A 57671-nucleotide genomic window follows, 5' to 3' on the forward strand; every position below is an offset into this window, starting at 1 on the left:
GCCAGACAAATTGTGGGCGGCAGACCACCACCATCATATAGCCTCCCCATAATATAAGGCCCCATCACCCGTCCGGCTGCACCAATACCCCCTACTAACCCAATGTAAAAGGGTGCCCCCCGACCTCCGTGATCCGACAAAAATGCCGGAACCGCAGGTGCGATCAGCATTTCTCCCAGGGTTGCCAAAACCATGGCGAATATCATCCCCGTATAGTTCTGTGTGCCTAGCATGACGATGTAGGCTGCCAAATAAAATCCCCCGGCCCACGTCATTTGAGCCGAAGCGTGCCTTGCGTAGAGACGCTTTAGCCAGAAAATAATCGGCTGTGCAGCAAAAATTAGCACACCGTTCAGTGTCCATAGTAGCCCGTACATCGTTTTAGGCAAGCCCTGCTCAATAATATATGGAGATACGCCCGTATTCCAGATCGAATTACCGAACCATAAAAAGAGCGAGCCCAACCCGACGAAGAGATACAGCCTAGTATCACGGAAGAGCAGCCGCGCTGGTATTTCCTCTGTTCTTTTCTTCACGGACTTGCTGAGATGAACTTCCCCCTCTTCCCGATCGACCCTGCTCAGATAGGACCAGAAAAACCCGGCAAATACCGCAGAGGTAATCCCGTTCATGACAAAGCTGAGCTGATAGGAGAGATCGGCCAGAACGCCGCTCAGTCCCGTACCCAACGCCACCCCTATATTATTGGCAACATAGATAATGTTGAATAGCTCTCCACGACGGTCAGCAAAGCGAAAACCTACAAATGCCTGAATCGCGGGCACAGATACGACATTAAAAAAGCCGATAAAGCCCATCATAATAACAAACGCAATCCAGTGACCGCTGGTAAACGGAAGCGTGAGAAGTCCCAGTGCGTTCATTGCCAGCGAGCCGACAATCAGTTTTTTGGCCCCAATGCGGTGATAAAGGGCTCCTCCTAACACCTGACCAAAAATCCCGCCCAGGGACTGCACCAAAATCGCAATCCCCGCATCTCCCATGCTGCGGTGCAGCTCGTCAAACACATACATGCTAACCAACGGCCACATAAGAGAGCTCCCGGCGGAATTAATGAGACTGGCGACAAGAAACACTTTTACTTCCTTCGGATAAGAATCCAACCATTTCATATATTTTGTTTCTCCTTTAGCATCTGACACCATAACAAGACATTATCTCATTGACGCTTCACATTCACCACCGTTGAAAAGAAAGTAGCCCCCCGCCCCATATCCGACAGTCGGTCAGAGGTTAATACATTGGCACGCTGTCTGCGTCCTTTACCTTCCCACCATAACCCTTGGCTAATCACCGTACCAGGCAGCATCAGATCCGTGACTTTGGCTTTCAGTTCATACGTTCCCCGGTCGTTCCATACCGTAACCGGATCACCGTCCGCGATGTCTCTTGCCTGAGCATCCTCCGGATGAATTTGCAGCAAAGGCTCTCGTTCCAGCCGCTGATGCTTGGGTAAGTTTGCGAACGTGGAATTCAGAAAATTATGATTCGGTGGCGAAATAAACATCAGCGGGAACCGCTCGTCCGCTTGCGGCCGATGCTCTCCGTCGTATCCTTCGATCAGCGGCACATACGAAGGCATCGCGGGCAGACCCGCTTGCTTCATCTTTTCCGAATACAGCTCAATCTTGCCCGAAGGCGTAGTCAGACGATCCAGATAGGTAGCCTTCGGCGTCATGTCCAGTTTGACAAAAGGTGACTTTTTTAAGGCTTCCAAAGTCACACCGTTGAGATAAGGATTCGTCGGGTTATCAAGTGCACCCGCGATCATGTCCTCTTCACTTTCCGTGAAAGCAGCCTCATCAAAGCCCATGGCTCGTCCGAGCAGGCTAAACAGCTCATAGTTGCTTTTGCTTTCTCCGAGCGGAGCAATGACTGGCTTCTGCATCTGGACATAGTGATGCCAATAGGATTTGTACAGGTCTGTACCTTCAAAAGAAGACGCAGCAGGCAGGACAATATCCGCATAGCGGGCCGTATCGGTGAGGAACAGGTCGTGAACGACCGTGAACAAATCCTCCCGTTCAAACCCCTGCGTCACCCGATCAGCATCGGGTGCTACGACAACCGGATTGCTGCAATACACGAACAGCGCCTTGATCGGCACGTCCTTCTGCAGCAGCGCTTCGCCGATTTGGTTCATGTTGATCACCCGGGCATCCGGGTTTTTACGCAAATCAGGACGGGCCAGATTGGCGCCGTTGAATTTGCCGTAAGCGCCGTTGGAGCGTGATGCTCCCCCGCCGTGCTTTAGCCATTGCCCGGTGAGCGCGGGCAAGCATGTAACCGCGCGTACATTCATGCCGCCATTATCATGATGCTGAAGCCCGTTGCCAATGTTGATATACGCCGCTCGCGCCTGTCCGTACATCTCCGCGAGACGGATAATATCTGCCTCCGGCACACCTGTAATACGTGAGACGCGCTGCGGGGTATATGCCCTCACATGCTCGCGCAGTTCCTCATGACCGACCGTATAGCGGCGCAAAAATTCATCGTCCGTCAGCCCTTGCTCGAACAGTACATGCATAACACCCAGCGCAAGCGCGGTATCCGTTCCCGGGTAGAGCGGAATGAACCAATCCGCCCATTGCGCTGTCCGGTTGCGGTGGACATCAATGACGATCACCTTGGCACCTTTTTTGCGTGCCTTCTCGGCCAACACCACCTGATGCATATTGGTGCTGATGACATTTCCACCCCATACAATAATGAGGTCAGCATCCTCTGTATCCTCTGGACTGGTGCCGCCCTTAAAACCCATGACGGATGCCCAGCCTTCATTCCCGGCCACACTGCAAATCGTCTGGTCCAGTTGGCTTGAACCCAGCGCATTGAAAAAACGGCGATCCATCCCGTCCACACTCAACACGCCCATATTGCCGTAAAAGCTGTAGGGGAGAATAGATTCCGGGCCATCCGTGCAAATCAGTTCCTTGAAGCGGCCAGTAATGGTATCGACTGCCTCCTCCCAGCTAATTCGTTCGAACTCCCCTTTCCCCTTGGGGCCTACACGCTTCAACGGATAGAGCAGCCGCTCGGGGTCATACACCCGCTCCGTCATATTGCGAACTTTGTTGCAAATAGCCCCTTTTGTAATGGGATGATCCGGGTTACCAGTCACCTTGACGATCTTTCCATCTTCCTTGTGAAGCAGGAGCCCGCACGTATCCGGGCAATCCAGCGGACATACAGCCGGGAAAATACCGTCCGTACGCTCCGTCATTCGCTGTCCCCTTTGTAAGTCTTGCTGAAGCACGTCCTCAGGAGGCGCGCTGTTGCTATGATCCATGGTGTTGATGCTCCTTTCCGTTACCGTTTCCAAAAATTACACTGTTCTTATCATATATACAGCTATGTCCTATGGCAAGAGAAGGATTTTGCCAACCCAAATCCGTCCAAAAGATTAAAAAATCCGCTTGCTGCTCACAGCAAAACGGATTTCAAATATTCTATATTATTTTTTGATCATACCTGTTTCAATATTGAATACCAAGGGTAAAAGAGATCAAGGCATTATGGACGAGAGCACACTCATCCTCCATGCCAAATCTTGAACCACTCCCAAAAGAATCCGCCATGACAGGTTTCGTTCCCCCGGACCTGCCATGGCGGATTTGCTTTGTTCTCATTTTTCTAAGCCCTGCCTAATCAGGCATGGTCACTCAACGGAGTTGTTGCAGTAGACGAGGGGGCCTGAGGTGATTCATTCACAGGATGCACAGCGGAATGAGGCTTTTTCAAATATGCCAACCAGTAAGCTCCAGCTACGAACATGCTTCCTCCCACCAAATTCCCCAGCCAAACCGGAATGAAGTTCATGACATAATCTGCCCATGAAAAATGACCTGCAAAAATAGCCGCCGGAATTAGAAACATATTGGCTACAACGTGCTGAAATCCGATAGCTACAAAGGCCATCGTCGGGAACCAGATCCCCATAATTTTGCCGCCGATCGAATCCGTGCTATACGCCAACCAGACAGCCAGCGCTACCAGCCAGTTACATCCAATACCGGATATAAACGATTGCAAAAAGCTTTCATGCAGCTTGTGTCCCGCCATATCCACCACTTTGTCCAAATAAGGTCCTGTCTCGGTTAAACCCAGCACATGACCAAAGAAAAAGGCAACAAACAACGCACCCGCAAAATTACTAAGCGTAATAATTGCTAAATTACGGAACATCGCCCCGGTCTTGATCCGTCCTGCCCATCTCGCTAAAGGGACTGCCATCATATTACCGGTCAGCAATTCTCCGCCTCCGATCAATACCAATACCAGACCTACAGGGAACACGGCTGCTCCAATAAAAGTAGCAATACTCCCCCATTCTTTGGGCGCGCTTGCGATAACTCGTATATCTAGCAAAAAACCAAGCGCAATAAATGCACCTGCTAAAAATCCCAATACCACTGCCACAGTCCATGGATTGTTCGCTTTGGCCACTCCTGTTTCCACCGTCTTTTCAGCAATCTGCCCCGGCTTATAACTTGCCATATATTCCGCTCCTTTAACATCTTTTTACTACAACATTCTCTCACATATTTTATTTAAAATCAGTGGTTTTGTTTGTGAAAAAAATCACTTTAATGAATATTAAAAAACAGCCCTTGGATAAAGGACTGTTTTTCATGTATTATTACGTCTACTGCGCTACTATGCGCTTTACATTTAGTTGTATTCTTCCTTTTCAACTGCTCTTAAGAACCAAATAACTCCACCTAGGCCTCCCAGCGCCACGGCTACAAGAAAAAGGATATAAAACAAATCCATAAGCTACTTACCCCCTAATCCTTATGCTACTTTATATTGTACTATAAGGATTCGTCCATACGTCTCAGATTGTTGACAAACTTATGAACAATGTCACAGACAAAATGAATTATACGGTAACTGGCTTCCGTTCAGATATCGGCGGCAATGCTTGTAAACCCGCTGCATTTAGGAAATTCCAAGGCTTGTTATAATGCGGCTGGAAGAAGAAATCCACAAAGGCCAGTTGGTCAATGGTCATATGATTTTGGATCGCCACCGACAGGGTATTAATCGATTGGGTCAAATCTACCTTCGACATAATTTGTGCTCCGACAATTCTCCGTGTCTCCTGCTCATATACAACCTTCAGCAGCACCTTTTCCGACGTTGGCATAAATTCAGGGCGGTAGCTGTCCTCAATGGTTACAGCCTCTACGGCCATACCTTCGTCCGCTGCTGCCGCTTCCGTCAAACCTGTTCCTGCAATATTATCTTCATAAATTTTAATACCCGAAGTTCCCTGTGTTCCCATATAGGCAATGGTCGGTTGAACCAAATTGCGTGCCACCAGCGTGCCCATACGAACAGCGTTGGTTGCCAACGGAATATACGCTGTTTGGCCTGTCGGGTTATAGCGGATTGCACAGCTATCGCCTGCAGCAAATACGTCCGGGCAGCTGCTTTGCATAAAATTGTCCACAATGATCGCGCCGTTAGGCAGCATGTCCACCTGACCTTTAAGCAGATCCGTTTGAGGACGGAAGCCGATGCAGAGAATAACAAGCTCTGTTTCATATTCTCCTTGGGATGTCACCACTTTATTCACCTTACCGTTATTTCCTTCAAAACGGCTCACGGTTTCTCCCAGCACCAGCTTGATGCCATGTTTCTTCAAGGAATCTTCAATTCGGTCTGTATATTCCGGATCCAAATATTTATTCAAAATACGATCAGCGCTATCAATCAGCGTTACGTTCTTACCATTCATTTGAAAAGCTTCCACCAGCTCAACACCGATATATCCGGCTCCAACAACTGTAATATTCTGTACATGCTTGGCTTTCTCAATGATGTCATTGGAATGATTATAGTTTTTGCAGAGCAGAATATGATCAAGCTCAATACCTTCCAGCTTCGGAATAATAGGCCACGAGCCCGTAGTTACAATCAATTTATCAAAGGTGTCCGTAAATTCTTCTCCTGTTTGGAGATTGCGTGCTTGCAGCGTTTTGCCTGCTGTATCGACATTCGTTACCTCATGAAGCATCTTGGTCACGACACCCAGCTCAGCCAGTTCATTCGGGGAAGAATAAAACAATCCTTGCGGATCTTTGACGACACCACCTACGTACAGTGCAATACCACAGGATAAAAACGAAATATTGTCATTACGCTCGTAAACGGTAATTTCTGCATCTGGATAACATTTGGCTGTGTTGACGATGGCTGCCGTACCTGCGTGTGTACATCCGATAACTGCTACTTTCATGTTGAATTCCTCCTTGGTGTGTGGGCATAAAATATATGATATTTGTGAATAGTTTCACGTAACCGCGTTGTTGATTGTGATTTATTTCACTTCATGCGCTTATTATAGTGTGATATTTTTCACATTACAATAGCTTTTTATGATATTCACACTTTGTCCACATTTTCAAAGTCAGGAAGATACAACGTCAACCGTTTGCTGCAACGCCACTTTGCTTCATTTAGTTTTTCCCGCATGGGGCTTGACTATGCCTTTTTATCAGGCTTCCAAATGCTACTGCAACGAACAATACCACATATAAAATACAGAAAGCACAAAAGGCCGAATCTCGAGAAACAACAGAGATTCGACCTTATATAAACGCATATTTCTAACTAAGTGGAAGCTATTATAGAAGTTCCTCGATGGCCGCTTTCATCGCCTCTGGTGATTCCTTGGGTTCAAAACGACTCACCGGCACACCTTCACGATTCACAATGAATTTCGTAAAATTCCATTGAATCGTACCATCTTCCTGCTCTCCAGGCTGCTGCTTTTTCAAATATTCAAACAGAGATGCCGTATCCGGGCCGTTAACGTCCACTTTAGCGAATACCGGGAAATTAACCCCGTAATTCAGTTGGCAAAATTCAGCCGCTTCCTCGCTGCTGCCCGGCTCCTGACCGCCAAATTGGTTGCAAGGAAAGCCTAATACAACCAGTCCCCGATCCTTATATTCATCATATAGCTTTTGCAAATCCCCATATTGCGGGGTGAGTCCGCATTTGCTTGCGGTGTTCGCGATCACCAGCACCTTACCGGTGTAGGTATCCAGAGGAACCTCCTGATTCGCTGGTGTTACAGCTTGATGTGAATAGACGGACATATAGCATCCTCCTTTGTTTCGCTTGGTTTAAGTTTCATCACCTATTTTACCCAAAACGAGACGGACATGCCAATATCCCTCGATACTAGCGAGACGCCACCACTTCGAGTCTGCGTTCTTCACGTTCTGAGGCGGACATCCTTGGACACGCAAAACAATACCGCTGGCCTCCGCCTGTTTTGTAATATTGGCAGCAGGACGGTTTCATATATGCCTTCTCACCGGGACGGTAAGGGTTATCCAGCTCAACGAGACGGACCGTAAACGGGTTTTTTTTCCGCCCGAACACCTCTCCCTCCAGCTCCCGCGTCACATAATAATAATCTTGTTCCAAACGCTCCACATCCTGTGGATCGGTTAGCGATGGCTGTACCCTGTCCTTAAAATACAGCAAAGTCAGCGGGAACTGTCCCCACATCTGTCCAACAGATGCACCTCCTGCCGAAGCCATCGCCTCCAGTATCGGTCTGATCTGCAAGCTGTAAAAGTCGCGCAGCACCTGCTGCGCTTGCCCGGATGAATGATGCTCGTCTTGCCTGTTGCTGTCCAGCTCTGTTTGGTCGATGACCTGAAAGCTGATGGCGGGATATTTCCCTTGATAACAAATATGAAATCTGAGATTGGAAACCGACAGATCGAGACGACGTTCACACAAAGACACCATAAAATGCTGGGCAAATACAAGACCACGCAACTGGTTCACAAAATAAACAGCTGTGGTCAAGCTGTCTTCCGCAGACAGCAACTCACCATAATACTCCAGCACAGTGCGAAGCTTATCCGGTTCAAGCCATCCAGCCACGGGCCCGGAGTATACTGCATCTTCTGGTGTGTCTGTCACTATTCGCGCCAATTGCTCAAGCTGTTCATAATCCAATGGTTTCATTACGTCTCCTTTATCCTCTTGCCGCTACCTGTGGTCTGGCTTCACGCCGCTCGGAAACGGAGCCAGCTACATGATTCTCCTCCAGCTTCAATCCCTTTACGGCCTGGCTTACCGCTGGTTGTCCGGCCAAAGCATATGGAAGACACAGCGGTACACCTGTACGAGGATCTGTTACGATATCTGCTTCAATACCGAACACCTCACGCAGCACGTCAGGGGACATGACCTCGGTCGGCGTTCCTACAGCCTCGGCCTTCCCTTTTTTGATCGCAATCATATGCTGGGCGTACCGGGCAGCATGGTTCAAATCATGCACGACCATGACAATGGTACGTTCGGCCGAAGTGTTCAAATATTCTAGCAAATGCAACACTTCCAATTGATGCGCCATATCCAAAAAGGTAGTCGGTTCATCCAGAAACAAAATATCCGTATCCTGCGCAAGCGCCATGGCAATCCATGCACGCTGACGCTGCCCGCCAGAAAGCTGGTCGATCGGGCGATCGTGGAATTCGCTCATACCTGTCACCTGAATGGCCCACTCTACCATTTTACGATCATCTGCTTTCATGGAGCCAAAGCCTTTTTGATAGGGAAAACGTCCGTAAGATACCAGTTCCGTCACGGTCAACCCTTCTGGTGCAGTCGGATTTTGAGGCAAAATAGCCAACTGCTTCGCTACCTCCCGGGTAGATTGCTTATGAATGGATTTACCGTCGAGCAGAACGCTGCCGCCTTTAGGATTCATGATGCGAGCCATCGTCTTCAGAATGGTGGACTTGCCAGAGCCATTTGCGCCCACCAATGCTGTGATTTTCCCTTGCGGTATTTCAACGTTCAGATCCTCCACAATCAACCGATCTTCATAAGCAATATCCAGATTAGCCGTTTTCAGACGAAACATTCGGAATCATTCCTTTCCCTTATCTAATATATAGTTACGGGCTTAACGCACGTGATTCATCAAAACTTCATGCTATCTTTATATAATAAAGATATTGATAATCATTATCAAGTATTGATTGGCATATTCCCTTAGCATAGGAATCATTTCACGGAAAATGACCCCGAAAATTCACAAAAAAAGACCACAGCTCCTCAAAGCTGTGATCTTCCAATATCCGGCAGACAACATCAAGACTGTACAGAACGCAGCCCAAATGCTTCAGCCATGAGACGTATGGATTTCAACTTGGCGTCAAAGTCATGAATAATACTGGCGACCATGATTTCCTGTGTATGATAAGCCTCACTCAATTGCTCAATTTGGTGCTTCACTTGCTCAGGTGAGCCAACTACCATGCGCTTGCGATTTTCACGGATGCGCATCCGGTCATATGGCGTATAAGGATAGGCCAATGCCTTTTCTACGGAAGGTGTGCCAGCGGAACGCATTCCCTGCTCCAGCAACACCAGGGACAGATCCATACTGGAAGCCAATCGATTGGCTTCCTCTTCGGTATCCGCACAGATAGCAAATACAGCGACAAGTGAACGCGGCTGATCACTGTGCTGCGAAGGCTTGAAATGCTCCTGATACTCTTTCATCGCTCCTGTGCCGCCTTCGCCGTTGATGAACTGCGCAAATGCAAAGCCCACGCCACGTTCGGCTGCAAGCCCTGCACTGTCGCCGCTGGAGCCGAGCAGCCACATTTCTGGCACGGTTTCTACGAGCGGCATCGCCTGTAATGAGCCGAAGCGATGATCACTGCCCGTACTGTCATACAAATAGGCTAGCAGGTCATCCAACTGCTCGGGGTACAGATCGACACCACCTCGCATTTTACCCTCCTGCAAGGCTCTGGTAGCGATTGGCATTCCTCCCGGCGCTCGTCCCAGACCCAAATCCATGCGCCCCGGGTACAAGCCCTCCAATACACGGAAGTTTTCCGCTACTTTATAAGCGCTGTAATGCGGCAGCATCACACCGCCTGATCCCACTCGAATGGTTGAGGTACGAGCGGCCAGATGCGAAATCAATACCTCCGGGCTGGAACCAGCAAGATTAGAGGCAGCATGATGCTCTGATACCCAAAAGCGATGATACCCCAAGCGCTCCGCCTCTATAGCAAGCTCAGCGGTCTTTTGTAATGCTTGCGCATGCGTCATGCCTTCCGATACCGGAGATTGGTCAAGAATGCTGAGTTTTATCATATAAAGTCTGACCTTTCTGTTTGGGAATAAGAATAGGCATTAATTATAGCACGCGAAGCCACAGTTACCCAAGAGGGGTCAATTGGATTTATACTGGAAAATTGATTTTACACCGGAATTGGAAATGTTTATTTTTCGTTGAGGCTCGCCTTCACTTTATCCGCTTCATAAAGATGTGAACGCTTTTTAAAGAAACTAAACAGATGTGTGACGATAACCTTCAATACTGCATAGCCCGGAACCGCCAGTATAATCCCTACCACTCCAAACAGATTGCCCGCCGTCAGAATGACAAAGATAATGGTGATCGGATGCACCCGGAGAGACTTGCCCATAATTTGCGGAGAAATAAATTTACCCTCAATGAGCTGTACGACTGTCCATACAATGACCATTTTGAGCAGCATAACCGGAGATGTTACCAAAGCTACAATTAATGCAGGCGTAATGGCAATCACAGGTCCCAAATAAGGAACAACGCTCGTAAAGGACGCAATGACGGCAAGCGTCAGAGAATAGTCCAGTCCGATGATCAAGTAGCCGATATACAACAGCACCCCGATACAGAAGCTGACAATAATCTGCCCCCGTATATATGAGCTGACCTGATGATTCATTTCGGTCATAATGCGATCAGTCTCTTTACGCAGCATAGGCGGGAACATTTTCAGAATCGTCTGTGGCAGCTTATGTCCATCTTTCAGCAAGTAAAACAAAATAAATGGAACCGTAGCGATCGCAAGCACCGTTTCTGTGACTACACCCAAAAAGCTTCCCAAACTTGCCCAGGCATTATTAATGAAGGCAGATAACTTTTCAGAAGCCTTGGAGGCCAGCTCCGACGGATTGATTTGAATTGTGTTCTGGAACTGGTTAACAAAGTCACTGCCAATTAATTTCTCAAACTGTTGTTGTACTTGCTCGCTATATGCAGGCACATTTTGAATCAATCCCTGAATCTGATCGCGTATCACAGGCACTACCGATGTAATCACGACGGTAATAATCCCTATGATAAGCAAATAAAGCACAATAATGGAGTAAATCCGTTTGACCTTGTTGCGCTCCAGCACATCAACCAGCGGATTGAACAGATAGTACAAAACACCGGACAAAATGACAGGAAGAATGATCGTTTTGAGCAGCACAATAACGGGGGTAAATATGTACGAAATTTTGGTAAGCACCAATACATTTAAGCCGATCAGCAGCAGTACCAGCAGGAATAACACAAACTTGTTGTTCAGAAAAAACTTTTTGAATCGGTCTTTCCATGCTGGAGTTGTTTCCACATGACATTCCCCTTCTCTTTAAGCAAATGAGTGTAAAGATCCTACATATTGTTAGGATATATTTTTAGATTAATATATACAAGGTTATACCCATATAACACAAAAGCAAACAAAGTTGTACGACAGCATACAGACTTTGCTTGCTTTGGAATGTTATGGAGTATCGTTTGTCTTGGTTGCAGCAGAATCCGTCGTTGTGGTCACAGGTTTGTTTTCTTGCTCAAACATATTTTGTACAAAGCTCTTAAGCTTTCTCTGGTCCACACCCAATACCTGTGCCCCCTTAACCGTTGTCTCTCGCACCAGCTCATTCGGTGGAATTTGCTGTTTCGCGATGGTTTTGGCGTCGATATTAAAGCCTAATGAAGCCAGTTGCAGCATTTCCGTTGTGCTCAGATTCGTTTCAATATATGGAGAGATGCTGTTTAAAATACTTGGCAGCTTAATCAGAGACGAGGTCGACTGGATTTTGCCACCCAGCTCGGTAATAAATTTGCGTTGCCGCTCCGTACGCGTAAAATCGGAAGTGGCATCATGACGAAAACGTACATATTGCAAGGCCGTTTTGCCGTCCATGTGCTGCATTCCCTTTTTCAGATCAATATCAAACTGGTGCTTGTCTGCTTTGGAAGTGTAGTACATATCCTTTTCGACATCCAGATCAATACCGCCCACAGAATCCACCAGCGCAATAAAGCCGTTAAAATCCGTGTATACATAGTATTGGATCGGTATGCCGAGCAGGTCGCTCACCGTTTGTCTGGTCAGGTCAGGCCCGCCGTAAGAAAATGCGGCATTCAATCGACCTTGCCCATGGCCCGGAATATCAACGAACGTATCACGCAGGATCGACATAAGCGTAGCCTTCTTCGTGACCGGATCAACAGAAGCAACCATAACAGAGTCAGAGCGTCCTGAATCCTCCCCGCGTGAATCGCCGCCCAGCAGCAAAATATTCACTCTCTCTTTCCCATCCCACTCCGGGGGAAGAGACACTTCTACGGGCTGTACATTTGTTGGGGACTGGCTTTGTGCTTGCGGCTTAAATTTCGAATCCTGACCAGTAGCGACCGAAATTTGATTTGTAAAATGATATATAGAGTAAGCATAATATCCGCCCACCAAAAGAACTGCCGCAGTCACAGAAATACCCAGCCATTTTAATATTTTTCGCATATTTTCGGGTAACCTCGCTTTTATTCAACATCTTTCAGCTTATAAAAGCATACCCTCCCTGCAAGTTATCTGTCAATTCGGGTCGTCTGTTCAGCATAGCACGATTGACCTGCGGCTAATGATTGTTTTCCTTGTCTGTCACGCTGTTATTCTTATGTTCTTGCGGCGCCAGGTTAGCATTGTCAGGGGTGTCCGCGTACCATGGATTAAGATGCACAAGCACCTCGTAAACCCTCGGCTCCTGCTTCATCACAGCCCCTTTGATCAGCCGGATAATATCATGTCCCTGCTGAATCGTCAGGGAAGCATCCACAGAAGCGCGGATGTCCACAATAATGTAATGACCGTGCTCACGGGCACGAATGCGGTCAATTCGCTGAACGTCGTCTACACTTAGGGCTGCTTTCGCATAGCTTTCGATTTCCTCGGTTGCAATCGCCTTTTCCATCAGTACATCTATGGATTCACGGCCCATTTCCCACGCCAGCCTCAGAACCAGCAATGCGACCACAAACCCTGCAATCGGGTCACCGTAGGATAAAATAGGAATGCTCCAATGCTCCCCGATCAGACCTAAACCAATACCTAGTACAGCAGCAGCGGAGGCGTACACATCCGCCAAATGATCCTTGGCCGTAGCTATAAGCCCCTGGCTGTTGGCTGCCCTTCCGATACGGATGGTATATATATACAGCCATTGCTTCCAGAGCAGGGAGATGATTGCCGCCACCAGTGCCAGTATATGTTCCTTCGGCATAGGCTCAAACAGCGCCATAATGGAATGATAGCCAATAAATATGCCGGCTGCGAATAAAATGACCGCCACCACGCTGGCCCCAATGACCTCTGCCTTGCCGTGACCATAAGGATGATCCTCATCCGGCGGAAGACTCGATATACGCATCGCTCCCAGTGCCGTTGCCGAGGCGATTACGTCCCCGGCGTTATGCACACCATCAGCAACCAGCACCTTGCTGTTGAACATGACGCCTGTAATGATTTTAATGCCGGTTAATAGGATGTTGCTGATCAGGCTGATCCACGCTGACAGCATAGCACGTTTGCCCATATCCTGTTCCTGCATGATGTATAACCTCCGTATCTATCTTAAAAACAACTGTTATCGCCAAGTTAATCAGTTGTTTTTAAGGCAGCTATGCTGCTGGTTTTTCTTCAGTTGCTCAAGGCAGCTATGCCGCTGGTTTACTTTGTTAGCTCAGCGCAGTAATGCTGCTTGTGTCATCATATGATGCTGCCGCATCAGCGGCATGGGTGGAGATTACAATAGCCCCGGAAGATGAGCCTCTCCGGGGCTATTATCATAACCATAGTTGAGCGTTCTATGAGAACGCTCTTGCTTTATCTGGACCGTCCGCGACGGCCCCCCTGTCCTTGAGCCCCGCGCGGGCCGCCTTTGGCCTGTCCACCGCGACCACCTTGGCCTGCGCGGGCGGAACCGCCGCTGCTGCGGTCATACCCGCCGCGTTCGCTGCTTTGCCCTGCGGAGCGACCTTGGCCTGCGCGAGCAGAACCGCCGCTGCTACGGTCATACCCGCCGCGTTCGCTGCTTTGCCCTGCGGAGCGACCTTGGCCTGCGCGGGCGGAACCGCCACTGCTGCGGTCATACCCGCCGCGTTCGCTGCTGCGGCTGGAGCGACGCTCGTCGCCTGCGGAGGCTGAGCGCCCTTCGCGCGGCTGTTCCCGCTCGGTGCGGCCACGGCCTGCCTGTTCACGGCCGCTGCCCCGGCGTCCGCCGCCGGAACCGTTGCCGCCAAAGGAACGGCGGTCGTTTCTGCCTGAGCGGCGTTCTCCATCCTGCCGCTCAGATGTACCGGCAGCAGGTCTACGCTGCCCACCGCCCTCGCTGCTGGTGAATGTGACACCAGCAACCTTCTGGATGTTCCGAAGCTCAGGAACATCCCGTGGCGTGGCGAGCGTTACCGCCACACCTTTGCCTCCGGCGCGGCCAGTACGCCCGATGCGGTGGATGTAGCTTTCGGCATCCTGCGGCATGTCATAGTTGAAGACATGCGTTACGCCTTCCACATCCAGGCCGCGTGCGGCTACATCGGTCGCTACAAGCAATTGAAGCTTCGCTTCACGGAACGCCTTCATCACTTGCTCACGCTTGTTCTGGGACAAATCCCCGTGAAGCTCGCCGCTCTCGAAGCCCATTTCTTGCAACTGCTCATTTAACGCAGCAGCACGGCGCTTCGTACGGCAGAAAATAACAGCCAAATACGGACGATCCGCATTCAGCATATCCACTAATGCTTGCTGCTTGCCCCGATCCGTCGTCTGTACAACGACCTGACGGATTTGGGTCACCGGAACGGAAGAAGCAGACTTCACTTTTACATCCACGGGTTCGTTCATATATACACGAGCCAGTTTGCGGATCCCTGCTGGCATTGTAGCCGAGAACAGCATCGTCTGTCTCCGGTACGGAACTTCCTGAAGAATCGTCTCTACATCGTTCAGAAAGCCCATGTGCAGCATTTGGTCCGCTTCATCCAGCACCAGCATTTTAACACCGCTCAGATCCAGCGTGCCGCGTCTCAGGTGATCCAGCAGTCGTCCGGGTGTACCGATAATCAACTGTGCGCCGCCCTTCAGCTTGCGAAGCTGACGCTCTACATCCTGGCCTCCATAAACAGCCAGCAACGACAAGCTTGGCTCCGTTGCAGCCAACACGTTCGCTTCCTGTGTAATCTGGAGCGCCAGCTCACGCGTTGGGGCAATCACGAGCGCCTGCGGATGGCGCTTGTCCAAATTCATTTTTTGCAAAATCGGCAGTAAAAACGCAAGCGTTTTACCTGTTCCCGTATGCGCCTCGGCAATAACGTCCTGGCCTTCCATCAACAGCGGAATGGATTCCCGTTGCACAGGTGTTGGTACTGTAATTCCCTGCTCTTTCAAGGCGTCTACCCAATGCTGCTCTACGCCTAATGCTGCAAAATTCTTCAAGTGGTATTCACTTCCCTTATCTGTATTCAATATGTGTCACGTAAAATAGGTTCATGTGCCATATGACATCCATCGTTCCATAGTTCAGAATTCCCATTTTTGTATCGGTTCTCATTCAACCCTTTTCAGGAAGGGAGCTTATCCGTTATCGTTGATTCTGTTCATGTAACCCAAACATACGGCCGCAATGCGGCTCAGGCCGTTCCATATATGACTTTCCTAGTATACGCGAAGTTGAACGGGTTTCCAAACCATTTTAATGAACGGATGCAAAAGGTGAATTTAGTTGCCATGTCAGATATTATGAAATAGGAAATGCTCGAACAGAATACCCAGACATAAATTATGTTTTCCAGTCATGGACTTGTTTTTCTTTACCACAACCTTGAAAAATCCATTATACTAAACATCAGGAGGTTGAAACTTATGCATATTCAGGTTCAAAACGTTGAAAAAATAGAAAACGATTATCTCATTCATTACAAAGCAGGGGGCGCACTGCCGTTCGTTCCGCATGATATTGTTCTGATTCATGGCAAGCAATATTTTATCGGCACGATTGTGGAGGTAGGGGCGGAACAGGCTCTTGTACGGATCAATCCGCAATATGAGAGCCAGTTGGCAGGCTCCATCGGGCTTGAACTGGCTTTCTCACCGACCGTCTCCATTCAAGGAGCAGATAAAATCGTGGAAAAGCTCGGATATTTCCCTCCCTTTCATTATGACCACATTACAGCAGCCGATATCACAAAGGACCAGATAACATTGACGATTGAACTATCACCACCTACCGTACTGATACCCAAATCACCCGATCTGACGCCTTCCGCTGAACAGCCTTCACTTTATATGTCTTCAACGGAAAATGTACCCCGTTATGCGGTGACCTTTACTTTTTTAGAGACAAAGGAACATGAGTTGACCGCTATGGAAACGGAAAATATCATTTTACAGCTTGATTTCCGTTATGAAGAAGCGGACATGGTCATTGATATTGATGCAATAACCGGTCTGTCAGGCAGCTTCCTGTGCAGAGGCATCCGTACGGAGATTGCAGAGTTGAATGAATACACTGGAGGCTCGGTAGCTGATCCACAGTGATGCATACATATAAGTCAAGGAAGCTGCCTTTGCGCTGCTATGCTCACATAAGCACCTGCCCTACGCACAACATGCCCTGAAGCAATTGCTGCAACATGAGGAATTCGGCGTGTCTGCCCAGCGGGAACTGTCAAGATAATCGACATCCAAAGGAGAATCAACCTACTCATGCGAGTCAAAATATTTATATTCATACTTATTATCGGGGTAATATGTGTTCCCGCCTATTTCATCATGAGCAGCTTCGGGTTATTCCAAAATGAAAAGGTACTTGTACAGTACAAGGTTGCCGTGGACTTGGAGGGTGAAAAGTATGATGCCTGGCCAGTCATCAGCAGCTTTACCGCTATAGACAAAAAAGGCGACGACCGTCAGCTCTACTACCAGGCGGAAGGCGCCGGCTTGGAATACTTGTTTCAGTTAGCCTATGGACAATATGAACTCAAGCCCTCCAAAGAAAATCCTTTTATGGACGGAAGAATTCACTACACCATGGATCATCCCGATTACGTCCGGCAAGAGAAGAAATATAAGAACGCCAACGATTATAGTCAGTTGCAGCATTATTATAACCAGCAGGAACAGGTCATCTATACTTATAACCCCGAAGGCAGGCTTGACAAGACATATGTTCGCTCCATTATCACTACAGGTATGACTCGCAGCTCTGGTGGATCAAGCAGTCTTGTGAAAGATAACTACATCAATATCAGTAAACTGTTCAAGGACAAGCTGGGAATTACCGTAAAAGTAGACGTGGACAAGGACAATAAAATCGTTACTCTATTCATGATATGAAAAATAACCGTGAGAAAGGAAGGGGATACTTATGACAGAACGTTTGGGACCTGCTTATTTGGAGGGATGGGCTGTACTTGGGATGATGAATTTTCAGACGATGTGAATGAGGATGGTCAGCTTGAGCTGATCAACGGCAAGCTATGCGATTTTGAAGAGGTCAAGCGAAATGACTTTGTTTCGATTAGTATTACAATGACAAGCGCCAAAGGTCTGAAAACAGAAATCATTCAGGAAGAGCTGGCCTGACGAGGATGCGAAGAAGCGCCAGGCCATTTAAAAATATTACAAAATCTACTGCATAAGCAGGCATCGGAAGGAGGAATCTCTGAGCGTGAGCATACAAGCCTTTGATAGTCTCGAAGCGTTAGTTCAAGCGGTTAGCCACATGGATATGAATGAATGGGTATTCACCAATCTGGAACGTTTTCAGAGCAATCCTGTCAATACCACCTATTATATCATCCCGGAGGCAGAACTATGGGAGCTGGAGGATGCAGGTCTCACCGTCACCAATCACCGCGACGAAAGGATTCCCGCTTCCCTTCCCGATCACCACGCACAGACATGGCTGGAGATAGCGAACGTGCAGGATGTCATCGAAGTGCTACGCCGCAGCGGCAACGAGCCGGACATCCACCGCATCGCACAGGGACTTCAGTATTACCATGAATACGATGCTTTTATGGAATAAGAGATTCCAGCAGTGCTTTTACCTCAGGATCAGCCTGTTTCAGACTGCTTTTCAGCTTTTTCTCGCCGCCCCAAATTCGGTAAACGAGCAGCTCTTTGTCGTACTCCTCCAGCTTTTCAAGTTCCTCTACCAGCACCTGGGCCTGCTCTACGCTTTCGATTCCAGACGACTTCAACGGTTTGGCACTTTGGTTGCCTGCCAGAAGAATCGTCGTCCAAACTGGAATAGTGTCTGGCGTCAGTCCATGCGCTTCAGTAAAAACAGCCGCGTAGCCGTCCTGTACCGACTGATGCTCCGTGTCCACCAGCTTCATATAGCGAATTACCCACGGAAAATAGTCTGTTCCTTTCAGGCCCAGTCCCATCACCGTATAGGTGCCTGGCATCGCCGATTTTTCTCCCGGCTCCACATCGTTGTACCACTTGAACTCTTCCATCACGATATCTGCATATTCAGCCAATAGCGGGTAAAGTGCGGGATATTCCAGTGCATTGGCAAAAAAACGATGCAACGCGGATTTAGCCAGCTTGGGCACAGGCAGTATATTTTTCACCTTGCTCTTGAGCTTCATACGATATTCCTTGGTAAAGCCCTTCTGTAAAATATCGCATACATATACGAGCGCTTCCCTGTAGCTCTCTTCTTCCTCTGAACGAATGTGAACCTCCAGCGTTTGCAAAATATCATTCGCTTTACAGGTGACACGCTCGCTAGTATATAGCGCTGGAATGCTACCTGATCCGCTCTTGAGCCACTGGGCGGCCTGCTCCGAGCCTAGCTGTGAAGCGATCTCCAAATATTTCTGCCGTGCATCGGCATCGGTCGAACCCACTCGCATGGCGGTGAGCAGGAACATCTCCATGGCTGGTGCAGGAATATCTGAAGGACGAATATCAGGCTTCACCGTATAATCCAACCCGTAGCTTTTTTCACGATCCGCATACCTCGCCAAAAATTCATCTTCGGCCCAACGCTTCAAGTCACCGTTAAGCTGATGTCTCCATGCTTCCTCACGATTTCGGCTCACCTTCACTTTTGCATCCATTCGATCCAGAAGGTCACCTACCCGTTCGGCATCTATAGGGTACAAATGAGGATCGAGCAAGTGCCTCACAAAGAAAAAATCATCCTTTTCCTTCGGCACAGCTTTATTGGCGGGGTTCAGCTTCTGTTCCACAAACTGTTGGATAGAGGCTAATAAATGCTGTCGTTTATCTTCGTTTAGAAGTGAAAATGTAAAATGGCTGGATTTCTTCTCCAAGACCACTTCCAGATGAAATTCCAGCCGATAACGAAAGAACATGGAACTAAATTTTTCAGACTTAAACAGCGTCTCTATCCGTTCCCTGATCACAGGCATCCATTCGTCCTGCACCTGCTGGAGCGTTACACCCTCCGTAAAATCAGGGATCTTCGTATCCGGTTTACGACTGTCCCAATCAAATAGCTCATAGATATCTACCCGTAGTCCGTTCTTGTTACACATGACGTTCAAGTATTCATGAATTCCTTCGTGAAGGACACTTTTGGTCTGGAATTCGGCGATTCGTTTTTGCTCAGAAGCGTATACCTTATCAATTGCCTCGAAAATCAGATTTATGTGTGCTTGTACTCCTGATGCCATTATGATGTGTTCCTCCTCCATGCCTTCACAAATTGTAGTTCCTACGTAATTAAGATAGACTAATCTATAACTATTTTATTTCCTGATTATAGCATATCTCTCATTTACTTTTGGACTCCATGAACAGAAAGCAACGGAGCTTCGTGATGAGATTCTATCATTGTTGCAGAAGCAGCATTGTCTGATTTTAAAGTAAAAGGAGTACGAATGAAATGACGGATCATTTTGGGCAAATCCTTGATAGGCTGGGAGATATCGCAGAACGTCTGAGACAAAGCGGAATGCCTGACGTGGAATACAAGTCGACGGAGGGCATCTCCACAGTGGAGATAACTGCTCTGGAGGAACGGCTACAGATGACTTTGCCTGCCTCCCTGTCTGAACTGATCCAACGGTGCGGCAGCTTATATCTGTTATGGTCGCTTCCTCAACATTGCATTGTAGCTGATGTATCGAAACGTACAGGTGAATATAGCTTCACCTCTGATCACGGACTGAACATACTCGAAGATATCACGGGAGAGTTCGGCTGGAATCATGAGTATATTAGCTATTTCACATCCTATGGGGAAAATGCAGACTCACCAGCGACGACGGACGAACATCGGTATCTGATTTTCAACTACAACGGTGCTGGCGATCCAGTGTTACTCGATTTGGCTACATCCACTACCGAGCCTGCGGTGTTCTGCTATGATCACGAGCAGGATCGGTTGACCTTGCTTGCGGACAATCTGCCCGCCTATATAGACACCATCCTCACGTTGCACGGCCTATGGGTATGGGATTGGACGACAGTGATTGACGAGCATGGCATTCAGCTCACAAGTCACCCACTACAAATGTGGGTACGCTGGCTGGATGTGTTCTGCAATGTGAAGCTGGAGGATGCCCATTCACTTGAAGCTTTGATTAATTACACTACGATGCATGGCGTAGACAATCCCGCCATTTTGCAGACCTTTCAAGCATATGATCCGAAGGATATTTTCCTTGCCTGGGAGCAGCGCCTTCAGCATAGTCCTGTGAATTTCGCTATCTGGGGTGTTTTTATAGGAGAAACCGCTGGCGACGGGGCTGCTGATTGGGTCCGCTCCTTATGGCAGCCGGGCGCTGTGCAAACGTGGACTTCTTCCTTGGTTCCAAATAGCGGTTCTATTATAGCAGTTACATTTGTATCTACCCGTGCCTACCTGACCGCCCGTTGCCTGCCCAGGCATGAAGGCTTGGCATACGTGTGCAATAACCTGCTACAGCATTCGACGGGGGACGGTAAATTAGAAGGGTACACTGCTAACGGACAGCTACAGCATTTTCATTCACCACAGGTCATTGACTGGATGCGGGATAAGGTGAATCATCCAGTAGAAGGCTGGGCAACGCTCTTCGCCCACTCCCATCCTACAACTAAACAGTTGCTTGAATGGCTATCCGATGGCGAGCTTTATCAGAAAATCACAACCGAAGCATTGAATATCATGATTCAACGGGATCTTCTTCCTCCTCTGGAAGCAGACACTTGGGCTAACATCTCAGACCTGCTTCATGCTTCTTTGCAGCTTGTTATGCTCAAAAAAGATAAACGCCGTATTGAAGCAGTGCTGGAGCAGCTTTCTGATTTGGGGCTTTGCTAAGCCTTTTGGAGTCGCTGCATCAGCAGCTTAACCCCTTGAAAAAGGTATCTATAGTGAATGAAATTAATTCATCATTCAAATTTGCTGTTGGGAAATCAAAACTCAGGAGCAGGGAAGTCAAGCCGTGCAGCATGCTTCACTTGGCGAATATTCGATCTGATCCGCAATTTTGCGCATAGAAACTTCGGCATACCCTTTCAGATTCCAAAAAAATCCAGTATTGTAGCGCTTTCACTTGTCAAATTCCAATGAAGATGCTATCCTGCAAGTGGGATTGTTACTGAAAAGGCAAAACCCGAGTACATTAATGTACCCGGAGTTTGCCTTTTTTTTGATTTATATCGATGCAGCATTATACAGTCAACCATCCCAAGCATGTGTAAGCGCTTTAAAAAATGACACCAAAGGAGATCAATTTCATGCAAAGAAGACGTTTCGCCCTTGTTTTACTATCTTTCGTGTTCCTGCTCACGATCGTTTTCCCGTCCTCCAGCTCTGCCGCAGCATCCGATGTACCAGCACCACAGGCTACCCTGCTTACTCAGGTACAGCCTTTGGGTGAAGTCGTTTCTGCCGTTGTACTGAAATACAGCACCAATATTGACGGGGCATCCTTATCCACTTCCAGCTTTCAGGTACAATCTGTACTCAATGATGTATATACAGACAGAACCGTGACCGGTGTATATACCAATGATACTGGAGCTATTACCAACCGCAGTACTCATGGTAAATATGTCGTGATTGAGCTGGATAAGCAAGATAAAAATGCAAGTACCCTTACTTACGATGCAACGAGTGCAGTCAACCGCATCAACACGTTAAATTATTACATTAGTCAGAAGAAAGACATTGCAACTCAAAAGAAAGCAGTCATTCCTGCCTCTGCACAGACTGTAAAAGCAACCGATAAAGTTACACCTATCGTGGACGATTTTCAAAAAAACACCTTTGAAAATAAAGACGGCTTCAAGCTGAACTACTTTACGTTTGAGCCTAAAGTAGAGTCTGGCAAAACCTACCCGCTGGTTGTGTTCCTGCACGGAAACGGCGAGCGTGGTGACGGAAACGGAGTGAACCTGCTGGCAAATGCTGGTGCTGTTACTTGGGCTTCTCCTGAGCAGCAAGCCAAACACCCTTCCTTCGTAATCGCTCCACAAAGCCCGATTGATCTGGAACATAAATTCATTTGGGCGGATGAGCCGCGCAACAGCGCTGTAGCTGATCTGGTACGTGAAACGGCGTTAAAATATCCGATCGACACGAACCGAATCTATATCGTTGGTATTTCTCAAGGAGCTATGGGAACGTGGAGATTGTTGGAGAAAAATCTTGACTTGTTTGCCGCAGGTGTACCGATTGCCGGTTTGACCAACTATGAAAAAGCCGTTAACATGTATGCACCTGTTGATCCTAAACACGTCGAAGTATTGAAAAACGTTCCGATTTGGGCCTTCCATGCTGCAGACGACACTACGGTAAGTCCTAAAAACTCGCAAGAAATGGTAGCTGCTATTCAAGCGCAAAACGGAAATCTCATTCATTTTACTGAATATGAGGCAGGCATTATCAAACCTGTAGGACACTTCTCTTGGGTTCCCGCTTTGCAAAATCAGGATATGATTGAGTGGCTATTTGCGCAAAAGAAATAAAATGATGTTTGTATACCTCTAAAAATAAAGCGCCAGGCGGTTCGATACCCGTCTGGCGTTGTTTTGCTATCTAAAGAAGGCACCTGCCTTCCTGTGTACCACTATCAGGAGTGCAGGTGCCATATAAAATGAGGAGAACTGAAAAACTTGACACTGGTATTGCCATTTGCAGTAAAGTTGAACCTACTACCTCGCTCGCTTCGCAGCTTTGATTGTTCTCAAAACTCGTCTGCGAGTTACCTTGTTCGGGCTTCTAAGCTCGCATGCACCTAAAGGATATTAGTAAATATGTAGCTTGCGTATGGTGGAGTTTATTTCACCCTTTTACGCTTCTGTGTTACATTATATAAGTAAAGCGAGAACAAAAATTCGAATCAGAATTTACGTTCGCCATTTTTTCATAGTCCTTTATTCCGAACTAAATCAAAGTCTATATCTTCCCGACATGTATTCCATAACAGTTCGTCTGTAAGAAAACTTAATGCATCCATGTTGCGCAATCGTTCGACCAATTCAGTAATCACATCTATGTCCTCACGTTGTACATGCCTTGCAAGAGTGATGCCACCTGTATCGCCGTCAACATATAGATGGGAATGATGTCTTTCCTTTTTTACATGTCGAAGGGTAAGCACGCTATTGTCGATCATCATGACGTAACGGTCCTTGATCAGATAACCCTCAAAAAGCTCATACATATGCGGAAGATCGCAGGGACCAAGAATGAGACTTACTTTTTCAAAATTACTTTTGTTCATTAGAATTTAGCTCCCTCTTTATGAAATTAGAGTATTACCATTAGGGCAGACCTATTAACAATTCATTAAAAAAGATATTCATAAAAACAATAGTAAAACTTCTGAAGTGCATTTAATGTACTTTTATAATAATACTTCTGTAGTAAAACTTCAATGATTTTCGTGATTATTTTATTATAACGCGATCAAATTCATACTTTAGATACACAAGAGGAGAATTCAAATTATGGATGTTAAAAATAGATACCATTTTAAACTTGGCGACATCTTGGAAGAACTTGATATTACACGTAACAGACTGGCCGTAGAAGCGAAAATACGTCCGGCTACCGTCATTGACATGGTAAATGGAAAAACCAAAAGACTTGAACTGGAAACACTCGTCCACATGCTTGATGCTCTGAACAAATTTGCCCGCCAACGGAGATTTACACGAACTATTACTCTTGCTGATATCGTAGAATACATTCCTGAGGATGAAATTGAGAAGCATTGATTCTGTCTGTGATATTAATATCAAAGTAGACAAATATAAAAAAACAAAAAGGCACTGTCCCAATACAGTGTCTTTTTGCGAATACGTCAGATCGTTCTTAAACGGGCCCCGTAACCTCTTCTCTACATACAGCATCCTCAATCAGTCCACTTTGCCGCCTTCTACGACCAATTGGTCTGTGAAGCCTTCTCCGTAAACAGAGGTCAGTGTGTCCTTGTAGGCTTGATGGACAAAGTTTTCCTTGCCCAGCGTATCCAGCTCATTGTTGATCCAGTTCAGCAGCTCTTTATTTCCCTTCGCTACTGCGGGGGCAATGGTATCCTGGCCGCCAAAGGCCGGAATGGTTACGGTGAAGCCGGGGTTGGCTTTCGCCCAGGCGATCAGCTCTGTATTATCGTTAGCGATGGCAGCGCCACGTTTGTCTTTGAGGGCTGAGAAAATTTCCGTGTATTGATCGAATTTGAGCAACTTGATGTCAGGATAATTTTTAGTAAAATAGGTCTCAGCCGTCGTCCCTTTTGCGACAATCAGCTTCTGATCCGAATTTTTCAATTGATCAATTGTAGTGATCGGAGCGCTGTCCGGTGATACAATGCCAAAGGATAATTTCATGTATGGATTAGCAAAATCGACCTTTTCTTTGCGCTCGTCCGTCACGGTAAAGTTAGCCATGATGATGTCTACCTTGTTGGATTGCAAATAAGCGACCCGGCTGGCGGCATCCACCAGAACGAACTCTACCTTGGACTCATCGCCCAGAAGGTCCTTGGCAAATCGTTTCGCAATATATACGTCAAAGCCCTGATTTTTCCCTTCTGAATCCACGTAGCCAAACGGAGGCTTATCCGCGAAAACACCAATTCGGATTTTGCCGTTCTTTTTAATGTCTTCAATTGAAGCAAATTTTGCCGAGCCAGAACTGCCATTGGCATTGCCGCCTGCTCCCGCGCAGCCCGTCGATCCGATAAGCAGCAGGCTTACAGCAAGCAATAATGTCGTTAACTTCAACCCTTTTTTCATCGTATTCATCCCCCTGTTTATGTAGTTTCATACTGAAATATATCCAGAAAGTGCTGGGCACGCTCTGTTTCCGGTTGGGTAAAAAATTGCTGTGGTGTGGTCATTTCGCATATTTGTCCTTGATCCATAAACACGATGCGATCCCCCACCGACTTGGCGAATCCCATCTCATGCGTCACGATAATCATCGTCATCCCCTGTCGCGCCAGTTCTCGCATCACATCCAGCACCTCCCTGACCATTTCCGGGTCCAGGGATGCCGTGACTTCGTCAAAGAGCATAATTTCAGGGTTCATACACAATGCGCGTACAATCGCAATCCGCTGCTTTTGTCCGCCTGATAACTCTCTCGGATACGCATCCTTGCGATCCAACAGACCGACCCGTTCCAATAATTGCTCCGCTTGCTTGAGCGCTTCCTGCTTGTTTCTCCGCTGCACTTTAAGCGGGCCTAGCAATATATTTTCCAAGACGGTCATATGGGGAAACAGCTCATAGTTCTGGAATACCATCCCGATATGCTGCCGTATCTCCCGCCAATTCACTTTGTTGTCCGTAAGATCCTGTCCTCTATATCGGATTTCTCCGCCTTGGACTGGTTCCAGACCATTGAGGCACCGCAGAAGTGTGCTTTTTCCGCAGCCCGAAGGGCCAAGAACAACCACGACCTCCCCCTTCGTTACCTCCAGGTCAATCTGTTGGAGCACCTTTCGGTCACTGAAGCTTTTGTCCAGCCCTCGAATCTCCAGCAAAACCTCCACAGCCTCTGCCATTGCGCTCACCCCATCCTGCTAATTTTGCCATCTGCGTTCGAATCTTTTGGAAAGTCTGGACAACGGATAGCATACGAGAAAATATAGTATAAAAATAAAGCCGTACACCCAAAAGGATGCCGCTGGCGCTTTAATTACGCCAAGCTCAATAATCTGCTGTCCGACCTTTACCACCTCTACCACGCCAATCAGCACCACCAATGATGTTGTTTTGATCATCCGTGTTGCCAAATTAATAGAACCCGGCAGCATTCGGCGTACCGCCTGAGGAATGAGCACATGACGGTACAATTGTCCATACGTCAGACCGAGCGCTTGCCCGGATTCCACTTGATGCTTGGGCAACGATTCGAGCGCACCACGAACGATGTCACCGATCTCCGCCGCACCCCATAAGCTAAACACGATAATTGCCGTTAGCTCCCCGCTAATATTCACATTCAGCAAAGGCGTGAAGCCGAAGTACACGACATACAGCCAAACCAAAATCGGAATGATACGAAACGTCTCCAGATAAAACCGTAATACGAATCGAATCGGTCCCGACTTTAAAGTGCGCAATAACCCCATCACGATGCCCAGCACTGTGCCGATCACTATCGAAATAAATGCAATTTCCATCGTAACGAGTAATCCACCTAACAGACGCTCAAAATTGGAACCTTCAAAAAGCACATTAATTCCCGAATTCTGCATATCGCACCTTCCTTTCCACCCATGTCAGCAGCATCGACAAAGGCAAAAGCAGGATAAGATAAGCCAGCACCAGCAAAATCAGCGATTCCGCCGTTTTGTAGTACATGCCGATCAGGTCTTTTGCCACATTCATAATATCTAGCAAAGCAATGGCGCCAACAATGGAGGTTTCCTTGAGCAGAAAAATTGCATTCGCACCCAACGATGGAACACTGATAGCAAAGGCCTGTGGCAAAATAACATACCGCGCCAGTTGCACCTTGGACAGTCCCAAGCTAAGCCCGGATTCCGTCTGAGTTTTACTTACCGCTTCAATTCCGCCACGGAACGCCTCTGCCATATACCCTCCGCCCAAAAAGGTCATACCGACGATGGCACAAGTCATTTCACTCATATGCAGACCTATTTTGGTAAAGCCATAATACAGAAAATACAGTTGTACCAGCAATGGTGTATTGCGGGAAAGCTCGATATACGCTGTAATAATGCCGCTAATTCCCTTCACCTTGTAATACAACACAATACTGCACAACAAACCGACGATCAGCGAAAAGAGGATGGCCCAAAAAGCAATCTTCAATGTAAGCCACATCGCCTCACCATACAGTGGTAAGCTCTCTACGATAAACTCCCAGTCTAGATTCATATGTACATACCTTTCAATTTTCGATTAATCCTATGTATTTTGTAAGTTTAATAACAATGATTGTATTCCAGCCCAATTATTACGTCAATACTTTGACAAAAATTTGTCATATTTATCTATGATTTAGGAAGAAAACCTTTATTTCATTTCAGAAATGCATGCAAAAAAGCCTGAAATGGTTAAATTCCATTCCAGGCTTTGATTTATTCTATACGATTTATCACACCAGTGGCTCCGTAACTACAGGACCGCCGAGCTTTTCCACAATCAAGCGGCTTTCCTCATTTAGTCCCCGTAGAGTAATCAATTTACCGGACTTCGTGTACTTTTGCAACACCTTTCCAATAGCAGTTACCGCAGAATGATCCCAAATATGCGATTGGCTGAAATCCACCACCACGCGTTTCGGATCATCCGAAGGTTCAAAATGATCGACAAAATGAGTCGTCGAAGCGAAAAACATCGGACCGCTAACATGGTACACCTTTTCATCGTCGTCTTCTGTCGCGCTGATGCGGATTTTAGCCATTTTCCAGCCAAAATGCAGGGCACTCAGCAGCACACCCACAATAACACCCTTGGACAAATCATGCGTAGCCACCACAATAACGACCGTTGTAACCATAATAAATGTGTCCGCCTTGGGAACCTTGGCGATATTTCGGAGCGAATTCCAGTCCACTGTCCCGATACACACCATAAACATAACTCCCACCAGTGCGCCCATCGGTACTTCCTTCACAACCTCGCCGAGCACCAGCAGCAGAAAGGCCAGAAACACCCCTGCCGTGAAGGTGGACAAACGCCCTCTGCCTCCCGAGCTAACATTAATAACGGATTGTCCGATCATGGCACAGCCACCCATACCGCCGAAAAAACCATTTACAAAGTTGGCAATTCCTTGCCCACGGGCTTCCCGGTTTTTATTGCTTTTCGTTTCGGTCATTTCATCCAAAATACTGGCTGTCAGCAGTGATTCCAGCAGTCCCACCAGCGCCATCGTAAAGGAATATGGCAGCAAAATCCACAAGGTATGCAACGACCACTCAATCTGCGGCAAATGAAATGAAGGCAGTGAGCTGGTCAGCGTGCCGATATCGCCTACGGTTTTGACATTTAACCCGAACGCATACGTGATGATCGTCATGATGACGATTGCCGTCAATGGAGCGGGAATGCTTTTCACAAACTTCGGCAAAATATACACAATGAGCAATGTAGCCGCCACCATCGCGTACATGATCCAATTGGCTCCGTGAAAGTGAGTGAGCTGCGCCATAAAGACGAGGATCGCCAGCGCATTCACAAACCCGGTCATAACCGGTTGGGAAATAAAGCTTATAAAGCGCCCTATTTTCAAAACACCCAGCAGCACCTGAATAATACCTGCCAAAATAGTAGCCGCAAACAGATATTCCACGCCATGATCCTTCACCAAACCGACGACCAATACCGCTACAGCCCCGGTTGCTGCCGAGATCATCGCCGGACGTCCGCCTGCAAAAGAAATAACAATTGCCATTGAGATGGAGGCGTACAGTCCGACCATCGGATTGACACCGGCAATGATCGAGAAGGCAATCGCCTCCGGGATCAGCGCCAGCGCCACGGTCATGCCCGCAAGTATATCGGCCCGGATATTACCGAACCATTGTTGTCTAAGATTCATACAGTATCTTTCCAGCCTCCTATATTAAAAGAGAACAGCGTGTTGGCTCGCAGCCCGGTGTCGTTCCGGGTCTCCGTCCAGCGGCCAATCGCATAGGCTCTCCTATGATTCAGTTCGTTTCTCTCACACGAACCCGCCCGTTACATTCAGTCCATCATTATAACGTAAGGAGTTCGCAGAAACGAGTCAGGTAAGAGGCTGTTTAGAAAAAGAAAATAGACGTTTCCTTGGAATATCGCCTGTTTTCTTCGTTTGATTCGTTTTCTTATATTTAAAATTTTCGCAATTCCTGTACAAGCTCCATTAGGGAGTCAGAGTTATCCGCTTCGGAGCTATGCTGGAGCATGCTCTCAAAGTCAGGCAATGCACGCTTCAATAAACGGTGGCTATAATCGTAATGTATCTAAAATCTTCCCGATTTAAAAATAGAATACAGTAAAAAGGCAACCATTAAGAGAGCGACGACAAAGCCAATCTCAATCGCAGGCACATTCCACAGCACAGTCGCCTGATGATTCAGCGATGAACCGATAATCAGGCCGACCATAATAATGCTGAACGCCAGCAGTACGATGCTGAACGACAGGCGATTGCTGATTTGATCCAGCCTGCGCAAGAGCATTTCCAGCTCCGGCACGGTGACCTCCAGCTTGAGCTTGCCTTTGCTGATAATCGAAGCCAGATGCCTTGCCTGCCCTGGGAGCTCCATCAGCGTCTCCACCAGTTCGGTCGCACCGCCCAGCAGCTTGCCCCGGATACGACGGCCGCTAAAGCGCTCCTTTAACAGCTTGTTGCCAAAAGGCTCCGCCAGAGCAAGAATGCTAAGATCAGGGTCGAGATGCTCAATGACCCCTTCCAGCGTCAACAGCGACTTGCCGAGCAGCAAGACATCTGAAGGCAGTCCGATCCGGTGCCGCTGTGCTGCGCCGAACAGGTCGTTCAGGGCATCCCCGATGCTGACCTGCGAGAACGGAACGTCCGAGTAATCTTCGCGCATCTTATCCAGATCGGCACGCAGCGCGTTCATATCGGTATCTGGCTCAACCAGCCCCAGCCGTTCGATTGCCCGAACCATGGCATCGGTATTTTTGCGCATCAGCGCAATAATGAGCGAGGCCAGATGATTCTTCATCTCTTCGCTCAGCCGTCCGGTCATGCCGAAGTCCAAATAAGCAAGACTGCCATTTTTCAGGACAAGCAAATTTCCCGGATGAGGATCGGCGTGAAAAAAACCTTCAATAAATATTTGATGCAGCATACTGTTTACCAGCCGCTGCGCCAGATCCTTCAAATCATATCCACGACGTAATAGCTCTTCGCGATTGCCCAGATGGGTACCATCCAAAAACTCCATGGTTAACACACGTGAAGAGGTATGGTCCCAATATATTTTCGGAATTTGGATATGCGGGTCCTGCTCGAACTGGAGCGAGATTTTCTCCGTATTGCGGGCTTCATGGTTGTAATCCAGTTCCTGAATGAGCGATCTGCCCAGCTCCTCCACCATCTGGCTAAGCTGATAGCGTCCCACCCATTCCCAGCGTTTGACTGCTATTGCAGTCAGCTCCCGCAAAATATCCAGATCCCGACGAATGATGCGGTTCACGCCGGGGCGTTGGATTTTAATGGCGACCAGTTCTCCGCTGTGCAGCTTACCCAGATGCACCTGACCAATGGAAGCAGCAGCCAGCGGAACATCGTCAAAACGGATCATAATATCCTCCAATGACGTGTCCAGCTCCTGTTCCAAAATGCCGCGTGCTGTTTCAGAGGAAAAAGGCGGCACCTGATCCTGAAGCTTGACCAGCTCACGGATAATCGGCTCCGGCAGCAGGTCTGTGCGCGTGCTTGCCAACTGTCCAAGCTTAATGAACGCAGGCCCCAAATCCTCCAGCACTAGCCGAATCCGTTCGCCCAGCGTTTTGGACTCTGGCGTTTCTCTCATCAGCCACTTACGGGGCAGCGATAATAGCTGGAACAGGCCCATTTCCTCCACCATATAGCCAAAGCCATGACGCGCCAGCGCCATGGCAATTTCCCGGTAACGACCGGCGTGCTTTATACGAACCGCCATTTTAATCCAGTCGGTTCCCTTCTTCAGCATCGCTCGAACCCGTAAGCGCCGCCTTTTCTTTTTCCAGCTCCGCTACCTGTTTTTCCAGGGATGCCACACGTTGCTCCAAACTTGCGACATCATTTTCGGTAGGTACGTCCAGTTCCTGCAAAATGCGGCTAACCTGCTCACGGATCACCGTTTTGAATTGTCCCTGTTCCTCTGCGCCCCGTTCGATCAGACGATCGACCAGCGCTTTGGATTCCGATGGTGCAAGTTCTCCCCGGTTTACAAGATCCTCGACGGCTTTTTCCACCTTTTCTTTGCTGACAATGGTGAGGCCCCATCCCAATGAGATGGCTTTTTTGAACAAATCGCTCATGATATATCCTCCCCTACCTGTGATTTCCTATAGTATAACCCGAAAAGGGGAACCGCATAAAGTCCGCAGCTCCCCTTCCCTAGTTAGAAGACATCAGTTATACTAGCCCGGCAAGCGTCCCGCCCACTTGGCAGCCTGAAGAATCAACTTTCGATACCCTTCATGCTGGAAGCTTGGCTGATTGTGTCCAGGCATCAAATAGACAACCCGACCCAAGCCATAGGACAGCGACCATGCTGCCGGGCACCATTGGCCCTCGTATTCGTATTCCATCAACAGTGTTTTTTCAGTAAACGGATCAAAATCAAACCGATACGGCTCCTCCTCAATCTCAAACGGTTCAATCCCCTCCATAATCGGGTGGTCCGGCTCCGTCACCTTGAAGGACAACTGACCCGCAGCAGGATGCCGCAAAAAACGCGCCCCCATGAGCTGTGCAATTTCATATCGGCCTTGCAACGTAATTCCGTTGTGTAGCACGAGCAGTCCTCCCCCGCCACTGACGTAGGACAGCAACCCTGCTGTTTGTTGGGGAGACAGAACCTCCTTGCGGCTATCGCAGTAAGAGATGCACAAATCAAAAGAGGCCAGGTTTTCCTTGAGCAGCATTTTACGATTTTCACTGCATTGTACCGTCATCCAATCCTGTAAAATATGGCTGATCTCTCCGTCCACCCCTTGTAGCGGGTGAAACTCCGGATACGTATAATCTCCTAACAACAATGCTTTTCTTCTTTCCATGATGAATCCTCCTTGCCTAATCTGTATATAAGGACTTTAAAGGCGATGTCCCGTGTCATTTGTTCTTAATTTGTGTGGTTTCTGGGCTCAAAAATTCCAACTAGCCCTCACCCGTTGCGCATAACACCGCCATCATCATCCGAGCTACGGCATATATAAATAATTCTACAGGCGGGCTATTAAATCCTTTAGCAGAAGATTATAGCATATATATTCGATCGGAATAAACACATTCAAAAATTTATATGCGTGAGCACTGGCGAATTCATCGGTTTATGGTATACTCGTAAGAAAAAAAGCGTGTTCATGTGTTTTCTAAAAAAGGCTGGATCGCTTTTTAGTAAGAAGTTTATGCTTGCGGTTATAGAATTGTTAAGCTCTTCTTAAAACTTATACATTCTATGAATCTTAAAAACCGGGGAGGTTGCATGAATGAAGAGGACTGGAATGACCCGGCCTTTGGACAGCTTGGGACGAATTGTGCTTCCTAAAGAGTTGCGCATGACGATGGAGATTGACATCGGCGATCCATTAGAGTTTTTTATCGAAGACCAGACACTCATGCTCCGTAAGTACAAATCAACCAATTGCATATTTTGCGGTGCGGTCGATACAAACACTTATTTTAAAGACCAGTTTATATGCGACGAATGTGCAGCAGCGATGAAAACGGAAGATTTGCTTCCGGTCACGGTGGCAGAAACCAATTTGGCCCCAATCAAGCAAAATATGCATATGAAAAAGATTTATCAGCGTACAGATGTTATTCTGGAAAAAATGCGAGAGCTTATGGAAGAGCATCCAGCATCCTCACAAAAACAACTTGCTTCTATGCTAGGCGTGAGTCAGGGAAGGATTTCCCAGTTGAAGAAGCTCATGTGAGCGAATCACCATAAAGGAATGAATACGCTTCCATGTCATGTAAGGTTGATTCTTGTCTAAGTTTAGAAAGGCTGGACCCTTGTCAGCAAGGGTCCAGCCTTTTTTGCGTACCTATGAAGTTGTTCTTCTATCCTGTTAGGAACTACAGTTGCGATGGTTGCCAGATGGCAGATTACTGACCGTATGCCCTACACTTTTCCACCCAGCGTGCTGCCGCCTTGGGAAGAGAGGCAAGGTGAATATGCGTGTAGGCTGCCAATAGGTTACCCTTCGCATAGCCTTCGCTCTGGAGCCCGCGCATCCCCTTGGTTTGATAGGCATAAGGGTACGGGCAGGCCGATTCATCATAGGCCATCACGGAATAATGAAACTCATGTCCCCGAATGTTCTCACCGGCTTCCAGCAGCAAGCAATCCTGTAATGCAGTTGCTTCCCGATATCCGAGCGCGGCCCGCTTTTCCTGCATTCGCACATCGGACGGTATTACCCCCGCCATGACATGTACGGTACCGGAACGATCTGTAAGCGTGCGCGCCAGTACCATGTAACCACCACATTCGGCGAATACAGGCATATCCCGGCTCACCGCGTTGCGGATATCTTCCAAAAAGCCCGTATTCGCAGCGATATCTGCAGCGAACTCTTCAGGGAAACCACCGCCCAGGTATAGGCCGCTTGCCTGCTCAAGTACACGTTCTCCCGCCAGCGGACTGAAAAAGGAAAGTACCGCTCCCGACTGACGCAGCAAATCCAAATTTTCCGGGTAGTAAAAGTTGAACGCCGCATCTCTGGCAACGGCAATGATCGGACGTTCTCCAATATCAGCTTGTGTCTCCGACGAAAGCCGATCCGAGGCAAATAGCTGCTGCGCTGGCAAAGACAACGGCGGAGCCGAGTCCGCCAGTGCCCGCAGCGCGACCAAATCCGTGCCTGTGCGGATTAGCTCTGCTGCCCGTTGAAAAAGCGGCTCCAGCTCGCCGCGTTCGACAGCCGGGACCAAGCCCAGATGACGCTCGGGGATGTCCAGCCCATCGTCGCGTTGGAGCCAGCCGAGCACGGGGAGACCACACTCCTGCTCGATTGCCTTTTTGACGATGCCGTAATGCCCTTGGCTTCCGCAGCGGTTCACGATCACACCCGCAATGCGCAGCTTCGGCTCCAGACGCTGGAAGCCAAGTACAATAGCGGCCGCGCTTCGTGCCATACTGCGTACGTCAACGACCAGCAGCACAGGGCTATCCGTCAGCATGGCGATTTCGGCGGTGGACCCGGTGTTGCTGAGCGGGTCCTTGCCGTCATACAGCCCCATGACGCCTTCGATCACGGAAATATCCGCACCCTCGGAGGCGCGGATAAAGGTTTCACGCACCGTATCCGGCGAGGTCATCCATGAGTCGAGATTACGCGAAGGCGTTCCGGTCGCGGCGGTATGATAGGTCGGATCAATATAATCCGGCCCGCACTTAAAGCCCTGCACCCGCAGGCCGCTATCGGCAAAAGCTTTCATCAGCCCAAGGGTAACGGTCGTCTTGCCCGCCCCGCTGCCCGTTCCAGCCACGACGATACGGCTTCTGTGTGTACCAGCGGCCTGATCGGTCCGTACATCCTGCTTATTGTGGTCAGTCATAAGCTACCCGTGCTACGGAAATGGTCATGTTGCCGCTTTTTTTCTTCTCCAGCAGCCAATGGTCTGCACCAGAGGACAAGAGGGCTGAAGGCTCACTAACGCCATACGCTCCTGTGTACTTGAAGACCGTTTCCGATGGATTGGGAAGCTTCACAGTGTTTAGCTCTGATGGCGTGTACGTCACCAGCTCCCAGCCGTATTTGGCGCAAAGGGCAAGCAAGCCCTCTTCATCCTTTTTCAGATCAATGGTCGCAATATTGCGGACGCTTTTTACAGACAAGCGAAGCTCATTCAAGGTGTCCAGCACGCCAGCCGCCAGTTCCTCCACAGCAGTCCCCCGATTACAGCCGATGCCGAGCACCAGACTTTTCGGACGATACAGCACGCCATTAGCCAGAAACCGTTCCTCTTCCTCAGTCTCCAGCAGACGATCGCTAACGACCAATGCGGCATTGAACGGCTCTTGTGAAGCTTCTGCCATCGAACCATATACCTTGATATGGGCAGGCACAGGCTTGTCATAACGCCACCAGTTCCGTTCGCCTGTCTCTTGCACGAGCGCCACAGGCTCCTCATTCACAACAGCCGCACTCACCGGAGTTGCCTTGTCGAAGCTATCGACCACCCAACCCAATTCCCGACCGAACATGTCCACCGGAATCGTGCCCTGCACATCCGATGCAGTCGTAATTACCGGGCGTGCGCCGAGTACAGAAGCCACATGACGGGTCAGTTCATTGGCACCGCCCAAATGCCCCGACAGTACGCTAATGACATGCTCCCCGCGATCATCAATCACGACCACCGCCGGGTCTACCTTTTTATCCACCAAAATCGGCGCAATCATACGGACGACCGCACCGAGGGAAATAAATAAAATAATACCGTTATATTGCTTAAATAAATCCGGCAAAATCAGCTTGACCGAGCCTTCGAACAATTGAATACCGTACTCCTGCTCATCGCCCCGTTCAAACTTGGACATGTAATACACATCCGTTCCCGGAAAGCTGGCTCCTAAATGACGAACCATCTCTACTCCGTGCTTCGTGATCGCCACAGCGGCAAATGGATTACTCACCAGGCTTCACTCCCTTCCGGTAGCCGTGGGTGAACGACTTATCATACAGCTTGGAACGATGCGCGTCCTTGTCCACCAGCCCCGGATCGAGCGCCCAGCCTGCCAAAATCATCGCATGCATCGTAATTCCCGCTGCGTGCAGATCGGCAGGCAACTGAGCAAGCGTCGTGCGCACGATCTTTTGGTCCGGCCAGGTTGCACGTTGTACAACCGCTACAGGTGTGTCCTCGCTCCAGCCAGCCGCCAGAAACTCGACAACGACCTTCTTCGCCAACGTTGCACTAAGGAACAACGCCACTGTACAGTGATGGGATGCCAAGTCGCGCAGCTTTTCCCGATCCGGAACAGGTGTGCGGCCTTCGGCACGCGTCAGGATGACGGTCTGCGTCAGATCAGGCACAGTCAGCTCTGCGCCAAGCACGGCAGCAGAAGCAAAGACCGAGCTGACACCCGGCACGATTTCGTAAGCAACTCCGCGCTGCTTCAGCAGCACCATTTGTTCCAAAATCGCGCCGTACACTGCCGGGTCCCCCGTATGTACACGAGCTACACTGCGTCCAGCCTGCACAGCCTCGCTCATAATTTCGACCTGCCGCTCCAGATCCATGCCTGAGCTTTGCAGCACCTGCGCCTCCGGCTTGGCCGTGGCGATCAGCTCGTCGTTCACAAGTGAATCCGTGTACAGAACAACGTCGGCTGTACGCAAAATCCGGGAGCCCTTGACGGTAATCAGTTCCGGGTCGCCGGGACCCGCTCCTACGATATATACTTTCGGCTCCAAACTCATTTGCTCACCACCATCAGACTCAAATATTCAAGCTCCTGTCCACGCAGCTCGCGCGCGTTACGCCATACCATTTCATAAGGAGAAGTGACCTTGGTAATGACAGACGCACGATCCCCCAGATTCAGTTCATCCAGCACATCCAAAATCAGATCCAGCACCTTGGCAACCTTGATGAACACGACCGTATCGTGATTTTCAATTGCTCGCTTCATCGCTTCTTTATCATGGGTAGCGGGAATAATACCGACCTGCTGATCTCCGTCTGCCAAAGGCAACTCCAGGGCTGCTGCTGCTCCTAACACGGAAGAAATGCCCGGAATAGATACAATCGGCACCTCGGGATGAAGCTCCTTCATAAGACGCGCCAAGTGAATAAAGGTACTGTACAGATTCGGGTCCCCCTCGGTGACAAAGGCTACATCCTTGCCTTGACTCAAAGCCTCCCAGCAGGCCACCACCGTTTTGTTCCACTCCCGTTCCAATACAACCGAGTCCTTGGTCATCGGGAAAATGAGCCCCAGCATCTCTTTTTCCTCCGGGTTTACGTACAGCTCCACGATTTCATGGGCATACGATTTGCCTCCCCGACGTTTTTTCGGATAAGCCACAACTGCGCATTCCTGAAGCATACGGTACGCCTTGACCGTAATCAGCTCGGGATCACCCGGCCCCACGCCTACGCCGTAAAGTGTTCCTGTTGCCGCCGTATTCATGCTGTCTCTCCCCCTCTTGATCTACCAAACTACTCCCCTGCTGCCTCGTCAGCCGCTTCCACCGACGGCCGCCCTGTAATAACATATATCGGATTTAGTCCATCAAAACGCGTCATATTCAAAATCGGCTTGCTACGCGCTGTTTGCAGTAACGTCACCGAGGTTTCCAGCCCCGCTTCTTGCATCGCCTTCATGCCGTCATGCAGCGTCTCAATCGTTGCGGCATTCACTACAATTCGTCCATCCGTACGCAGACGGGAAGCGCACAGCCGAATCAGCTCCGCCAGCTCTCCCCCGCTCCCGCCGATAAACACCGCATCCGGGTCTGGCAGCTCTTCCAGTCCGGCAGGCGCTTTGGCGTGAATGACCGGAAAATCGGTGCGGAATTTGATCTTGTTCGCTTCCACATTGGCGAGATCGCCTTCATTCTTCTCAATGGCAAACACTTGCCCGTACTTCGCCAGCCGTGCACACTCCACAGCTACAGAGCCGGACCCTGCGCCAATGTCCCATACAATGCTTCGCTCTGTCAGACGCAGCTCGGACAGGCTGAACACGCGCACTTCACGCTTCGTAATCAGCCCTTTTTCCGGCTTGCGCTGGTGAAATTCCGCATCCTCAAAACCAAATCCCCGACGAATCGCAAGCACGTCCGCACCCTTACGGCGGCGCAAAATAACCACATTCAGTGGTTGGAACGTTCCCTGCGCCATCTCTTCCAGCGTATAATGCCGATACGTCTCATCCGGTCCGCCCAAATGCTCGCCAACAAAGGCATCATATTCCGTCATGCCGTAATGCAGCAGATAGGCAGCGACTGCGGCGGGATGATTCCGGTCGTCCGTCAGCAGCGCGACCTTATGCTGTCCGTCGATCCGCTGTGCCAGTCCGGTTATCGGACGGCCATGTATGCTTTCCAGCACCGCATCCTGCCAGCTCTCTCCCAGACGTGCAAATGCCAACTGAACCGAGCTGAGATGCGGCAAAATATCCAGATGCTCAGCCCCCAGCTTGGCGGACAAATACCCTGCGATGCCAAAAAAAAGCGGATCGCCTGACGCAAGCACGACAATATCCTTGTCCTCACGCAAACGTCCCAATTCTTCCACCACGGTGGAGAAGCCGCTCTTTAATGTTCGTTTTTCCCCTGCGGCTGTCTTGAAAAAGGCCAGTTGGCGCTCTCCGCCAACCAGCACGTCCGCGCGCTCGATTCGCTCCAGCGTCTCCTGCGACAGACCTGCCGCTCCATTTTCACCGATACCAATGACACGGATCACTCTACTCACCGACTCTCGCCCTCCCCAGCACATTCCCTTTCATCGTTACCAGTACCATTTCTACGACGATTCCACCATCTGCATGCTCCAGACAATGCTGACATCCATAGGTGCACAGCTTTTCAAAAAAGCTCAGCGCATTCGCCTCGGTCATCATATCCGCCACCTGAGTAGCTGTATTTGCCTCGGCCACCGCTGCTGCAAGCGACTCGTCCACACCCGCTTCACGCGCGACCTCCGCCAAAAAGCCAAAATCCACCGGGGCGCTCTTGGAATGAACCATCATGACACCTTGAGCGACCTTCGACAGCTTGCCGGGCATACCGACGAGAATAATTTTCTTCATTCCCAATCGTTTTCCATGCTTGATCGCAAAGCCGACAAAATCGCCCATCTGAATAAAAGCTTCTTCCGTGAGCTGATCGTACATTTGCATTGCATATTTTTCACTGCTGCCGCCTGTGGTTAGGACAATTTCCTTGCAATCCATCGCTTGCGCAACCGATATGGCCTGCACGACACTCGCTTTATAAGCTGATGTGGAAAATGGAACCACCACACCTCGCGTACCCAGTATGGAGATACCCCCAAGAATACCAAGCCGCCCATTCAGCGTCTTCTTGGCGATTTCTTCGCCGTCCGGCACGCTGATAACGACACGGACACCTTTGGCCGATCCATGCTCCTCAAGCACGCCTGTGACGGCCTCCGTAATCATTCGACGCGGCACAGGATTGATCGCTGCTTCACCGACAGGCACTGGCAGACCGGGCTTCGTCACCCGGCCCACGCCGATGCCGCCGTCGAGTTCAATGCCCGGCTCCTCCCGCCAACTGACGGACGCGATAATTCTCGCCTGATGCGTCGCATCCGGGTCATCGCCGCCGTCCTTGATCGTCGTGCAGGAAGCCTCGTCCGCGTTCAGCACAGGCTCGATCAGTTCGAACGCATGATCGAAGCCCGCTGGCAGCGATATGACCGCTTCCTTCGGCGGAATGCCCGTGATGAGCAGTTGCACCGCTCCCTTGGCAACCGCAGCCGCGCAGGCTCCAGTTGTAAAGCCTGACCGCATCGGCTTGTCCGGCGCGGGAGCTTCACCGCTTTTCATCCGTTTGGGCCTGTCGGCGGACGCCGCTTCCTTTTCCATACCCATTCCTCCTTAACCTCTCATGCTGTTCATGTTCCAATTCATTTCATGATACAGCAAACGGGCAACCGCATCTAGCGGACAGCCATTAAGGAGATTGCATTCAATGCCGCCACGACGATGGTACTGCCGCCCTTGCGTCCAATGTTCGTAATGAACGGAATATCCAGCTTGCGCAGCTCGTCCTTCGATTCTGCCGCCGATACGAAACCGACTGGCATCCCGATAATCAGGCCGGGCTTGGCCGCTCCTTCTTTCACCAGACGAATCAGCTCCAGCAGGGCTGTCGGCGCATTTCCAATCGCATAAATACCGCCTTCGCCTGCCTGAATCGCTTTGCGCATCGAAATAATGGCGCGAGTCGTATTCAGCCTTTTCGCTTCCTCCATCACGTCCGGGTCGGAAATGTAGACATGCACATCTCCGCCAAACTGACGGATACGATCCTTGCTCAGTCCCGCCTGAATCATTTGCACGTCCGCAACGACCTGCTGCCCTGCGCGAATGGCCGCAACTCCAGCTTCAATCGCTTTCGGATGAAATACCATGCTGCGGCCCAGCTCAAAATCAGCAGACGCGTGAATAACACGCTGTACCACTGGATATTGCGCTTCTGTAAAAGGATGCTCTCCCAGCTCCTCGGTGATCATCTCGAAGCTTTTACCCTCAATCTCCTGCGGCTGCACCGTTAACGGTTTAAAATCTGTTTTAAAATCCATCGTTTCGACCACTCCTTTATGGAAAATTAGTTTTGAACATTCAAAGTTACCGACTGGGCCACCACACAGTGGGATGGTACTTCCCATCGCCACCGCTGCGCTTGCACAACACCATTCAGACTACTCCGTTTTGATGTGAATTTTTAAAATTCAGCTTATATACGTATTTTAAGATGACTATATTTTAAATACACGCCAGAAAAAGCTCTGGATTTATCGGATTGACTGGGCTGTTAATTACCCGATCGACCAGATTCACAGGATCACAGTTCAGATCGAAGGGTCCACTTTGGTTGTACGCAGTGCGTCGATCACTCCGTTGAAATGATCAAATACGGTGCCAAATTCCACTTCTGGTCTGGAAATCAAAATCACATGAATGCCCAGCTCCAGCGCAGATTGAACCTTTTCATCCACCGCTCCCGTGCGTCCGCTTTCCTTGGTCACCATCACTGTCGTGCTGAAGTGCTTGTACAATGCTTCGTTCATCTCGCGGGAAAAAGGTCCCTGCATGGCGATAATATTTTTTTGCTCCATGCCTAGCTCGCCGCATTTCTCCATATTGTCCAGACGTGGGAGCATACGTGCAACCAAACGAATCTCCGGGTCTTCGAGCAAATGCTTGGTGAACGTGCCGAGCGTCTTGCTGCCTGTGGTAAGCATGATAGAGCCTTTAAGCTGCTTCGCTTCCAATGCGGCTTCCTCATAGGAGGGTACGATGTGAAGCAACGGATGATTGTCATACACCAGCCCTGCCCGCTCGTAGCGAACATAAGGAACCCCGGACTCGCGTGCGGCTGTCATGGCATTCGCATGAGCTTCTTCTGCAAAAGGATGACTAGCATCAACGATGGCCTGTACTCCCTGTTCCTTAACCACTGCTGCCATTTCATCGGCTGTCATTCGACCTGTGCGTACGTCCAGACCTACTTCGGACAAGCTGTTTGCCGCGCTCTCTGTTACGACGGAGGCCAATACTTTGAAACCATTGTCCCGGATTTGCAGCGCCAATTCCCGAGCATCGCTCGTTCCACATAGCATGAAAATCATGAGCCACTCACCTGCCCGCTACCTGAAATCCCGTTTCCGTTCACAACAGACGGCGTATGTGCATGATCGTGGTGATGATCATGATGGTGATCGTGGTCATGTCCGTGATCATGGTCGTGGTGATGATGGTGATGCTCCTGCGCCTCCAGACGGAACTGGCAGTTATCGCAATTGGCCATAACCTTGCCGACTAAACCTTCATTGGCACGCTCCAGCACAAGCTCAACCAATTGCGGATGGAAACCAAAGTACCCTCCAATTTCCACTTGCAAATCAGGATGGGCCTCGGCAAATTCCTCTGTCATTTCTCCAATGCGCTTAATCAGCACACCTGTGAACAGAAAGTATGGAAGCACGATGATTTTTTTGGCCCCCAGGCGCAGGCAGCGTTCCAAGCCATCTGGAAAAGAAGGCTGAGTCACACCGATAAAGCTGCTCTCCACCCACGTATACGGAAGTTTTTCCCACAGCATACGGGTAATTTTGAAAAAGTCGCTGTTCGCATCCGGATCGCTGCTTCCGCGTCCCAGCACCAGCACAGCCGTTTCTTCGTCCGTCACCTCGGCAGAAGACTGCGCATCGCTATCCATACCCGCTGGAACCGCAACCGGACGGGCCTCTTTCAAGCGGCTTTGCAGAATGCTGACAATTTTTTCGTGAACGCCAATCGGACGTCCATATACAAATTCAACCTGAGGATACTTAGCCTTCGCACGATCAATCGCCATCGGAATATCAATTTTGGCATGTCCCGCTGCGAACAAAATAATCGGAACAAGCACGACCCGCGTCGCCCCTCGCTCCACACATGTCTGCACACCTTCAGCAATGCTGGGCCGTGTCAGCTCCAAAAAACAGGTTTCCACACACATATCCGGCACCCGATCTGCCACCGCCTGTGCAAATTCCAGCAACTCCCGGTTTCCCTCCGGGTCCCGACTCCCATGTCCAACCAACAATATTGCATTCACTGCTATATTTTCCTCCTCATCAATAGGTACAATCTACCAATATGACCTATTTTATCTATATGCATGCATCTATAAAAACAGGCTTTCTAGCCTATTAATCACCGCAGATGGCATTCACTTCTACTGTTGCAGGTGCATCTTCATGCCGAAAACCTGCCACAACGCCCACACGTTTGAAAAATTTATGAAAACGCTCGTTTGGATGCCCTTTTTCCTTATATTCAGCAATGACATTCTCAACGATATCCGTAATCTGATCCCCCGGAATGCCCTCTGCCACAGGTTGTGCAGCATGAGCGTTACGGCCAAATTTTTTGCCGCCTAGAAACAAATCGTATCCTCCCTTGCGGTACACAATCCCGATATCTTCCAGCACCGCTCCATAGCAGGCCATACCGCAGCCGTTCAAAGCAATGCTCGTTTCCTTAGGTGCCTGCAATCCGCCCAGTACAACCTGTAGATGCTCCGCCACAGGCACAGCGTCATCCTTCTCCATATTGCAGAAGTCGCACGCCTTCACCTTAAACACATCGCCTATCGGCATCACGATGAATCGTTCATCCCGTAGCCGCCCTACCAGCTCCTCCGGGTCCGCGCACGGCACGCGCAGCACGATCTGGTGATCCGGCGTATACTCCAGCTCGCCTTCATCACCCGCTACCTCCGCGAGCAGCGCCATCTGGCGAGCGGTGAACTTCTTGTTTCCCACGCCGGGGGAAACGCCCACCTCAAACAACGCAGGCTTGCCAAAGCTGCCTATCGCTGTCCCGGCCGTAGCTGCCGTTCCGGCGGCGCTCACGGCGGGCGCTTGCCCGTTCCAGCGCGCGCTGGCTTCGCCCGGCAGCTTGCCGCCCGCAGCGAGGCGGCTCAGCGCCTCCGCTGCCAGCGATGCCGGGGCCGCACCGGCTTGCGCCGCAGGCGCGGCCTGCACGGCAGCCACCGCTTGCGGGCGTGCCTGCGTTGCCACCGCAGCAGCACCGCTCGCGGAAGGCGCGGTCCCGCCAGCTCCCGCAGGGGCTGGTACTGCGGGAGCTGCGCCTGCCTGCGACGCATTAAGCGCGCGATCCTCTTGCGCGCCCAGCGACCACGGCTCCGCTTCCGTACGGAGCCGCTGATGCGGCTTGAGCGCCTGCTCGGACGCATCCAGCGTATACTTGCGCTGATACCCACGCGGCGTCACGATCAGACCGTCATACACCATCGTCGAGGAATTACCGATGATGACGGTCGTCAGCATACCGATATCATGGTTCAGCATGTCCTCCAGCGTCGTCACTACGACTTGCTGACGGTCACGGTAAGCACTCTTGACCAGCCCGACCGGAGTCTGCGGATCACGGTAACGCAGCAAGATGGACTGCGTCTCAACAATCTGGCGTGTACGCCGACCACTGCGCGGGTTGTACAGTGCAATGACAAAATCCGCCGAAGCAGCCGCTTCTACGCGCTTCACAATCGTTTCCCAAGGGGTCAAATGGTCACTCAGACTGATCGTGCATGCATCATGCATGACGGGCGCACCCAACAGCGAAGCACAGGACTGAATCGCCGATATTCCCGGCACAACTTCTACCTCAACCCCGTCCTCACGACGCCAGCCCTTTTGCATCAGCACTTCGTACACCAGCCCGGCCATACCATATACGCCTGCATCTCCACTGGAAATGACGGCTACCTTCTTGCCCATCTCCGCCTGTCGAACCGCCTCCTGTGCACGGCTCACTTCCTCCGTCATGCCTGTGCGTACAATCTCCTGTCCATTCAACAACGGACGGATCAGATCCACATAGGTGTTGTAGCCGATAATGACCTCACTCTCGGCCAGCGCATCCAGCGCCCGTTTTGTGATATGTTCCATATCCCCCGGTCCGAATCCAATCACGAGCAATTTTCCTAATGGGTCCATCGTTATCCTCCTTCTTAAATCTAGGCTATGTCTTCCACACTTCTATCTATTTCACTTATATATGGACATCCTGTAACTCAAAAAACCCATCCTGCCCGGATGGGTTTCCTATGTACGCATCGTATTATCAGACAACACAACATTAAGAAGACACTTCTTGTCTTCCGCCATCGTGCCGTTGCTTTCCATCTGCCTGTTCACGCTTGAAACGCTTCTGCACGTTCAGATCCACGCAAACCTGTAACCAACATGGAAAAAGCAGCGTGCGCCTAATTTCCTGATTTCGTACACCCATCCTCTCCGCGAAGGTTAACGGTGCATACAGATCAAGGTAGGTCTCCTGGCTCGGCATCAACAGATTTTTTCGTCTTCCCCGGTTTCTCACGAGTGACATCTGAAAAAATCCTCTTCCTTACAGTGGCGGGACCGCTCGGGACTTGCACCCGATTCCCTGTTACCCTTCGCTATCACAAAGGCACCTTGTCTGTCCGCTATTTGATTATGGGTCTTATCATAACCTTGCCTCAATCAGTTGCGCAAGCATGAAAAACGCTTTATTTCAAGTTCTCCGCCTTATTTTTTAGCATATGCAACAATTCGTCCGGGTCCGCAGAGATACTCAGCAGCGTTGGATGGTCAACTCCGGTAAAGCCCTCCTGCACACTATGACGCACCATTTCCGCCAACGGGTCAAAATATCCGTTCACATTCAGCAGCCCGATAGGCTTGCGATGAATGCCGATTTGCGCCCAGCACAGTACCTCAAATAGCTCCTCAAAGGTTCCCAATCCGCCTGGAAGGGCAATAAATGCGTCAGCCTTTTCGCTCATCACCGCTTTGCGTTCATGCATGCTCGCCACCTCAATAAATTCGGTAACTCCCCGGTGAATAATCTCTGCATCGAATAACAGGGTCGGCATAATCCCGGTGACCTGACCGCCCCCTGCCAGCATCGCATCCGCGACTTCGCCCATCAGCCCCTTGCTGGAGCCTCCATAGATTAAACGGACATGGTGTCTCACCATAGCCTCTCCAAGCTTACCTGCCTCCTGAAGATATACCGATGAATGTCCGGGTCTGGACCCGGCAAAGACACAAATGGAATTCATAACGTCTCAGCTCCTGTTCTGGTATCCGCATCGAGGCTTTTTCATTATATTAAATAAATATTTTCGCTATAACAAAAACTTCTGTCGATGCATATCCAACAAAAAAAAGATAAAGACCTTGTAGGCCCTTATCCTCATTTTACCCTTTATCGCAAGGATATGGGTTAGTTTTCAGTTCACAACTTCCAGGCCGCAGCCGTGCGCCGAAGCGCTATGCTCAAAATATCTTCCCAGCTCCACCATCATGGCGCCCATACGTTCCTCCACTGGAAAGACAATCCGTTCAATCCCTTCCTCCAAAATGGACTGCGCCGTCACCTTGCCTACCGACACAGCGATCACATCCTGGCGAAAAGCTTCCAGCACGTCTTCCATCTGCTTCTGTTCCCTCGCATATTGAGCCAAAAAGCGGATTTGCGGACCGCTGGTGAACGTAACTGCATCCACATCGCGGTTCAGGATATCCTGCAGCAATGCTTGCAAATTTGCTGCCTCCGGAGGAATATGCTTATAGGGAAGCACCTGCCGGGTAACTGCGCCTTGCTCGTCCAGCCACTTCACCAGCCGGGGAGCCGGATCACCATGTAGCTGCAACAGCACTTCCTTCCCCTTAAGATCATACGGGGCAAATGCCTGCGTCAACCCGATCAAGCTTCCGTCCTCGTCCCGTACAACTGGCGTAAAGCCACGCTTTTTGAGTCCATTGACCGTTTTGTAGCCCCGTGCTGCAATGTTCGAGGAATGTAATAGCTCCATCATCTGTTCTGCTACTTCCATATCCTCCGCCATATCGAATAGCGCGTCCAGCCCCATGCCTGTCGTGAAAATGTTCCAGTCCGGCGGCTGCTTCACCCACGATACAATAGCGTTACGCAGCTCGATATCGTCCAGAAAAACCGTGCCCTGGGCTGGACGCAGCACCGGCTCGCCCCCCATTTTTGTAACCAGCAGCGCCATTTCGTCTGCTTTACGAGGGCCGGCAAGGGCGACTCGCTTGCCTGCCATGCGTTGGGCCATCTTGTTCCCCCCCTTGTAGAAGTCGTACTCCTTTCTACCAAGTATACAATCAAGGGACTAAAAGACAAATAAGAATTACTTTTCCGATGAATATAGTGAGCTTATAAATCGACTTGCCTTGACTTACTTTCCCTCTGGTTTTCCTGCTGACTCGTGCTATCCTGTTTCTCTTCCGATGGCTTAGGATCGCCTCTATCTTTTTTAGGCTTGGGTCGGAGTAGCAGCCATAGCACCAAGGGCATGAAAACAAAGAAAACGATCATCACCACGGTCCACTCCCGGCTGAAATCATAAATTTGGATAATATTAGAAAACAGCATAAAGGAACAGACGTACCCCAACAGACCGACAGGCCATACAATTAAACTCCCCCAGGCAGGAGCAAACATACGCTTTACAGTCAAACTGATAACGTACAGATCGAACCCCATCTTTGTAAGCAGGGTTGGCACGGTAAGAGCAACTATAAACAAATCAAACCGATCCAGAAAGTCCGTTAGCCGCAACTGACGTACCAGTTCATAAGATGGATAAAACAGCCTTGACATGATAGGAACACCAATAACCAACTCCTCTAGCAGCACCAGCATGATCATAAAAGCGGTTCCGATACAATGTCCAAGCCACACACTGCGGCCATTAAAGATCCGTCCAGAAATTGCCAATGGCAGCAGCAAGATATCTGCCATATAACCAAGCATACGCCAGCTACCCTGGATAACTCCCCCTATATCCGGGTGCAACAGCGGTCTCATTACAGAAAAATCCATATTATTCCCGAAAAAAAGCGGCATGGTCAGCAGCGTCAGAAGCAACCACGGTACAAAAAGCTCCGCCATGTTCACAATGGTGTTGATCCCCCCTTTAGCCATAAACGTCAAGGTCAGCAGCAAAATAAGGGATACGACGACAATCGGAGTTATTGGCAAAAGAACGATCTCTACAAAATCAGTCATAATTCTCAAATCCCTCGCAAAAAGGATCAGGAATAAAATAAGATAAGCCACAAGCAGCATACGCCCCAGCACGGGATGGGAGCTGACTATGGTCTGCAGCAGATCCTGATCGGGAAAACGCTGCTTAAGCTTCAGCATCGCCCAGATCGGCAAACATATTACGATAGCCGCTATCGCACAGGTCCAATAGGCATGCTGATGTGCGTAATCTGCTGCCTGCCCCGGAGCATGTACAAGGGTAATACTGACCTCCATCAGCACACTAAGCATTATGATTTGTCTGGTTGTGAATTGCCTCATGCAGGTACATCCTCCTTTTGCCCGCAAGCACTCATTACATACGCCACAATACAGCCCGCATGTATATATTAATGAACCGGATCATTTCCAAGTCTTGCTTTATTCTCCATTCCCCGCTCCTTACCTTTATTGTTGGGCCGCAGCAGCAGGCATAGCACCAAGGGCATAATGATAAAGAACATAATCATCACCATCGTCCACTCCCGGCTGAAATCATAAATTTGAATACTGTTTGAAAAAATAATAAAGGAGCTGACGTATCCCAGCAAACCCACAGGCCAAACCATCAAAGCACCCTGTACATGAGGGAACAGGCGTTTGACAGCCATACTCAGAATATACAGATCCAGTCCCACCTTTATGAGCAGAGTGGGTATCGTAAACCCCCCTACAAATAAATCAAACCGATCCAGAAAATCCGTTATATACAACTGACGTGCCAGCTCATAGGATGGGTAGAACAGCCGCGCCAGAATGGGAAGCCCGATGACAACCTGCATGAGTGTAACAATGAAGACCATAAAAACAGTTCCTATCAAATGGCCCCACCATGCACCCTGCGGGCTATAGTTTTTCCCTTGCAATACAAAAGGCAACATCAGAATGTCCGCCATATACGAAAACATATACCAGCTTCCTTTCATGATTCCGGTTATACTTGGATGCAAAAACGGTCTAAGCTCCGAGAAATCCATGTTTCTGCCAAAGAAAAACGGCATCGTCAGCAGTGTCATAATGGAGATCGGTATAAAAATCTCACTCATGTTCACGATGATGTTCATACCGCCCCTAGCCATATAAACGACGGTTAACAGTATAATAAGTGAAATCATGAAAAAGGGAGTTCGCGGCAATAGAACCGCCTTTACCAAATCGGTAATAATCCATAAATCCCGGCCAAACAGGATTAAAAACAGGGAAAAATACAGGAGCAGCAGTATACGCCCTATCACCACGCTAGAACTGATCATGGCTTGAAACAGGTCCTGATTGGGAAAACGCTGCCCAAGCTTCAGCAATGCCCAGATTGGCAAGCACAATACTGCGGCTACTACCATACAGGTACAATAGGCGTGTTGTTCCGCATACGCCCCGGCTTGTGACGGAGCGTGTATCAAGGTTATATTCGTCTCCAGCAGCACACCGAGCAGCACCATTTGTCTAGTTGTGAACTGTTTCATGAGGTGCGTCTCCTTTTTCCACAAGCATCATTACAATTCGTTACAACCAAGAGGGCAGCCATATATCAATAAACCGTGTCAGCCAGGTAGCCATATAGACAGTACTGTGTGTCGACGTTCCATAGATCCAGATACCGATACTAAGGGCGTACAATACACGTGAGATCCAGCGGTTGACAGCAGGTGCGGCGTTCAGGCTTTTACGGTCCATCAGATACATGAAGATGATCGCCAGTACCAAGGGCAGCAGAAATATTTTATTCATTCTGGATTTGCTCCTTCTTGATCCCGAATGGCTTGGTAACTGCACCAATATTTTCAATATGCACAATCGGATTTATGGTAACTTCCACCTTGGGGTACAACTGATCCCAACGGGGTTTAATCCGTTTCCATTCATTCGGAAGGCTCGTTATGATAACCCGCCCCAAACCAAGCACATCAGAACGATATTTTTGTTGAATCACCTGGATAGCCTCACCCAAATCCTTCTTGATCTGACGTTCTACCTGCTGCTCCAGCCACTTCAAGTTTACTTCATTGGAAATATCGAAAGTCGTCTCATTTTCCCTTACATTTCCGTTGCAGTTCAGTTGGATGGTCATCTGAATATCATCCCCGTGAACATAGGGTTTGAAATGAACGCTGTTTTCGATAAGATGCACGGACAAATAACCACTTCCCTTGGGAGGGGTTATAAATATTTCCATATCCTTCGCCTGATCCATACCCAGCATCAAAAACCGACTTAAATGGTTATCTATAATGCCGGTTACTCTGTCCTTGCGAAATACAGCCAGTCCATCGACCTGAATATTCGTTTTCTTGTCCTTCAAATTAGAGGGGCCGTTCTTCACCAGGGACATTACGGGCACAGCCGGGTCAACGCCTTCCAACAGAATCGAATTCATCAGCAGCTTGATAGAACGGGGCTTTTTCATATAGGAATAGTTTAGCTCGCGCACCATTTCTGCCGGATATTGCTCAATCGGTGCATCCGCCTGAAGCATATCCAGCGCCGTTCCCTTCGTGATGACCACCAAAGAAGACAGACGGTTCTGCGGGATACGTGTCAATACATCCATCATATTGCTGATTCCTTCCCGCGCCAGTTCCTCACTGAACAACAGCACCCGGCGATGGGAATAATTCAACGTTCGTGAAACACCCCGCTGTTCCTCGGTACTTGCCCCCCGAAAGCTGGGGCCTGTTCTGGACTCCAGGTAGTAGGATTTGGTTCCGCTCGTCCCTCCCCCGCCTCCTGTGCTTCCTGAGGAACCGAGCTGTCCTGGGAGGGCAATCTGCATCGTTACCCGGTATTGATCGCCTTCCTTATCCAGCCCGGTTCCCATCACAAAGGCAACATCGTTCACCTCACGGCGATCCCAGCATCCCCCTAAAAGTACAGAACAGAGCACCAGACAGCTAAGTACAGCCGCTTTACGCATTTTCCCTGCATCAGACCATTGGGGCTTCATCACCATCCCTCCTCGGTTGTCGGCGATCCATTCATCTTTTCTTTCGCTCGTTTGTTGTTACCTTTTCCAATCCAGGAAGGACGTTTGGTCATTTTCCACCAAGGCGCACGAACGACGAGATCCTTTTGGTCCATGTGATTGTATGGGCTATACCCGCTCATGTAAGGCACACCAAACGACGTTAGCTTGGTTAAATGTGTAGCGAGCAGTGTGGTCGCGATAATGATTCCAAACAGTCCGAACACCCCCGCCATCAGCATGATCGGAAACCGCAGCAGACGAACCGTAATCGCAAAGTTAAAACGCGGAATGGTGAACGAAGCAATACCTGTGAGCGATACGATAATAACCACAGGTGCCGATACAATTCCCGCCTGTACAGATGCTTGCCCGATAACGAGCGCACCGAGGATACTGACAGCCTGGCCGACCGTTTTGGGGAGACGAATCCCCGCTTCTCGTAACGCCTCGAAGGAAATCTCCATCATCAATGCTTCAACCAAGGCGGGGAAAGGGATCGATTCACGCGCCGCAGCAATACTCAAGATAAGTGTCGTCGGCAGCATATCCTGATGATAGGTCGTGACCGCCACATATAATGCAGGCAGGAAAAGAGCCAGGATGAGAAAAAGGTAACGAATCCAGCGCACTACATTACTGATGAAAAAACGCTCGTAATAGTCTTCGCTCGCTTGCATCATCTGCCACATCGTGACTGGCCCAATCAGGGCGAAGGGCGTACCGTCCACAAAAATGGCAAACCGTCCTTCCAGCAATTGCGCGGTGACCGTATCCGGACGTTCCGTATATTCCATTTCCGGAAACGGTGAATACGGGTGGTCCTCAATCAGTTCCTCAATGTACCCCGTCTCCAGCACACCATCTATTTTGATATCGCTGAGCCTTTTTTTTACATCCTCCACCAGCTTCGGATCTATGATGCCCTCGATATAGGTAAGTACGACGCTCGTTTGGGTTTCTGTCCCGATGGTCATGCTTTGCATCTTGAGCCTGGGGGTCTTCAGCTTGAATCGCAGCAAGGCCGTATTCACGCGAAGCGTCTCGGTAAATCCTTCACGCGGCCCGCGAATAACCGCTTCGGTCTGCGGTTCCTCCACTCCACGGCGGACGCCTCCCTTAGCGCTGAAAATATACGCACGAGGCGTACCGTCTACGAACAAGGCCGCATTGCCGTCCAGTATCGACGCCGAGACCATTTTCCATTGATTCATCGTTTTGGTCTGGGACATGGAAATCCGAGTTTCATCCAGCGGATCTAATGTTCCGTTTACCTCGGGGTCCTTAAGCATCATGCCCAAAATGAAAGGTCGCAGGATATGATCCTGCAAATCCTCCGATTTCACCGTGCCTTCAATATAAGCCAATAGCCCTTTTCGTTCAGGGGAAATCATCAGCTCCCGATAGACAACATCAGAGCAATCCTTGAAAATATCACGCAAAGCAGTCAAATTGTCTTCCAGACTGCTCCGCAGCGGCTGTTCCAACCATGATGGTTCAGGCAGTCCTTTAAGAGCATCGTAATTTCGTGTCTTGCGATCTGCAGCGGGAATCGTGCGCCGGCTCCACGGTAATCTCGGCAGCTTGGGAAAGCGTCCTTTCTTCATCGTTATTTCCCCCTTTACGAATGAGCCGGATAGGTAATATAACATGTAGGATGTACTAGCCTGCACAGGATTATGTATCCAACTGGCTCAGCATGTTGAACAGATGACAAAAAGACCCTGCAATCAATCTGCAGGGTCTCCAAAAGCATCGTCATAAAATGGTGAATAAAACAGGGATTAATCCCCCCAATATTCGTCAGGGTGGTATTCAATTTCAGAACCGGCTTGAAATGTAAGCTCCCCGGTTTGCTCATCGTATTGTACGCTTTCCGGGGTGACGTAATACCAATGCTTCACAATGGTTCCATCCTCCGGCGTTACAAATCGGAATACATTCAGTTCCCTGCTATAACGCACAATCTCCTTCGCTGCCTCATGCGGCAGCTCTTGAAACGTGAAGCGAAACACGCCGTCTGCCGATGCCAAACGGCAATCGAAAATCTGTTTGCGGCTGTCAGCAAAGCTGCGACCCGTGACGGCATGCTTGATCAGCCATGTTTCCTGCTGCGCCATTGCGCGCACCTCCTTATTAGGGCAAATCAATCAGCATATAAAAGACAGGCTCCTGCGCCTCCAGCGACAGCTTCGGCTCCTGCTCAATACGGGCCGAATCACGCACGTCTAGCCTATGTTCACCGTTCACACGCAGCGAGCCTTCGATAACAAACAAGAATACGCGTCGCCCTTCGGACTGTGCGAATTCCACACGCTCGCCGGGCTGAAGCTTGCTTAAATAAATCGTCAAATCCTGATGGATCGCAGCTATTTCACCCTCCGTGCCTGGAACACGCTTCCCTGCAACGACAGGTAGAAGCTGACCGTGCAGACGCTCAGGGTTGAACGCTGTAGCTTCATAAGATGGTTCCAGTCCTCTCGTAATCGGGCTAAACCACAATTGAAGTAAACTAACATCCTCCGTTTGCGAAGCGTTGTGCTCCGTATGGATGATCCCGTGGCCCGCAGACATCCGCTGGATACCTCCAAAATTCGTCACCGCCACATGCCCACGGTTGTCCTCATGACGCAGCTCGCCGTACAGCACGATGGAGACAATCTCCATATCACTGTGAGGATGCGCCCCAAAGCCCCGGCCCGGTGCGATCACGTCGTCATTACAGACACGCATGGGACCAAACGCTGTATTGTTCTCATCCTGATATTCCGCGAATGAAAAGCTGTGGCTGCCCCGCAGCCATCCCTTATCGAAGCTGAAACGGGAAGCAGCCGGATATATTGTGAACATAGTAGCCCTCCTTCAGGAAGAAAAATGAGATCAAATCTTTTTTTCATTGTACCCGAGCCACAACGATAAAGCTATGCCCCTGTCTGAGCGATAATTTCGTCCATAAAAGACTGCAAGGTACTGGTTACATAGGCTTCCTTGCGGCGGATAAACACCGTTGTCACTTCATTGTACGGCTCAGGCATTACGTGACAATGCACCAGACCTTGGGCCGCCAGCCCGCTGATCGAAGATTCAGGAAAAACCGTCATTCCAATGCCAGCCGCCACGCTGCCGATAATCGTCTCGAATGTCCCAAATTCCATAATCTGCTTGGGGATAATACCCTCCATCTTGAGCCAGGCTTCCAGCCGCCCACGGTAGCCGCAGCCTTTTTTATATAAAAGGAGCGGACGGGTTGTTACATCCTCAACGGAAAAATCATCCCCTTGGGAAACAAGGACCAGCTTTTCCTGAAAGACATCCAACTGTTCAATAAGAGGATGCTTCACCGGTCCGGTCACAAACGCTCCATCCAGCCTCATCTCCGCAACCTCCTGTACCAAGTGCTCGGTAACCCCTGCCTTGAGGGACAGCTCGACATCCGGGTACTTGCTATAATAAGCATGTAAAATCGCCGGGAGCGCAATCACCGTCTCCACAATGCCAATCTCCAGCACTCCCGAAGGCGCAGAGGTACTCTGAAACGCAAGTTTCATTTCCTCAAATTGGGACAAAATGCTTTTCGTATATTGCAGCAGACGCTTGCCCTCCGCGTTGAGGATCATGCCCCGCTTATGTCTATAAAATAAAGGCGTTTGCAGCTCCTTTTCCAGTAGCTTGATTCTGGCCGTTACATTGGACTGGACATAGCTAAGCTCGGCTGCCGCCTTGCTGACACTGCCATGAGCAGCCACCGTCTGGAAAATGTTTAAATCGTTCAGATCCAATACTGCTCCCCCTTATCGTGAAGGGCAAGGCTATCAAAATTGACGAGCCTTGTCACTTATCATCATTTTAAATGATGTTAACGTTTATTTTCAATCATTTTACCAACAGCTCCCTGTCCATTATGATGTGTCCATAAGATATGTCCGCTGTGGCCGGCAAGGAGGAGCTTTTTTTCACCATGAATAGACAAATCATGACCGGATCTTTATTGTGCCTGATCGCCAGTATGTCATGGGGGGCCATGTTTCCGGTTTCGCACATTGCATTGCAACAAGTCAATCCGCTGTACTTTTCATTTTTACGTTATTTCTCGGTTACGCTCATATTAATTGTACTGTTGTGGCTCAAAGAGGGACGGGCTGCTTTTCGCTTTGAGGGCAAGGGCAAGACATTGCTGTTCTTTGGTACGATGGGATTTACCATTTATAATATGGCCGTTTTCCAGGGTCAGCACGCGATGGGTGCAGCAGGTACCATTGTTGCGTCAATTATGGAAGTGCTGATGCCGATGATTTCCATTGCGATGATATGGGTCATGACCCGTAAAATGCCGCCAAAATACACACTGATCAGTATGATGATCGCACTGGCTGGAGCTGTACTCGTGATTACGAACGGAAAATGGACCTTCTTCACACTCGCCGGACAGCACTTGCTGCCGCTGCTGCTCATTTTCGCAGGAGTGATTGGATGGGTCGTGTATTCCATGGGAGGCAGCCATTTTGCAGGATGGTCCACCCTTCGCTACTCTACCTTAACCTGCCTGCTTGGAACCCTGGTTTCCTTCGTAGTCGTCACGACCGCCTCCGCCTTCAACTGGGTTGCGGTGCCTGACTGGCAGCATGTATGGTCAGTCAAGTACGAAATGAGCTTTATGATCCTGCTTCCTGGGCTGGCAGCCTTGCTGAGCTGGAATGCCGGGATCCGAATGCTGTCACCACTGAACGGAATTTTATTTATTAACTTTGTACCGATTACCACACTGGTGCTTATGTATTTCCAAGGCTATGCCATCAGCTACTTTGAGCTGTACGGAACAGTGCTGGTCATCTTCGCGCTGCTGCTTAATAATATGGTTCAAAGAAGCTCTCTACGTCCTTCCGGCAATCCGCGCCGCATCCGTTTCCGCTTGGATCGGCGTAAATCATTCCAAAGATAGTACCTATCTATACAAGCCATAAATGTGTGGCAAAAAGCATAAAAGCGCATGGACAAGGAGGTAAACTCCTGTATCTGTGCGCTTTTATCCGTTTATTATTTCTCTCCGACCTGGAATCGTCCAACTAGCTCACGCAGTTCCTCAGCCATTTGGCTCAGATCCGCTGAGGAAGAAGCAATTTCCTCAATAGAGGCGAGCTGCTGCTCAGCGGCAGCTGAGATTGACTCCGTGTTGCCCGCTGACTCGTTGGAAATATGGGAAATATCGCTCATAATACTCACGACACCTGACGCACCCCGAGCCATTTCCTGTGTCACTCCGGTAATGTCATTGATATGCCCCATCGCTCGTTCGACAGCCTGGCTAATTTCCGAAAAGGATTGCTCAGACGTGCTTACTGAATCAATGCCTTCTGTAACCCGTGTCCGCGCTTGATACATAGCCGTCAAAGCGTGGTCCATATCCGCCTGCATCGCTTCAATACGCTCTGAAATCAAGGTAGCCGATTTGGCCGATTCCTCCGCCAGCTTACGTACCTCTGTTGCAACCACAGCAAACCCTTTACCATGATCCCCGGCGCGTGCAGCCTCAATGGACGCGTTCAGTGCCAGCAGATTCGTCTGTTTGGCAATACCGGATATAACGCTGATAATATTTTCAATTTCGCCGGAGCGTTCACTCAGGGAATCCATCGCATGTCCAAGCTCGTTAACAGTCTCGTCGATATCATGCATCTTCTGTACTGCTCGCGTAGCTGCCTTGCTGCCTGCTTGTGCGGACTCAGCGTTTCTCTTCACATTCTCAGATACGCCCACCATACGCTCGGATACGTTCACTGCCTGCTGAGCAAGCTCCTCCATACTTACGGAGCCATGTTTGACGCTTTGAACCTGCTGCTCGCTGCCCACCGCTACTTCCTGAATAGCTATGGTGACATGCTCAATGGCTTTGGTCGTCTGATCGGCACCCGCAGCCAATTCCTCTGCCGAAGAACTTACCCGATCTGTGGTTTCGTGTACGCTTCGAATCATCGTGCGCAAACTATCCACCATGGTTTGGAAGTAAGCAGACAACTGGCCAACCTCATCGGTTTTTCCCGTTTCCAAATCGCCTGTCAAATCTCCTTTACTGATCTGCTCTGCCGATTTTTGCAGTCTGCGGATCGGCACCAGAACGGAACGAGTAATCAGGAATATAGCAGCAAGCGCAATCACCAACGAGGCTGCCAGCACGAGAATAGTTACGTAACGCATGGCAGCGGTGGCATCGTTAATTTCAGATTGATAGAAGGTTCCCGCAATTTTCCAGCCGGTATCCTTATTCGTTACATAGGTCAAATATTTCTCATGATTATCATGCACATAGTTAAAGTGTCCGCTCGACGCAGTGTACATCGTATTAATAAAGCTTTCCTGAGAAGATGTACCCGGTTTAGCCGTAGGATGAACCACAAATTTTTTCGTATGGTCCATAATGACGATATATCCCTCTTGCCCCACTTTAATGGAAGCCAGCTTACGTACACTGTCCAGATTTAGAGAGATCCCGAGAACACCGGACTGGTCGGAGAGCGTTTGAGATACCACAACAACAGGAATACCCGAAGAATTGATGATGACAGGGGTGATCATCACCTTACCGGGCTGCTTCATCGCTTCGATGTACCATGGTCGTTTGCGGGGATCAAACGTACCTTCGTTCTCCTTGGGTACGCCGCGGATCATCAAGCCCTCTGTTGTACCGACAAAAATATCGTTCGCATCTTCATGTAAGCCTTTGTATTGGATCAGCTTAGGCTGAATCAACGGACTATTTCGACCGTCAATCATCGATCTGTCGAGGCGCTCCGCCAAATAACTCGCATCTTTAATTTTACTGGCGATTGCATATTCAATAATTGAGTTGGCCGTCGCTACCCCCTGATTTGCACTGCTGTAGAGCTGTTTCTCCATAGCATTAAATGATGATTTATAGGTCGCGATAGATATACTTAAGCTTGGTAACAACAAAACAAGTAAAAATCCTAAAATCAGCTTGTTCCTGAGTGTCCAAATGGTTTTTCTCTTTCGCTTTTTTTCCATGTGTTTTTCCCCTTTACTGAAAAGCTATGTTTTTGAAATTACACTCGATGGAAGTTATATCGGTTAGAGGAAGCAAATAATTTACAG

Annotated in this window: 53 protein-coding genes, 1 pseudogene and 1 riboswitch; of the genes and pseudogenes, 10 read left to right on the plus strand and 44 right to left on the minus strand. The window is 49.4% G+C overall.

Going from position 1 to position 57671, the window contains the following annotated elements:
• A partial coding sequence (locus tag C1I60_RS04140; protein WP_252361602.1) for an MFS transporter occupies positions 1-1133 on the minus strand: 1133 nt, incomplete at its 3' end.
• A 47-nt stretch (positions 1134-1180) separates the two neighbouring features.
• Positions 1181-3313: a molybdopterin-containing oxidoreductase family protein gene (locus C1I60_RS04145; protein WP_137060610.1), complete on the minus strand. Its 2133-nt coding sequence runs from the start codon at positions 3311-3313 to the stop codon at positions 1181-1183.
• Here C1I60_RS04145 and C1I60_RS04150 point away from each other — a divergent pair.
• Positions 3305-3523, plus strand: coding sequence for a hypothetical protein (locus C1I60_RS04150; protein ID WP_137060611.1), 219 nt, complete (start codon positions 3305-3307; stop codon positions 3521-3523). The genes C1I60_RS04145 and C1I60_RS04150 overlap by 9 nt on opposite strands.
• A gap of 149 nt (positions 3524-3672) precedes the next feature.
• Here C1I60_RS04150 and C1I60_RS04155 read toward each other — a convergent pair whose 3' ends face one another.
• From C1I60_RS04155 to C1I60_RS04200, 10 genes are all read right to left on the minus strand, one after another.
• Positions 3673-4521, minus strand: a complete 849-nt coding sequence (locus tag C1I60_RS04155) for a formate/nitrite transporter family protein (RefSeq protein WP_137060612.1) — start codon at positions 4519-4521, stop codon at positions 3673-3675.
• 385 nt (positions 4522-4906) lie between these two features.
• Complete coding sequence (locus C1I60_RS04160) at positions 4907-6268, minus strand: FAD-dependent oxidoreductase (protein WP_137060613.1); 1362 nt, start codon at positions 6266-6268, stop codon at positions 4907-4909.
• Positions 6269-6656: 388 nt separating this feature from the next.
• Positions 6657-7133, minus strand: a complete 477-nt coding sequence (locus C1I60_RS04165) for a glutathione peroxidase (RefSeq protein ID WP_137060614.1) — start codon at positions 7131-7133, stop codon at positions 6657-6659.
• A gap of 85 nt (positions 7134-7218) precedes the next feature.
• Complete coding sequence (locus C1I60_RS04170) at positions 7219-8019, minus strand: hypothetical protein (protein WP_137060615.1); 801 nt, start codon at positions 8017-8019, stop codon at positions 7219-7221.
• A gap of 10 nt (positions 8020-8029) precedes the next feature.
• The gene (locus C1I60_RS04175; RefSeq protein WP_137060616.1) at positions 8030-8923 is read right to left on the minus strand and encodes an ABC transporter ATP-binding protein; all 894 of its coding nucleotides are present in this window, start codon (positions 8921-8923) and stop codon (positions 8030-8032) included.
• Between the two features lie 230 nt (positions 8924-9153).
• Positions 9154-10173 (minus strand): LLM class flavin-dependent oxidoreductase, encoded by a 1020-nt coding sequence (locus C1I60_RS04180; protein WP_137060617.1) that lies wholly within the window; start codon positions 10171-10173, stop codon positions 9154-9156.
• A 128-nt stretch (positions 10174-10301) separates the two neighbouring features.
• On the minus strand, positions 10302-11465 hold the full coding sequence (locus C1I60_RS04185) for an AI-2E family transporter (RefSeq protein ID WP_137060618.1): 1164 nt from the start codon (positions 11463-11465) through the stop codon (positions 10302-10304).
• Between the two features lie 153 nt (positions 11466-11618).
• Complete coding sequence (locus C1I60_RS04190; protein WP_137060619.1) at positions 11619-12641, minus strand: LCP family protein; 1023 nt, start codon at positions 12639-12641, stop codon at positions 11619-11621.
• Positions 12642-12756: 115 nt separating this feature from the next.
• Complete coding sequence (locus C1I60_RS04195; RefSeq protein ID WP_137060620.1) at positions 12757-13725, minus strand: cation diffusion facilitator family transporter; 969 nt, start codon at positions 13723-13725, stop codon at positions 12757-12759.
• Positions 13726-14000: 275 nt separating this feature from the next.
• The gene (locus C1I60_RS04200) at positions 14001-15608 is read right to left on the minus strand and encodes a DEAD/DEAH box helicase (RefSeq protein ID WP_137060621.1); all 1608 of its coding nucleotides are present in this window, start codon (positions 15606-15608) and stop codon (positions 14001-14003) included.
• A 426-nt stretch (positions 15609-16034) separates the two neighbouring features.
• Here C1I60_RS04200 and C1I60_RS04205 point away from each other — a divergent pair, with 426 nt between their 5' ends.
• The 4 genes from C1I60_RS04205 (at position 16035) to C1I60_RS24360 (ending at position 18201) form a co-directional block, all read left to right on the plus strand.
• Positions 16035-16709, plus strand: coding sequence for an immunity 50 family protein (locus C1I60_RS04205; protein WP_137060622.1), 675 nt, complete (start codon positions 16035-16037; stop codon positions 16707-16709).
• Positions 16710-16877: 168 nt separating this feature from the next.
• Entirely contained in the window at positions 16878-17507 is a 630-nt protein-coding gene (locus tag C1I60_RS04215) for a hypothetical protein (protein ID WP_137060623.1), read from the plus strand.
• A 66-nt stretch (positions 17508-17573) separates the two neighbouring features.
• Positions 17574-17756, plus strand: a complete 183-nt coding sequence (locus tag C1I60_RS04220; RefSeq protein ID WP_137060624.1) for a hypothetical protein — start codon at positions 17574-17576, stop codon at positions 17754-17756.
• Positions 17757-17841: 85 nt separating this feature from the next.
• Positions 17842-18201 (plus strand): DUF7716 domain-containing protein, encoded by a 360-nt coding sequence (locus C1I60_RS24360; RefSeq protein ID WP_170970729.1) that lies wholly within the window; start codon positions 17842-17844, stop codon positions 18199-18201.
• Here C1I60_RS24360 and C1I60_RS04225 read toward each other — a convergent pair.
• Complete coding sequence (locus tag C1I60_RS04225) at positions 18191-19825, minus strand: DUF6138 family protein (RefSeq protein WP_137060625.1); 1635 nt, start codon at positions 19823-19825, stop codon at positions 18191-18193. The two genes, C1I60_RS24360 and C1I60_RS04225, sit on opposite strands and share 11 nt — an antisense overlap.
• Positions 19826-20037: 212 nt before the next feature.
• Between C1I60_RS04225 and C1I60_RS04230 the strand changes: the two genes are divergently transcribed.
• Complete coding sequence (locus C1I60_RS04230; RefSeq protein WP_137060626.1) at positions 20038-21459, plus strand: SMI1/KNR4 family protein; 1422 nt, start codon at positions 20038-20040, stop codon at positions 21457-21459.
• Positions 21460-21878: 419 nt separating this feature from the next.
• Positions 21879-23111 (plus strand): PHB depolymerase family esterase, encoded by a 1233-nt coding sequence (locus tag C1I60_RS04240; protein WP_137060627.1) that lies wholly within the window; start codon positions 21879-21881, stop codon positions 23109-23111.
• Positions 23112-23297: 186 nt separating this feature from the next.
• Here C1I60_RS04240 and C1I60_RS26265 read toward each other — a convergent pair.
• Positions 23298-23366, minus strand: a pseudogene (locus C1I60_RS26265) (putative metal homeostasis protein); the annotation flags it as partial.
• A gap of 143 nt (positions 23367-23509) precedes the next feature.
• Positions 23510-23869 (minus strand): hypothetical protein, encoded by a 360-nt coding sequence (locus C1I60_RS04245; protein WP_137060628.1) that lies wholly within the window; start codon positions 23867-23869, stop codon positions 23510-23512.
• A gap of 226 nt (positions 23870-24095) precedes the next feature.
• Here C1I60_RS04245 and C1I60_RS04250 point away from each other — a divergent pair, with 226 nt between their 5' ends.
• Positions 24096-24365, plus strand: a complete 270-nt coding sequence (locus tag C1I60_RS04250; RefSeq protein WP_137060629.1) for a helix-turn-helix domain-containing protein — start codon at positions 24096-24098, stop codon at positions 24363-24365.
• Between the two features lie 141 nt (positions 24366-24506).
• Here C1I60_RS04250 and C1I60_RS04255 read toward each other — a convergent pair whose 3' ends face one another.
• From C1I60_RS04255 to C1I60_RS04290, 8 genes are all read right to left on the minus strand, one after another.
• Entirely contained in the window at positions 24507-25385 is an 879-nt protein-coding gene (locus tag C1I60_RS04255; RefSeq protein WP_137060630.1) for a cysteine ABC transporter substrate-binding protein, read from the minus strand.
• A 17-nt stretch (positions 25386-25402) separates the two neighbouring features.
• Complete coding sequence (locus tag C1I60_RS04260) at positions 25403-26158, minus strand: amino acid ABC transporter ATP-binding protein (RefSeq protein ID WP_137060631.1); 756 nt, start codon at positions 26156-26158, stop codon at positions 25403-25405.
• 18 nt (positions 26159-26176) lie between these two features.
• Positions 26177-26854 (minus strand): amino acid ABC transporter permease, encoded by a 678-nt coding sequence (locus tag C1I60_RS04265; RefSeq protein WP_025683078.1) that lies wholly within the window; start codon positions 26852-26854, stop codon positions 26177-26179.
• Positions 26835-27500: an amino acid ABC transporter permease gene (locus C1I60_RS04270; RefSeq protein WP_137060632.1), complete on the minus strand. Its 666-nt coding sequence runs from the start codon at positions 27498-27500 to the stop codon at positions 26835-26837. Before C1I60_RS04270 ends, C1I60_RS04265 begins: the two co-directional genes overlap by 20 nt.
• A gap of 220 nt (positions 27501-27720) precedes the next feature.
• The gene (locus C1I60_RS04275) at positions 27721-29169 is read right to left on the minus strand and encodes a SulP family inorganic anion transporter (protein WP_137060633.1); all 1449 of its coding nucleotides are present in this window, start codon (positions 29167-29169) and stop codon (positions 27721-27723) included.
• A 403-nt stretch (positions 29170-29572) separates the two neighbouring features.
• Positions 29573-31243, minus strand: a complete 1671-nt coding sequence (locus tag C1I60_RS04280) for an ABC1 kinase family protein (protein ID WP_137060997.1) — start codon at positions 31241-31243, stop codon at positions 29573-29575.
• A 1-nt stretch (position 31244) separates the two neighbouring features.
• On the minus strand, positions 31245-31604 hold the full coding sequence (locus C1I60_RS04285) for a phasin family protein (protein ID WP_137060634.1): 360 nt from the start codon (positions 31602-31604) through the stop codon (positions 31245-31247).
• A 102-nt stretch (positions 31605-31706) separates the two neighbouring features.
• The gene (locus C1I60_RS04290; RefSeq protein ID WP_137060635.1) at positions 31707-32345 is read right to left on the minus strand and encodes a ThuA domain-containing protein; all 639 of its coding nucleotides are present in this window, start codon (positions 32343-32345) and stop codon (positions 31707-31709) included.
• Positions 32346-32777: 432 nt separating this feature from the next.
• Between C1I60_RS04290 and C1I60_RS04295 the strand changes: the two genes are divergently transcribed.
• Positions 32778-33227, plus strand: coding sequence for an AbrB/MazE/SpoVT family DNA-binding domain-containing protein (locus C1I60_RS04295; protein ID WP_137060636.1), 450 nt, complete (start codon positions 32778-32780; stop codon positions 33225-33227).
• A gap of 172 nt (positions 33228-33399) precedes the next feature.
• On the opposite strand, the gene C1I60_RS04300 is transcribed toward C1I60_RS04295, so the two are convergent.
• The 20 genes from C1I60_RS04300 to C1I60_RS04395 all read right to left on the minus strand — a co-directional run bounded on the left by C1I60_RS04300 (position 33400) and on the right by C1I60_RS04395 (position 54343).
• A complete protein-coding gene (locus C1I60_RS04300) occupies positions 33400-34854 on the minus strand; it encodes a cobyrinic acid a,c-diamide synthase CobB (protein ID WP_137060637.1) in 1455 nt (484 codons plus the stop codon).
• A complete protein-coding gene (locus C1I60_RS04305; protein WP_137060638.1) occupies positions 34847-35935 on the minus strand; it encodes a cobalt-precorrin 5A hydrolase in 1089 nt (362 codons plus the stop codon). The genes C1I60_RS04300 and C1I60_RS04305 overlap by 8 nt, the downstream gene beginning before the upstream one ends.
• Positions 35928-36722, minus strand: a complete 795-nt coding sequence (gene cobM / locus C1I60_RS04310; protein ID WP_137060639.1) for a precorrin-4 C(11)-methyltransferase — start codon at positions 36720-36722, stop codon at positions 35928-35930. The genes C1I60_RS04305 and cobM overlap by 8 nt, the downstream gene beginning before the upstream one ends.
• Positions 36719-37435 carry a precorrin-2 C(20)-methyltransferase gene (gene cobI, locus C1I60_RS04315; protein WP_137060640.1) on the minus strand — a complete coding sequence of 239 codons (717 nt, stop codon included), beginning with the start codon at positions 37433-37435 and terminating at the stop codon, positions 36719-36721. The genes cobM and cobI overlap by 4 nt, the downstream gene beginning before the upstream one ends.
• A 29-nt stretch (positions 37436-37464) precedes the next feature.
• Positions 37465-38721, minus strand: coding sequence for a precorrin-6y C5,15-methyltransferase (decarboxylating) subunit CbiE (gene cbiE, locus C1I60_RS04320; RefSeq protein ID WP_137060641.1), 1257 nt, complete (start codon positions 38719-38721; stop codon positions 37465-37467).
• Positions 38714-39859, minus strand: a complete 1146-nt coding sequence (locus C1I60_RS04325) for a cobalt-precorrin-5B (C(1))-methyltransferase (RefSeq protein WP_137060642.1) — start codon at positions 39857-39859, stop codon at positions 38714-38716. Before C1I60_RS04325 ends, cbiE begins: the two co-directional genes overlap by 8 nt.
• Positions 39860-39933: 74 nt before the next feature.
• Positions 39934-40578: a precorrin-8X methylmutase gene (locus C1I60_RS04330; protein WP_014278561.1), complete on the minus strand. Its 645-nt coding sequence runs from the start codon at positions 40576-40578 to the stop codon at positions 39934-39936.
• 270 nt (positions 40579-40848) lie between these two features.
• Positions 40849-41628 (minus strand): precorrin-6A reductase, encoded by a 780-nt coding sequence (gene cobK / locus C1I60_RS04335; protein ID WP_137060643.1) that lies wholly within the window; start codon positions 41626-41628, stop codon positions 40849-40851.
• A complete protein-coding gene (locus C1I60_RS04340; protein ID WP_137060644.1) occupies positions 41625-42599 on the minus strand; it encodes a sirohydrochlorin chelatase in 975 nt (324 codons plus the stop codon). The genes cobK and C1I60_RS04340 overlap by 4 nt, the downstream gene beginning before the upstream one ends.
• Positions 42600-42693: 94 nt before the next feature.
• Complete coding sequence (cobJ, locus tag C1I60_RS04345; RefSeq protein WP_137060645.1) at positions 42694-44505, minus strand: precorrin-3B C(17)-methyltransferase; 1812 nt, start codon at positions 44503-44505, stop codon at positions 42694-42696.
• Positions 44506-44818: 313 nt separating this feature from the next.
• Positions 44819-45002: riboswitch (cobalamin riboswitch) on the minus strand.
• A 57-nt stretch (positions 45003-45059) separates the two neighbouring features.
• Entirely contained in the window at positions 45060-45614 is a 555-nt protein-coding gene (locus tag C1I60_RS04350) for an LOG family protein (protein ID WP_137060646.1), read from the minus strand.
• Positions 45615-45785: 171 nt separating this feature from the next.
• The gene (locus tag C1I60_RS04355) at positions 45786-46631 is read right to left on the minus strand and encodes a uroporphyrinogen-III synthase (protein WP_137060647.1); all 846 of its coding nucleotides are present in this window, start codon (positions 46629-46631) and stop codon (positions 45786-45788) included.
• 101 nt (positions 46632-46732) lie between these two features.
• Positions 46733-47887, minus strand: coding sequence for a GerAB/ArcD/ProY family transporter (locus tag C1I60_RS04360; protein WP_137060648.1), 1155 nt, complete (start codon positions 47885-47887; stop codon positions 46733-46735).
• A gap of 68 nt (positions 47888-47955) precedes the next feature.
• The gene (locus C1I60_RS04365; RefSeq protein ID WP_137060649.1) at positions 47956-49068 is read right to left on the minus strand and encodes a GerAB/ArcD/ProY family transporter; all 1113 of its coding nucleotides are present in this window, start codon (positions 49066-49068) and stop codon (positions 47956-47958) included.
• 40 nt (positions 49069-49108) lie between these two features.
• Positions 49109-49333 carry a hypothetical protein gene (locus C1I60_RS04370; RefSeq protein WP_137060650.1) on the minus strand — a complete coding sequence of 75 codons (225 nt, stop codon included), beginning with the start codon at positions 49331-49333 and terminating at the stop codon, positions 49109-49111.
• Entirely contained in the window at positions 49326-50546 is a 1221-nt protein-coding gene (locus C1I60_RS04375; RefSeq protein ID WP_137060651.1) for a Ger(x)C family spore germination protein, read from the minus strand. The genes C1I60_RS04370 and C1I60_RS04375 overlap by 8 nt, the downstream gene beginning before the upstream one ends.
• Positions 50546-52171: a spore germination protein gene (locus C1I60_RS04380; RefSeq protein WP_137060652.1), complete on the minus strand. Its 1626-nt coding sequence runs from the start codon at positions 52169-52171 to the stop codon at positions 50546-50548. Before C1I60_RS04380 ends, C1I60_RS04375 begins: the two co-directional genes overlap by 1 nt.
• A 177-nt stretch (positions 52172-52348) precedes the next feature.
• Complete coding sequence (locus tag C1I60_RS04385) at positions 52349-52684, minus strand: hypothetical protein (protein WP_137060653.1); 336 nt, start codon at positions 52682-52684, stop codon at positions 52349-52351.
• Between the two features lie 16 nt (positions 52685-52700).
• Positions 52701-53414 carry a pirin family protein gene (locus tag C1I60_RS04390; protein ID WP_137060654.1) on the minus strand — a complete coding sequence of 238 codons (714 nt, stop codon included), beginning with the start codon at positions 53412-53414 and terminating at the stop codon, positions 52701-52703.
• A gap of 71 nt (positions 53415-53485) precedes the next feature.
• The gene (locus C1I60_RS04395; RefSeq protein WP_137060655.1) at positions 53486-54343 is read right to left on the minus strand and encodes a LysR family transcriptional regulator; all 858 of its coding nucleotides are present in this window, start codon (positions 54341-54343) and stop codon (positions 53486-53488) included.
• 179 nt (positions 54344-54522) lie between these two features.
• On the opposite strand from C1I60_RS04395, the gene C1I60_RS04400 reads away from it, so the two are divergent.
• Positions 54523-55503 carry a DMT family transporter gene (locus C1I60_RS04400; protein WP_252361555.1) on the plus strand — a complete coding sequence of 327 codons (981 nt, stop codon included), beginning with the start codon at positions 54523-54525 and terminating at the stop codon, positions 55501-55503.
• 95 nt (positions 55504-55598) lie between these two features.
• Here the strand turns inward: C1I60_RS04400 and C1I60_RS04405 are convergent, their stop codons facing one another.
• Complete coding sequence (locus C1I60_RS04405) at positions 55599-57584, minus strand: methyl-accepting chemotaxis protein (RefSeq protein ID WP_137060657.1); 1986 nt, start codon at positions 57582-57584, stop codon at positions 55599-55601.
• Between the last annotated feature and the right edge of the window lie 87 nt (positions 57585-57671).

This window comes from Paenibacillus terrae (assembly GCF_005217525.1).
GTDB lineage: Bacteria > Bacillota > Bacilli > Paenibacillales > Paenibacillaceae > Paenibacillus > Paenibacillus terrae_C.

Bases quoted from the DNA above. Each gene is read 5' to 3' on its own strand.
- C1I60_RS04150 (WP_137060611.1), top strand. From the start codon at position 3,305: ATGATCCATGGTGTTGATGCTCCTTTCCGTTACCGTTTCCAAAAATTA.
- C1I60_RS04145 (WP_137060610.1), bottom strand. From the start codon at position 3,313: ATGGATCATAGCAACAGCGCGCCTCCTGAGGACGTGCTTCAGCAAGAC.
- C1I60_RS04155 (WP_137060612.1), bottom strand. From the start codon at position 4,521: ATGGCAAGTTATAAGCCGGGGCAGATTGCTGAAAAGACGGTGGAAACA.
- C1I60_RS04160 (WP_137060613.1), bottom strand. From the start codon at position 6,268: ATGAAAGTAGCAGTTATCGGATGTACACACGCAGGTACGGCAGCCATC.
- C1I60_RS04165 (WP_137060614.1), bottom strand. From the start codon at position 7,133: ATGTCCGTCTATTCACATCAAGCTGTAACACCAGCGAATCAGGAGGTT.
- C1I60_RS04170 (WP_137060615.1), bottom strand. From the start codon at position 8,019: ATGAAACCATTGGATTATGAACAGCTTGAGCAATTGGCGCGAATAGTG.
- C1I60_RS04175 (WP_137060616.1), bottom strand. From the start codon at position 8,923: ATGTTTCGTCTGAAAACGGCTAATCTGGATATTGCTTATGAAGATCGG.
- C1I60_RS04180 (WP_137060617.1), bottom strand. From the start codon at position 10,173: ATGATAAAACTCAGCATTCTTGACCAATCTCCGGTATCGGAAGGCATG.
- C1I60_RS04190 (WP_137060619.1), bottom strand. From the start codon at position 12,641: ATGCGAAAAATATTAAAATGGCTGGGTATTTCTGTGACTGCGGCAGTT.
- C1I60_RS04195 (WP_137060620.1), bottom strand. From the start codon at position 13,725: ATGCAGGAACAGGATATGGGCAAACGTGCTATGCTGTCAGCGTGGATC.
- C1I60_RS04205 (WP_137060622.1), top strand. From the start codon at position 16,035: ATGCATATTCAGGTTCAAAACGTTGAAAAAATAGAAAACGATTATCTC.
- C1I60_RS04215 (WP_137060623.1), top strand. From the start codon at position 16,878: ATGCGAGTCAAAATATTTATATTCATACTTATTATCGGGGTAATATGT.
- C1I60_RS04220 (WP_137060624.1), top strand. From the start codon at position 17,574: ATGGGCTGTACTTGGGATGATGAATTTTCAGACGATGTGAATGAGGAT.
- C1I60_RS04225 (WP_137060625.1), bottom strand. From the start codon at position 19,825: ATGGCATCAGGAGTACAAGCACACATAAATCTGATTTTCGAGGCAATT.
- C1I60_RS04230 (WP_137060626.1), top strand. From the start codon at position 20,038: ATGACGGATCATTTTGGGCAAATCCTTGATAGGCTGGGAGATATCGCA.
- C1I60_RS04240 (WP_137060627.1), top strand. From the start codon at position 21,879: ATGCAAAGAAGACGTTTCGCCCTTGTTTTACTATCTTTCGTGTTCCTG.
- C1I60_RS04245 (WP_137060628.1), bottom strand. From the start codon at position 23,869: ATGAACAAAAGTAATTTTGAAAAAGTAAGTCTCATTCTTGGTCCCTGC.
- C1I60_RS04250 (WP_137060629.1), top strand. From the start codon at position 24,096: ATGGATGTTAAAAATAGATACCATTTTAAACTTGGCGACATCTTGGAA.
- C1I60_RS04255 (WP_137060630.1), bottom strand. From the start codon at position 25,385: ATGAAAAAAGGGTTGAAGTTAACGACATTATTGCTTGCTGTAAGCCTG.
- C1I60_RS04260 (WP_137060631.1), bottom strand. From the start codon at position 26,158: ATGGCAGAGGCTGTGGAGGTTTTGCTGGAGATTCGAGGGCTGGACAAA.
- C1I60_RS04265 (WP_025683078.1), bottom strand. From the start codon at position 26,854: ATGCAGAATTCGGGAATTAATGTGCTTTTTGAAGGTTCCAATTTTGAG.
- C1I60_RS04270 (WP_137060632.1), bottom strand. From the start codon at position 27,500: ATGAATCTAGACTGGGAGTTTATCGTAGAGAGCTTACCACTGTATGGT.
- C1I60_RS04275 (WP_137060633.1), bottom strand. From the start codon at position 29,169: ATGAATCTTAGACAACAATGGTTCGGTAATATCCGGGCCGATATACTT.
- C1I60_RS04280 (WP_137060997.1), bottom strand. From the start codon at position 31,243: ATGGCGGTTCGTATAAAGCACGCCGGTCGTTACCGGGAAATTGCCATG.
- C1I60_RS04285 (WP_137060634.1), bottom strand. From the start codon at position 31,604: ATGAGCGATTTGTTCAAAAAAGCCATCTCATTGGGATGGGGCCTCACC.
- C1I60_RS04290 (WP_137060635.1), bottom strand. From the start codon at position 32,345: ATGGAAAGAAGAAAAGCATTGTTGTTAGGAGATTATACGTATCCGGAG.
- C1I60_RS04295 (WP_137060636.1), top strand. From the start codon at position 32,778: ATGAAGAGGACTGGAATGACCCGGCCTTTGGACAGCTTGGGACGAATT.
- C1I60_RS04300 (WP_137060637.1), bottom strand. From the start codon at position 34,854: ATGACTGACCACAATAAGCAGGATGTACGGACCGATCAGGCCGCTGGT.
- cobM (WP_137060639.1), bottom strand. From the start codon at position 36,722: ATGAGTTTGGAGCCGAAAGTATATATCGTAGGAGCGGGTCCCGGCGAC.
- cobI (WP_137060640.1), bottom strand. From the start codon at position 37,435: ATGAATACGGCGGCAACAGGAACACTTTACGGCGTAGGCGTGGGGCCG.
- C1I60_RS04325 (WP_137060642.1), bottom strand. From the start codon at position 39,859: ATGGAAAAGGAAGCGGCGTCCGCCGACAGGCCCAAACGGATGAAAAGC.
- C1I60_RS04330 (WP_014278561.1), bottom strand. From the start codon at position 40,578: ATGGATTTTAAAACAGATTTTAAACCGTTAACGGTGCAGCCGCAGGAG.
- cobK (WP_137060643.1), bottom strand. From the start codon at position 41,628: ATGATTTTCATGCTATGTGGAACGAGCGATGCTCGGGAATTGGCGCTG.
- cobJ (WP_137060645.1), bottom strand. From the start codon at position 44,505: ATGGACCCATTAGGAAAATTGCTCGTGATTGGATTCGGACCGGGGGAT.
- C1I60_RS04350 (WP_137060646.1), bottom strand. From the start codon at position 45,614: ATGAATTCCATTTGTGTCTTTGCCGGGTCCAGACCCGGACATTCATCG.
- C1I60_RS04355 (WP_137060647.1), bottom strand. From the start codon at position 46,631: ATGGCCCAACGCATGGCAGGCAAGCGAGTCGCCCTTGCCGGCCCTCGT.
- C1I60_RS04360 (WP_137060648.1), bottom strand. From the start codon at position 47,887: ATGAGGCAATTCACAACCAGACAAATCATAATGCTTAGTGTGCTGATG.
- C1I60_RS04365 (WP_137060649.1), bottom strand. From the start codon at position 49,068: ATGAAACAGTTCACAACTAGACAAATGGTGCTGCTCGGTGTGCTGCTG.
- C1I60_RS04370 (WP_137060650.1), bottom strand. From the start codon at position 49,333: ATGAATAAAATATTTCTGCTGCCCTTGGTACTGGCGATCATCTTCATG.
- C1I60_RS04375 (WP_137060651.1), bottom strand. From the start codon at position 50,546: ATGAAGCCCCAATGGTCTGATGCAGGGAAAATGCGTAAAGCGGCTGTA.
- C1I60_RS04380 (WP_137060652.1), bottom strand. From the start codon at position 52,171: ATGAAGAAAGGACGCTTTCCCAAGCTGCCGAGATTACCGTGGAGCCGG.
- C1I60_RS04385 (WP_137060653.1), bottom strand. From the start codon at position 52,684: ATGGCGCAGCAGGAAACATGGCTGATCAAGCATGCCGTCACGGGTCGC.
- C1I60_RS04390 (WP_137060654.1), bottom strand. From the start codon at position 53,414: ATGTTCACAATATATCCGGCTGCTTCCCGTTTCAGCTTCGATAAGGGA.
- C1I60_RS04400 (WP_252361555.1), top strand. From the start codon at position 54,523: ATGAATAGACAAATCATGACCGGATCTTTATTGTGCCTGATCGCCAGT.
- C1I60_RS04405 (WP_137060657.1), bottom strand. From the start codon at position 57,584: ATGGAAAAAAAGCGAAAGAGAAAAACCATTTGGACACTCAGGAACAAG.